Source organism: Streptomyces sp. NPDC022910 (assembly GCF_055561075.1).
The window spans coordinates 53,780-109,522 of the sequence record NZ_JBVHHL010000014.1 but is presented as its reverse complement, the minus strand read 5'-3'; the positions used below and the strand labels follow the sequence as shown (position 1 = coordinate 109,522).

The window sequence follows — 55,743 nt, the reverse complement described above, 5'->3', positions numbered from 1 at the left end:
TCGCGTCGACGCCCCGCACCGCCTCGCGCAGGGCCTCCCGGTCCGCGAGGTCCGCGGTGATCGCGTCGGGCTCGCCCTCGATCGGCCTGAGGTCCAGGAGCCGCAGCTCGTAGCCGTGCCGCGGCAGCAGTTCCCGCATCAGGGTGCCGAGTCCGCCGGCGGCGCCGGTGAGCAGAACGGTGCGGGGAGCGGGCATCCTCGGGTCTCCTTGTTCTCTTGCTCGGTCGCCTGCGAGGCGCTTTCCGCCGGTGTCGAGGGACCGATCGTGCTCAGCCCTTCGGGCCGCGCTCCCCGCGCTCGGCCGGCTCGCGTGGGAGGTGTCCCCATGGGCTCTCGACACCGGCGTGCCCCTCCGGCTCACTCGCGGAGCCAGCGGCCGCATTTGTGTACGGCATTCACATTCATGGACACGCTACGGAGCGGCGGCGCGCCCCGTCAAGTGTGGCGCGGAGGCGCGAAATCCGCGCCCGAGTTGCCGGTTTGTGCGCTTGACCTGCCTTGAGGTGGCCCTTTAGCGTGGGCGCGTTCAGAAATATGGATGTGGATCAGAGACGTGCACCGTGTGAGGTCCGGTCCGCGGATGAGCGCCTGTTCAAGGGAGAGCCCGTGACGCCAGCCCCTCTTGCCGCTCGACTCAGCATCCCCAGCGGGCCGCTGTTCTTCCCCGTGACGGCGTACGGGCCCGACGGCTCCCTCGCCCTCGACGTCTACCGCGCGCATGTGCGCGCGGGCGTGGAGGCGGGTGCGGCCGCCGTCTTCGCCTGCTGCGGCACGGGCGAGTTCCACGCGCTCACTCCCGAGGAGTTCGAGGCGTGCGTGAGGGCGGCCGTCGAGGCGACGGACGGCCGGGTGCCGGTCGTGGCGGGTGCGGGATACGGGACCGCCCTCGCCGTGCGCTACGCGCGGCTCGCCGAGGGGGCCGGAGCCGACGGACTGCTCGCCATGCCGCCCTACCTCGTCGTCGCCGGGCAGGAGGGGCTCCTGCGGCACTACCGGGAGCTGGCCGCGGCGACCTCGCTGCCGACCATCGTCTACCAGCGCGACAACGCCGTCTTCACGCCTCGGACGGCGGTCGAACTGGCCCGCACGGACGGCGTCATCGGCTTCAAGGACGGGCTCGGCGACCTGGACCTGATGCAGCGCATCGTGAGCGAGGTACGGACCGAGGTCCCGGGCGACTTCCTCTACTTCAACGGCCTGCCCACCGCCGAGCAGACCCAGCTCGCCTACCGCGGCATCGGTATCACGCTGTACTCGTCCGCCGTCTTCTGCTTCGTCCCGGAGATCGCCCTCGCCTTCCACAGGGCGCTGGGCTCCGGCGACGACGCCACCGTCCACCGGCTCCTCGACGGCTTCTACCGCCCGTTCGTCGAACTGCGCGCCCAGGGCCGCGGCTACGCCGTCTCCCTCGTCAAGGCCGGTGTACGGCTGCGCGGCCTCGACGTCGGCGAGGTCCGGCCGCCGCTGCACGAACCGTCCGAGGACCACGTCAAACAGCTCGCCGGGCTGATCGACCGCGGGTACGAGCTGCTGCGGGAGGACATGTGAAGGCGGCGGCGTTCGTCTACCCCTGGGACGTCAACGGAGATCCGGAGGCGGCGGAGCGCATCGCCGCCCTGGGCATCCGCCAGGTCACCCTCGCGTCCGCGTACCACTCCACGCGCGCCCTCACGCCCCGGCATCCGCGCCACCGCATCGTGACGGCCCGGCACGCGGCCGTGCTCTACGCGGCGGACGCGCGCTGGGAGGGCCGCACCCTGCGTCCGTACCCGGCCGGGGACTGGGCCCCGGGCGACGCGTTCGGCGAGGCGGCCGGGGCGCTGGCCGCTGCCGGACTGGAGGTGCACACGTGGGTCGTGCTCGCGCACAACTCCCGTCTGGGGCAGGAGCGTCCCGAGACCTCGGTGCTCAACGCCTACGGCGACCACTACCCGTGGGCGCCGTGCATCGCACAGCCCGGCACGCGCGCGTACCTCGTCGACCTCGCTGCCGAAGCGGCCGTACGGCCGGGCGCACGCGGCACCGAACTGGAATCGCTCGGCTGGTACGGCCTGCCCCATCTGCACGCGCACGACAAGATCGGCGGGGTGCCGCTCGGGGATGCCGGGCAGTACCTCATGTCACTGTGCTTCTGCGGAACCTGCCGGGAGGGGTACGGGGCACAGGGCCTGGACGCCGGGGAACTGGCCGCGGCGGTACGGGCGGCGCTGGAGCCGGTGTGGCGCGGCGCGCCCTCTGACGGAGGCTGGGCGGGAGTCGAGAAGCTTCTGGGCGAACCCAGGGCCGCCGCCGCGCGCGCCTGGCGCGACGAAACCGCCCGCACGCTCCAGGAGGCGGCGGTGGCGGCCGTCCGCGCGGCCGCACCCGACGGCTTCCAGGTGCTGCTGCACGCGGACCCGCTGTCGTACCGCTGCGGTGCGAACGTGGGGGTCGACCCCGCGCACATCCTGTCCGTCGCCGACGGTGTGGTGGTGCCCTGCACGGGCGGCGCGGGCCTGCTGACGCCGTTCGCCGAGCAGGGCCGGGAGCGAGCCGTCGTCGCGGCCAACTTCACCGTGGTCTCCGGGATGGGCGGCAGTCCGGGGACGCTGGAGCGGGACGCGAGGCAGGCGGCGGGGCTGGGCGCGACGGAACTGCGGCTCTATCACGCCGGATTGGCGTCCGACGGCGACCTGGAGGCCGTGCGGGAGGCACTCGCCGGACTCTGAGCCAAGAGCGCGACCGTCGCCAGCAGGGTCGCCCCCAGGGCAACCAGCAACGGCCGGTGGTCGACCAGTTCGACCAGTGCCGCGCCGCCGGCCAGTCCGACCACGTTCGGCGCGAACATCAGAGTGTTGGCCGTGGCGGTCGCACGGCCCAGCAGCGGCCCCGGCGTCTCGCGCTGCACGGCGGTGAGCGCGGCGATCAGCACACAGGGCAGTCCCGCGCCGATCGCCGCGCTGCACATCACGGCCACCGGGTCCGAAGGGACCGCCCGCACGGCCACCGCGACCGCGGTGAGCGCGATGCCGGACGCCGCAAAGCGGCGCTCGCCCAGGCGACGCAGGGCGGGGCCGGAGGCCGGCCCGGCAGCCACCGAGCCGACGCCCTGAGCGGCGTACAGGACACCGGCGTAGGCGGGGGAGTGCCCGAGGCCGTCCACGACGGCGTAGATCAGGGCTCCGTTGAGCCCCGCGCACAGCATGGTGCTGCCACCGGCCAGTACCAGGGGGCGCAGACGGGGATGTGTCCACAGATGGCGGGCGCCCTCGGCGGTCTGCTCGCGCCAGTTGCCCCTGGGCCGGTGCGGCTCCTCCTCGCGGACGCGAAGCAGCGCGTACAGCCCCGTGGCGAGCACGAACGTGACCGCGTCGAGGAAGGCGACGCTCGCGCCGCCGTAGGCCGCGTAGACGCCCGCTCCGGCCAGCGGGGCCACGAGCTTCATGCCCTCGGTGGCCGTCATCCGCAGACCGTTGAGGCCACCGAGCAGCGAGGGGTCGACGGCGGCGGCGATGAGCGCCGACTCGGCCGCGTCGTGTACGACGCCTGCCGCGCCGTACACGAACAGGACCGTGAACAGGATCCACAGGCGGCCCGGGGAGTCGACGGTGACGAGGGTGGGCACAAGGGCCGCCAGAAGGAGGTTCGCGCAGATCAGCAGCGGCTTGCGGCGGGTGCGGTCGGCGAGCGTGCCGAGCAGCGGGCCGGCCAGTGTCGGCGCCCAGAGGGCGAGCACGCACAGCGCCGCCAGTCCGTCCGAGCCCGTGAGGTCCTTGACCCACACCCCCGACGCCAGCCACAGCGCGGACGTGCCGAAGCCGGAGACCATCAGTCCGGCCAGGTAGAGCCTCGCGTTGCGGTCGCGCAGCACGCGCATCCCGGTCCATGTCGTCGTCATGCCTGGTCATCGTGCTTCTAAGACCCGGTCCCGGGGATGAGGCAGATGCCCTGATGACGCCGCCGCGGGTGTCCCGGCGGACGGAAATCCGTCGGAAGATGTCAGTAATCCCCCTGGGGCCTGCGCCGACGCGGTCCTAGCGTGGTGAACCGTTCCCGCGCCGGCCGGTCGCAACGCCCGTACGACCCCAGGAAAGGCCTCACCGTGCAGTACCTCCCGCCCATCGGCATCGGCGTCCTCTACGTGCTTCTCATGTCCCTCCTGCGCGAACCGCATCGGCGGCGTCTCAACGCGGTCATGGTGGCCGGAGCGGGAGCCGCCTACCTCAGCGGCGGCGGCCTCGGCGGATGGGAGTTCGCGTTCACCGCGCTCGCCACCTACGTCGCCTACCGCGGCCTGGATTCGTGGACCTTCATCGGCATCGGCTGGCTGCTGCACACCGCCTGGGACGTCGTTCACCACATCAAGGGCAACCCCATCGTCCCCTTCGACCACAACTCGTCACTCGGATGCGCGATCTGTGACCCGGTGATCGCCCTGTGGTGCCTGCGGGGAGGGCCCTGCGCGCGTGAGCTTCTGCGTCGTGAGCGGCCGGTCGCGGTCCAGGACCGGTCGGCCGCGTGACGGCCCCGTGGCGGGCACGCGAGCGATGAGTTCCGCGGTTGCCGGCGGTCCACCCTCCTGAGTGCAGAAGAATCCGGAGGAGAAGATGACCGACACCAATCTCGACCTGGGACCGCAGACGCGGATCATCGCCCGGCTCGCGGCCGGGGTGCGCGACGAGCAGCTCACGGATGTGACGCCGTGCCCGGAATGCGCGGTGCGCAACATGCTGGGACATCTGCTGGGGCTGGCCGCCGCCTTCCGGGACGCCGGGCGCAAGGACCTGGGCGCCACCACGGACACCAGCCCGAACGCCGCGGTGCCGGACATCGGCCCCGGCTGGCGCGAGGAGCTGCCCGTCGTACTCGACGAGCTGGCCGATGCCTGGCGCGATCCGGCGGCCTGGACCGGTGAGACCCGTGCGGGCGGAGTGACCCTGCCGGGCGCGGTCGCGGGCGCCGTCGCGGCCGACGAGCTGGTGATCCACGGCTGGGACCTGGCGCGGGCCACCGGCCAGGAGTACGAGCCGGACATGGCGGCACTGCTCGCGTCGTACGGCTTCCTGACCTCCGCGGCCGACGACCCGAACCGCGGCAACGGCCTCTTCGGCCCGGTCGTGCCTGTCCCGGCCGACGCCCCGCTGCTCGACCGGGCGATCGGTCTCAGCGGGCGCGATCCCGCCTGGAAGCCGTAACGCGATCTCAACTTCCTTCGTCCGAAAGGTTGACGAACCACATGCGCGCTCCTAGGTTCATCGCGTCGTACTTCGTATGTCATATATGAGACGCGATACCTGAGATCAGATACGGGAGATCCGAGAGGCGCGCATGACCTCTGTGCCCACACCGATCCCCTCCCGCACGCAGTTCGTGCTGGAGGGGATCAAGCACCGCATCCTCACCGGGCAGCTGACGCCAGGTCAGGCCCTGGTCGAGACCGAACTCGCCGCTCGGTTCGGGGTGTCCAAGACCCCCGTGCGCGAGGCGCTGAAGACCCTGGCCGGGACCGGGCTCGTCGTGATGAACCAGTACAAGGGCGTCACAGTGCGCCTGGTGGACGCGGACATGGCACGCGAGGTCTATGACGTCCGGCTGCTCCTCGAGCCGGAGGCGCTGCGCCGCTCGGTGCGGCGGGGCGCTTCCCTGGACGCGGCGCGCGACGCGTTGAACCGGGCCGACGCGGCCACGGACACCGCCGAGCGCTCCCTCGCCAACAGGGAGTTCCATCGCGCCCTGTACCTGCAGTGCGGCAACCCGCTGCTCGGCCGGATGCTCGACGAGGTCCGCGACCAGGCCGCCCTCGTCTCCGCCGTCGCCTGGGCCGCCGACCCCTCCTGGGAGCGGGAGGCCGCCGAGCACCGGCAGATCCTCCGGCTCGCCCAGGAGGGCGAGGCCGACAGCGCGGCGAGCGCCCTGCGTGACCACATCGCGTCGTTCGTCCGGCGGGCGTTCCCCCAGGACCTGGAAGGGGAAGGTCAGGAATGAGCAGCGTGGCGTTCGAGCCCCAGCGGGCGGCCCTGGCCGACGTGGTGGCGATCCCGGTGACCCCGTTCGCCGAGGACGGCACCGTCGACCGGGACGCCCACCGGGCGCTGCTGCGGCGGCTGCTCGACGGCGGGGTCAGGACCCTGACGCCGGGCGGCAACACCGGCGAGTTCTACGCCCTCACTCCCGAGGAGCGGCGCCTGGTCAGCGAGCTGACCATCGAGGAGGCAGGGGAACGGGCCGCGATTCTCGTCGGTGTCGGGCACGAGGTGCCCACCGCCGTCGCCTCCGCCCGGCACGCCCGAGAGCTGGGCGCCGCGATGGTGATGGTCCACCAGCCCGTGCATCCCTACGTCTCGGCCGGCGGCTGGGTCGACTACCACCGGGCGGTCGCCGAGGCCGTGCCCGAGCTGGGGGTGGTCCCCTACATCCGCAACGCGCAGCTGCCCGGTGCCCGGCTCGCCGAACTCGCCGACCACTGCCCGAACGTCATCGGGGTGAAGTACGCCGTCCCGGACGCCGCCCGGTTCGCCGCCTTCGCGCGGGACGCGGGCCTCGAGCGCTTCGTGTGGGTGGCGGGCCTCGCCGAGCCCTACGCCCCCTCGTACTTCTCCGCGGGAGCCACCGGTTTCACCTCCGGACTCGTGAACGTCGCCCCGGCCGTTTCGCTGAACATGATCGATGCGCTTCGATCCGGGGACTATCCGGCGGCCATGAAGGTCTGGGAGCAGATCCGCCGCTTCGAGGAACTACGCGCGGCCAACGGCTCTGCCGACAACGTCACCGTCGTCAAGGAGGCCCTCGCCTCGCTCGGCCTGTGCCGCCGCGACGTGCGCCCGCCGAGCAGGGCGCTGACCGGGGAAGAGCGCGCCGAGGTCGCCGCCATAGCCGCCGGGTGGTCCCTGTGAAGAAGGCCGGGGAACTCAGGAGCCACCAGTGGTACGGCACCGACGGGCTGCGATCCTTCAGCCACCGGGCCCGCACCCGCCAGCTCGGCTACCTCCCCGAGGAGCACCTGGGCAAGCCCGTCATCGCCATCCTCAACACCTGGTCGGACATCAACCCGTGCCATGTGCACCTCCGCGACCGGGCCCAGGCCGTGAAGCGGGGCGTGTGGCAGGCCGGCGGTTTCCCGCTGGAGTTCCCGGTCTCCACGCTCAGCGAGACCTTCCAGAAGCCGACCCCGATGCTCTACCGGAATCTGCTCTCCATGGAGACCGAGGAGCTGCTGCGCTCCTACCCGGTCGACGGGGCCGTGCTCATGGGCGGCTGTGACAAATCCACACCCGCTCTCCTCATGGGCGCCGCCTCCGTGGGCCTGCCCACCGTCTTCGTGCCCGCGGGGCCCATGCTGCCGGGCCACTGGCGCACCGAGGTCCTCGGCTCCGGCACCGATATGTGGAAGTACTGGGACGACAAGCGCGCCGGGCTCATCGGGGACTGCGAGATGGCGGAGCTGGAGAGCGGGCTCGCGCGGTCACCGGGGCACTGCATGACGATGGGGACGGCGTCCACGCTGACGGCCGCCGCCGAGGTGCTCGGCGTCACCGTGCCCGGCGCGTCCAGCATCCCCGCCGTCGACTCCGGACACGACCGCATGGCCGCCGCGTCCGGCCTCAGAGTCGTCGAACTCGTCCACCAGGACCGCGGGATCGGCGACATCCTCTCCCGCGAGGCGTTCGAGGACGCGGTCACCACGGTCCTCGGGCTCGGCGGCTCGACCAACGCCGTCATCCATCTGATCGCCATGGCCGGACGGGCCGGTGTCCGGCTCACCCTGGACGACTTCGACCGCATCGCGCGGACGACCCCCGTACTGGCCAACGTCCGGCCGGGCGGCGAGCGGTACCTCATGGAGGACTTCCACTTCGCGGGCGGCCTGCCCGGGTTCCTGGCCCGGATCCCGGACCTGCTGCACCTGGACCGGCCGACGGTCGCGTACGACACCCTGCGCGAGCAGATCTCGGGCGCCCAGGTGCACGACGACGACGTCATCCGGCCCCGCGACAACCCGGTCGCGACGGAGGGAGGAGTCGCCGTCCTGCGCGGCAACCTGTGCCCGGACGGTGCCGTCATCAAGCACATCGCCGCCGAGCCGCACCTGCTGAGGCACACGGGGCCCGCGGTCGTCTTCGACGACTACAAGACGATGCAGCGGACCATCAACGACCCGTCCCTCGGCATCACCGAGGACAGCGTGCTGGTGTTGCGCAACGCCGGACCCAAGGGCGGCCCGGGCATGCCCGAGTACGGGATGCTGCCCATTCCCGACCACCTGCTGAAGCGGGGCGTACGGGACATGGTGCGGATCTCCGACGCCCGGATGAGCGGCACGAGTTACGGCGCGTGCGTGCTGCACGTGGCACCGGAGTCGTACGTGGGCGGACCGCTGGCCCTCGTGCGGACCGGGGACAGCATCACGCTCGACGTAGGGGCGCGCACCCTCCGGCTCGACGTGGACGACGAGGAGCTGGAGCGCCGCCGCACGCGGTGGACGCCGCCGCCCGCCCGCTACGAGCGCGGCTACGGCGTCCTCTACAACGGACAGATCACGCAGGCGAACACCGGCTGCGACTTCGAATTCCTGGCCCGGCCGGGGAAGGTGCCGGACCCGTACGCGGGGTGAAGCGGGCCCCGACCGTGCCTCTCTCCCGTCCGCCCACCCCTGAATCACCGGTGGAACGCTTCAACTACGTGGGACCTGCACGACCGTGCAGTACAAGTCCGGCACCCGCAGGCACATCGAGTCCCTCGGGTACGACATCATCGCCAACTTCGGCGACCCGTACGCGGACCTCGACGGGGGGCTACACCGACAAGGCGTACAAACTCCCCGCTGTGACCAGAAGAGGGTGATCCGCCCACGTTCGCGCAGCGCGCTGCGGATCCGGGTGCGGGCCAGATTGGCAACCACCCCGCGCGCGTATGCCACGGGTGGTCCGCCGCTCGCACCCGGTCCCAGCGGTGCCACAGGGCGAGCAGCGCGTCCGTGAACGCCCGGAGTGCTTCCCGGTCGAGAGCCGGAAGCGTAGCAGCGTTCGTACAGGTCATCGAACGTCGTATGGCGGGCCGAACTTGATTCCGTAACACGGAGAAAACCTGAAACCGCTTCACCGAGGGAACAATCCAGCCAGCATCCCGCACCGGTTCACCAGGCAACGAGGAGTTTCGCCATGTCCGACACACAGAAGGTGGCCGACCGGTCAAGTGCCGCGCCCCCCGCGATGAACGGCGTCGACCGGTTCTTCAAGATCTCCGAACGGGGCTCCACCTTCGGCCGGGAGATACGCGGCGGCTTCGCCACGTTCTTCACCATGGCCTACATCCTTGTCCTGAATCCGATCATCCTGGGCAGCGCCAAGGACAAGTTCGGCCACCAGCTCGACACCGGCCAACTGGTCACCGCCACCGCCCTGGTGGCCTGCGTGATGACGGTCATCATGGGCGTCGGCGGCAATCTGCCCCTCGCCATCGCCGCCGGCCTCGGCCTCAACGCGGTCGTCGCCTTCCAGCTCGCTCCGCTGATGAGCTGGGCCGACGCGATGGGCCTCGTCGTCCTCGAGGGCATCCTCATCTGTGTGCTGGTCCTCACCGGACTACGGGAAGCGATCATGAACGCGATCCCGCAGCAGCTCAAGCAGGCCATCGGCGTCGGCATCGGACTGTTCATCGCCTTCATCGGCTTCGTCGACGCCGGGTTCGTCAGCCGCATCCCCGACGCCGCGAGCACGACCGTGCCGGTGCAGTTGGGCGCCGTCGGCCGGCTGACCGGCTGGCCCGTGCTGGTGTTCTGTCTCGGTGTGCTGCTGACCATCGGGCTGCTCGCGCGCAAGGTGAAGGGCGCGATCCTGATCAGCATCGTGACCATGACCGTCGTCGCGATCGTCATCAACGCCGTGGCCGACATCAAGAGCTGGGGGCTGACCACGCCGAAGGTCCCCGACAAGATCGTGGCGAGCCCGGACTTCGGACTCGTCGGTCACTTCAGTCTGTTCGGCGGCTTCGGGAAGGCCGGCGTGCTCACCGCCGTCCTGCTGGTCTTCACCCTGATCCTGTCCGACTTCTTCGACGCCATGGGCACCATCGTCGGCATCAGCGCGGAGGCGGGACTGCTCGACGAGAAGGGCAAGGTGCCGGGCATCGGGCGCGTCCTGTTCATCGACGGCGCCGCCGCGGTGGCCGGCGGTGTGGCCTCCGGCTCGTCCAACACCGCCTACATCGAGTCCGCGGCCGGTGTCGGTGAGGGCGCGCGCACCGGGTTCGCCAACCTGGTCACCGGCGGCCTCTTCGGACTCGCGCTCTTCCTCACCCCGCTGCTGACCATCGTGCCGCTCCAGGCCGCGGCACCCGCCCTGATCGCCGTGGGCTTCCTGATGATGACCCACGTCAAGCACATCGACTGGGACAGGTACGAGATCGCCATCCCGGCCTTCCTCACCATCGCCGCGATGCCGTTCACCTACTCGATCACCGACGGCATCGGCGCCGGCTTCCTGGCGTACGTCGTGATCAAGACGGTCCTCGGCAAGGCCAAGGAGGTCCACTGGCTGCTGTGGGGCGTGTCGGCGCTGTTCCTGGTGTACTTCGCGATCGATCCGGTGGAGCAGATCCTGGGCGTGAAGTGAGGTTCGGGGACGACCTGTCGGGGTCGTCCCCGACGGGTCGTCCCCGACCGTCTAGCCCTTGAGCGCCGCCTGCATCATCGCCTTGGCCACCGGCGCGGCCAGCCCGTTGCCGCTCACCTCGGAACGCGCCGCGTCCGACTGCTCGACCATCACCGCGACAGCGACCTCCTTGCCGTCGGAGTCGGACTTCGCGTACGACGTGAACCAGGCGTACGGCGTCTTGCTGTTGTTCTCGCCGTGCTGGGCCGTACCCGTCTTGCCGCCCACGGTCGCTCCGGCGATCTGCGCGTTCGTGCCCGTTCCCTGGGTGACGACCGTCTGCATCGCGGACCGCAACTGCCCGGCGGTCGACGAACTGACGATCTGCTGGGCCGCCGCGCTGTCGTCGTAGTTCGTCAGCACATCGCCGCCGCTGTCGGTTATCTGCGAAACCATATGCGGTGAGACCAGCTTGCCGCCGTTCGCTATGGCCGCCGACACCATGGCCATCTGCAGTGGCGTCGCCGTGACGTCGAACTGGCCGATGCCCGACAGGCCTGTCTGCGCCTTGTCCATGCCCGACGGGTACACGCTGGCGTAGGCCCGTACCGGCACGTCCTGCCGGTCGTCGTTGAAGCCGAACTTCTCGGCCATCGCCCGGACCTTTTCCTGCCCGAGGTCGACGGCCATCTTCCCGAAAACGTTGTTGCACGAGTAGCGCAGTGCGACGCGGATCGAGGCGTTCTCGCACGGCGCGTTCGGATTCTCGTTCGACAGTGTTCGGGTCGTGCCGGGCAGGGTGTACGGGTCGGGGCTGTCGGTCTTCTGGTCCACCGACGAGTACAGCCCGTCCTCCAGCGCGGCCGCCGCCACCACCAGCTTGAACGTCGAGCCCGGGGGCAGCGGCTGGCGCAGCGCGCGGTTCGTCAGCGGCTTGTCCGGGTCATTGTTGAGCTGCTTCCAGGCCGTCCCCGCGGTGTTCGCGTCGGTCAGCGACGACGGGTCGTACGACGGGGTGGACACGACCGCGAGGATCCTGCCGTTCGTCGGGTCGATCGCGACAGCCGCGCCCTTCTTGGTGCCCAGTGCCCGGTACGCGGCCTTCTGCACGTTCGGATCGATCGTCGTGACCACGTTGCCCGGATCGGCCCGCTTGTCGGTGACCGTGTCCATGACGGTCTTCAGACGGCTGTCCGTGCCGTTGAGCAGGTCCTGGTAGATGCCCTCCAGCTGGGTCGGCGCGTAGCTCTGCGAGGCGTATCCGGTCACCGCCGCGTACAGCCTGCCGTCCGTGTAGGTGCGCTTGTACGCGAGGTCGCCGCCCGTCGTCCGCGCGGAGCCGGTGACCGACCGGCCGGCCACGATGATGTTCCCGAGCGGGGCCGCATAGGTGCTGATCGCGTTCCGCCGGTTGTCCTTGTCGTCCGCGAGCGCCTTGCCGTCGTAGAACTGCACCCACGTCGCCCTCACCAGCAGAGCGAACACGAGCAGCAGCGCGAAGACCGACGCTTTCCTGATCGTCTTGTTCATCCCGGTCAGGAAGACGACCGGGACGGCGGCAATCGTTCCTGATCCGCCCGAATTCTCATCGGCCGTTCATGAAAGGGGTCGCATGGGCTTCGCCACCCGGGACGGCGGGGCCGGCGGGCACGCGCTCAGGCCTTCAGGACGAGGACGACCTCCTCGATCTCCTCGCCGCGGGCGTGTGCGAAGCCCCTCGCCCGGGCCGTCTCGGCGAAGCCGCACTTCTGCAGCACCCGGCGCGAGCCCGCGTTGTCGGCGGCGGCCCGGGCGTACAGCGGGCGTTCCGGAACCTGCTCCAGCAGGAAGCGCAGCGCGGCCGTCGCGATGCCCCGGCCCCAGTACGCGCGGTCGATCCAGTACGTGACCTCGCGTTCGCCCGGCTCGCCGTACACCCCCGCGCTGCCCACCACGTCGCCGTCCACGAGCACCGTACGGATGTCGACGTCGGAGTACGTACGGAGCCGTGCCCAGTGCTCGTCGAAGGCGGAGCGGTCGGCCGGGTCCGCGGGTGTGAACGCGGCCATCCGGAGCGCCACGGGATCGTTCATCTGGCGGAAGAAGACGGGCAGGTCGCTGTCGTGGACCTCGCGCAGGACGACCTCCACGTCACAGCCTCCGCGTCGCGAGGGTGAGACGGTCCCGGGCGTCGAACAGCGCGTCCTTGATCATCTGCTCGTGGGCCGGGGTCAGCCGGGCCACCGGGACCGAGCAGCTGATCGCGTCGCGGGCCGGGGTGCGGTAGGGAATGGCGATGCCGAAGCAGCGCAGGCCCAGTGTGTTCTCCTCGCGGTCGACGGCGAAGCCCTGCTCGCGGACCTGGTGCAGCTCCTCTATGAGCTTCTCCCGGTCGGTGATGGTGTGTTCGGTCAGCGCCGGCAGCGTCTCCGGCAGCATCTTGCGGACCTGCTCGTCGGTGTACGTGCTCAGCAGCGCCTTGCCGAGTGACGTCGAGTGCGCGGGCAGCCGACGGCCGACGCGCGTGAACGGGCGCAGATAGTGCTGCGACTGGCGGGTCGCGAGGTACACGACGTTCGTGCCGTCCAGGCGCGCCAGGTGGATCGTCTCCGTGGTGTCGTCCGACAGCCGGTCCAGCGTCGGGCGCGCCGCCGCAACCACCTCGTCGCCGTCGATGTACGACGTGCCGACCAACAGCGCCCGCACACCGATGCCGTAGCGTGTGCCCGTCGCGTCGGTCTCCACCCAGCCCAGCTCGACGAGGGTGCGCAGCAGCATGTAGAGGCTGGACTTGGGATAGCCCACCGCCTCCTGCACGGCGGCCAGGGAGTGCATACCGGGACGGCCGGCGAAGTACTCGAGCAACTCAACCGTCCGCACCGCGGACTTGACCTGCGCCCCGCCGCCTGTCTCGCCTGACATCGCCCTTGACCCCTTCGTTCGACGGGAAATAGTCTCCGAGCAGCATATTCAACATCAGAGACAGCGTTCAGTATATCGAACAGTCCTGGTGGATGGCGTAAGAACTGCGGCAAGACATCTGGAGGGACCCGCGGTGGCAGCAGCACCAGTCTGGAGTGTCGACCCCCGTACCGGGAAGCAGCGTGAACAGGTTGCGGTGGAGGCCACGGCCCAGGAGGTGGATGCCGTCGTCCGCGCGGCCCACGCCACGCGCGGAGCCCTCGCCGACCGCACCGTCCGCTCGGCCTTCCTTCGCACCGCCGCCGACCAGTTGGAGGCCGCGAAGGACCGGCTCGTCGAGGCGGCGGACGCCGAGACCGCGCTCGGCCCGGTCCGGCTGACGGGCGAACTTGCCCGTACCTGTTACCAGCTGCGCGCGTTCGCGGACATCGTCGACGAGGGTGCCTTCCTCGACGTCGTGATCAACCACCCGGACGACACCGCCACGCCGCCGATCCCCGACCTGCGCCGCTACAAGGTCCCGCTGGGCGTCGTCGCCGTCTACTCGGCGTCCAACTTCCCGTTCGCCTTCTCGGTGGCCGGCGGCGACACCGCGAGCGCGCTCGCGGCGGGCTGTCCCGTCGTCGTCAAGGCCCACCCCGACCACCCGGCGCTCTCGGAGCTGGTCGCGGCGACGCTGCGCCGGGCCGCCGAGCAGCACGACATCCCCAGGGGTGTCATCGGGCTCGTCCACGGCTTCGAGGCGGGCATCGAGCTGATCAAGCACCCGTTGATCGCCGCCGCCGGGTTCACCGGCTCGGTACGCGGCGGCCGTGCCCTCTTCGACGCGGCGGCGGCCCGTCCCGTGCCCATCCCCTTCCACGGCGAGCTGGGCTCGCTCAACCCGGTGGTCGTCACCGAGGCCGCCGCCGCCGAGCGGGCCGAGGCCATCGGCGCCGGTCTCGCGGGCTCCATGACCCTGGGCGTCGGCCAGTTCTGCGTCAAGCCGGGCTTCGTCCTGGCCCCTGCCGGTGCGGCGGGCGACCGCCTCGTGAAGTCCCTGACCGACGCCGTCAGCGACACCGACGCGGGGGTCCTGCTCGACCACCGCATGCGCGACAACTTCATCGCCGGAGTCGCCGAGCGTGCCGCGCTCCCCGACGTGGAGTCGCCGGTCACCGCCGGGGCGGGCGGCGAGCACACCGTCAGCGCGGGATTCCTCACCGTCCCGGCCGAGAAGCTCACCGCCGAGGGGGAGTACGACCTCCTCCTGGAGGAGTGCTTCGGCCCGCTCACGGTCGTCGCGCGGTACGAGGACGAGGACCAGGCCAAGCGCGTCCTGGACCGGCTCCCCGGCAACCTCACCGCGACGGTGCACCTGTCGACCCAGGAGGCGGCGGGCGAGGGCCGTGGCGCGGAGATCCTCGCGGAGCTGACCCCGCTCGCGGGGCGCGTCCTCGTCAACGGCTGGCCGACGGGTGTGGCGGTGGCACCCGCCCAGCACCACGGCGGCCCCTACCCGGCGACGACGTCCACGTCCACGTCGGTCGGTGGCACGGCCATCGAGCGGTGGCTGCGACCGGTCGTGTACCAAGGCGCCCCCGAGGCCCTGCTCCCGCCGGAGCTGCGCGACGACAACCCGCTCGGGCTGCCGCGGCGCTTCGACGGGCGCCTGGAGAGGTGACCGTCCGGCGGACCGCGCCGCAGGAGCTCTGGTGCGTCGCGGTCCGCCGGCGCTCTCCGGTTGATCGCGCAGTTCCCCGCGCCCCTTCGGGGCGCTCCTGAGAGACTTCCTCAATGGACGTTGAACTTCCCGAACTCCCGTTTCCCCTGCGCACGTACGGGCCCGACGGCCACTGGTCCTACGAGGACGGGGTGCTCACCGGCTGGGCGGGGGCCCGGCAGGATCGTTTCGTTCCGCCCACCGGTGAGGGGCTGGAGCCGGCCTCCGACGCGCCCCGGCTCCTCGGTGCACCCGAGGGCGACTTCCAGCTGATCGCCCGGGTCACCGTGGGCTTCAACGCGTCCTTCGACGCCGGCGTGCTCTACGTCCACGTCGGCGAGCGGGCCTGGGCCAAGCTCTGCCTGGAGTACTCCCCGGACGTGCCCACCGTCTGCACGGTGGTCACCCGCGGCCACTCCGACGACGCGAACTCCTTCACTGTGGAGGGAAGTTCGGTCTGGCTCCGGGTGAGCAGAACGGGCAGGGCGTTCGCGTTCCACGCGTCGCGGGACGGGAAGCTGTGGACGTTCGTCCGTCTGTTCACGCTGGCCGACGATGAGCCGACCTCGGCGGGGCTGGTGGGCTTCATGACGCAGTCGCCGGTGGGGGAGGGGTGCGTGGTCACCTTCGACCACCTGGAGTACCGGGACTCGTGGCCGGAGGGCCTGCGCGACGGCTCATGAGGACCGGTGCCGCAGGCGCAGCGTGGCCACCCGTCGTGGCCACCCGTCCAAGGGACGGACCTCGCTGCCACCGCAACGGGGGAGGCCCTGCGCCGACACCCGCGGCCGGGGCATGCGCAACTCGACAAGCCGCTCACGCCCACCTGCCTGGCCCGGCACACCGGCGTCAGCGTGCGCACCCTCACCCGTCGCTCCCGCGTGGGTACCGTCGACTCGCTGCCCGGCCATCTCGTCCGCCGTACGGGTCTCATCCCGAGCGCCTACCGCACCCGGTTCAGCCGGCTCGGAACCGTCCCGGGTTCCTGCACGTCCTCCGTTGCATGATCGAAGACCGCTTGACCGGAAACCGGGTGATTCGTACCGCTCTGCCCGCCGAGGCGCGGGCCGTCGCCGATCTGCATGCCCGGGCCCGGGCGACGTACTACCCCCACGGGCTGCCGCAGGACGGCATCGACTGGCCGGCCGCCTGGCAGGTGGCCGTCGAACGGCCTGACGGCCATGTGCTGTGCGCCGTCGAACACGGCCGGATCGTCGCCCTGGCGTCCTTCCGTACTCCGGACGGCGCACCGGCCGACACCGTGAAGCTCTTCCAGTTCCATGTCGACCCCGGGCACTGGCGCCGGGGGATCGGCTCCGAGTTGCATGCCGCCTGCGTCGAGGAGTGGCAGGCCGACGGCAGGCGGACGGCCGTCCTGGACGTGCATACGGACAACCGGCGCGCCCAGGCCTTCTACGCCCGCCTCGGGTGGTTCCCCGATCCGGAGAACCCGCCCGCCGAAGGCGACCATCCCCTTTTCCTCCGCTATGCCGTCCCCGGGGAATGAAGCGGGAATGACCCCAACCGCTTGAACGTTCACACACAGAGAGCGCGGAGGGAGTCTCCGTACCCGTACGACCTGGAGAGAAGCCGAAGACATGCGCGTCGAGATCTGGACGGACATAGCTTGTCCCTGGTGCTACGTGGGCAAGGCCCGCTTCGAGAAGGCGCTCGAGACCTTCCCGCACCGGGACGACGTCGAGGTGGTGCACCGCTCCTTCGAGCTGGATCCGCACCGCGCCAAGGGCGACGTCCAGCCGGTTCTCACGATGCTCACCAAGAAGTACGGGATGAGCGAGGCGCAGGCGCAGGCCGGCGAGAACAACCTGGGCGCCCAGGCCGCCGCCGAGGGCCTTGAGTACCGCACGACGGGCCGCGACCACGGCAACACTTTCGACATGCACCGTCTGCTCCACTTCGCCAAGGGACAGGGCAGGCAGGACGAGCTGATCCAGATCCTGTACCGGGCGAACTTCGCCGACGAGCGGTCCGTCTTCACCGAGGGCGACGATCGGCTGGTGGAGCTGGCCGTGGAGGCCGGGCTCGACGCGGAGGAGGCCCGCAAGGTCCTCGCCGACCCCACCGCGTACGCCGACGCCGTGCGCGCCGACGAGCGGGAGGCGGCCGAGCTGGGCGCGAACGGCGTGCCGTTCTTCGTCCTCGACCGGAAGTACGGTGTCTCCGGTGCCCAGCCTGCGGAGGTCTTCACACAGGCGCTGACTCAGGCGTGGGGCGAGCGCCCGCCGCTGAAGCTGATCGAGGACGGCGGCGCGGACGCCTGCGGTCCGGACGGGTGCGCGGTGCCGCAGCACTGAACAAGGGCGCAGGTCGGCGCGGACGTATAAGCGCTCCTTGGCGAAACCACGTAGAAATCCGCAATGGACTACGACTTCACCGGGCCGCACAGTGGTGGCATGGAGACCTTCGAGACCCTCGTCCGTGCCGAGTTCGCTCCAAGGAACACCTATCTGAACACCGCGAGCGCCGGGCTGCTGCCGGCCCGCACGGTGGAGGCCATGCGGACCGCCGTGGAGTCGGCGGCCGCCGGGCGGCCCACCGACATGTTCGCCGACGTGGAGGCCGCCCGCGCCTCCTTCGCCCGGCTGACCGGGGTCCCCGTCCGCCGGGTGGCGGCGGGGGCCTCGGTCGCCGTCTACACCGGGCTGATCGCCGCCTCGCTGCCCCAGGGCGCCGAAGTCCTCACCGCCGAGGCCGACTTCAGCTCCGTGGTGAACCCCTTCCACACGCGCGGGGACCTGAAGGTGCGCGCCGTGCCGCTGGAACGCCTCGCCGAGTCGGTGCGGCCCGGCACCGCGCTCGTCGCGGTCAGCGCCGCCCAGTCCGCCGACGGACGGGTGGCCGACCTGTCCGCGATCCGCGCCGCCGCGCGCGAGCACGGGGCGCGTGTGTACGTCGACGCGTCCCAGGCCGCCGGCTGGCTGGATCTCGACGCGGACGCGTTCGACTACGTCGCCTGCGTCGCCTTCAAATGGCTGGTCTGCCCCCGGGGCGTGGCGTTCCTGATCGTTCCGGAGGATCTCGGCGGCCTCACCCCGCTGTTCGCCGGCTGGGTCGCGGGGGAGCGGCCCTGGGACAGCTGCTACGGCCCCGTCGAGGAACTCGCCCACTCGGCACGACGCTTCGACGAGAGCCCCGCCCTCTTCTCCTACGCCGGCGCCCGCCGCTCCCTCGAACTGCTCGAGGAACTCGGCGTGGACGCCGTGCGCGCGCATGACCTCACCCTCGCCGACCGCTTCCGTACGGGACTTCACGCCCTCGGCCACGAGCCGGTCCCCGCACCGGATTCGCCGATCGTGTCCGTGCCCGGACTCGGTCACCGGCAGCATGAGTTGAGCAGCGCGGGGATCGAGGTCTCCGAGCGGGCGGGCAACCTGCGGGCCGCCTTCCACCTGTACAACGCGCCCGCGGACGTCGACCGCCTGCTCGACGCGCTGTCCGGCTGACCCCGGCGGTGTCCGGAGCCCCTCCCGCGAGAGGCTCCGGACCAGGGTCACCGCACCGGTGTGAAGTCCCGCGCCCCGATGAATTCGGGCCGCCGGATCGGTGCCGCGAACGGCTCCACCGCCTCGTTCTCCACGCTGTTGAACACGATGAAGACGTTGCTGCGAGGGAAGGGCGTGATGTTGTCCCCCGACCCGTGCATGCAGTTGCAGTCGAACCAGGTCGCCGAACCGGCCTTGCCGGTGAACAGCCTGATGCCGTACCGGGTCGCCATGGCGGTCAGCGCCTCGTCGGACGGCGTGCCCGCGTCCTGCATCTGCAGCGACTTCTTGTAGTTGTCCTCAGGCGTGGCTCCGGCGCAGCCGAGGAACGTCCTGTGCGACCCCGGCATGATCATGAGGCCGCCGTTGGTGTCGTAGTTCTCGGTCAGCGCGATCGAGACGGACACCGTCCGCATGTTCGGCAGACCGTCCTCGGCGTGCCAGGTCTCGAAGTCGGAGTGCCAGTAGAAGCCGCTGGCCCCGAAGCCGGGCTTGACGTTGATCCGCGACTGGTGGACATACACGTCCGAGCCGAGGATCTGCCGCGCCCGCCCGACGACGCGCTCGTCGCGGACGAGCCGCGCGAACACCTCGCTGATCTTGTGAACCTCGAAGACTGAGCGGATCTCCTTGGACTTCGGCTCGACGATCGACCGCTCGTCGGAGCGGATCTCCGGGTCGGTGACGAGCCGCTGCAACTCCTGCCGGTACAGGGCGACGTCGTCCTGACCGATCAGCTCGTCGACGGCGAGGAAGCCGTCGCGCTCGTACGCCTGGAGGTCGGCGACGGAGATCGGCCCGGGAGTGCCGGGCGCACCCCAGACGACCGGGTCCTGACGGGGGACGGACACCTCGGTGGCGCCGCGGCTGGGGTACAGATCGGTGACGGTGGTGGTCACGTGATTCACACCTCCTCGGTCAGCAGGGGGTAGACGCCGTTCTCGTCGTGGTCCTCCCGGCCGGTCACGGGCGGATTGAACACGCAGATGCAGCGGAAGTCCTCCTTGACCCGCAGCGTGTGCCGCTCGTGCCCGTCCAGGAGGTACATGTTCCCGGGCGTGATCGTGTACGTCTTCCCGGTCTCGTGGTCGGTCAGCTCCGCCGCGCCCTCGACGCACACGACGGCCTCGATGTGGTTCGCGTACCACATCGACGTCTCCGTGCCCGCGTACAGGATCGTCTCGTGCAGGGAGAAGCCGACCTTCTCCTTGGCGAGGACGATGCGTTTGCTCTCCCAGGTGCCCGATGCCGCCTTGATGTGTCGGTCGGTGCCTTCGGTGTCCTTGAACGAACGGACGATCACGGTGGTGTGTGCCTCCTTCTCGGGTGGTGTTCAGACGGTCTCTCGGACGGCGCGGGCGAGGGCGCTGAGGCCCTCGTCGAGCTCGTCCGGGGTGATGGTGAGGGCAGGGAGCAGCTTGAGGACCTCGCTCTCGGGGCCCGAGGTCTCCACGAGCAGCCCGAGTTCGAATGCGCGGCGGGAGACGCGCTCGGCGCGGCTCTTGTCGTGGAACTCCAGGCCCCACACGAGCCCGCGCCCGCGGTACTCCTTGACATCGGCGAGGTTCTCCTCGGTGATCGAGATCAGCCCCTGCTCGATCTGTTCGCCGCGCGCCCGCGTCTGCTTCTCCATGGCGGACCCGTCGGTCCAGTAGGTCTCCAGGGCCGCGGTCGCCGTGACGAACGCGGGGTTGTTGCCGCGGAAGGTGCCGTTGTGCTCGCCCGGCTCCCAGATGTCCAGTTCGGGCTTGAACAGGCACAGCGACATGGGCAGTCCATAGCCGCTGATGGACTTGGAGACGGTGACGATGTCCGGCACGATCCCGGCCTCCTCGAAGGAGAAGAAGGCGCCGGTGCGCCCGCAGCCCATCTGGATGTCGTCGACGATCAGCAGCATGTCGCGGCGTGCACACAGGTCGGCGAGCCCCCGCAGCCAGTCCGGCCGGGCGACGTTGATGCCGCCCTCGCCCTGCACGGTCTCGACGATGACCGCTGCGGGACGGTTGAGCCCGGACCCCTGGTCCTCCAGCAGCCGCTCGAACCACAGGAAGTCCGGGACCCGGCCGTCGAGGTAGTGGTCGAAGGGCATGGGTGTCCCGTGCACGAGCGGTATCCCGGCGCCGGCGCGCTTGAAGGCGTTGCCGGTGACGGCGAGGGACCCGAGAGACATGCCGTGGAAGGCGTTGGTGAAGGACACGATCGCCTCGCGGCCCTTCACCTTGCGGGCCAGCTTGAGGGCGGACTCGACGGCGTTGGTGCCGGTGGGCCCCGGGAACATGACCTTGTACGGCAGATCGCGCGGCCGCAGGACGAGGTCCTGGAAGGTCTGGAGGAAGGAACGCTTGGCGGTGGTCGACATGTCGAGCCCGTGGGTGACGCCGTCCCGCTCCAGGTAGTCGATCAACGCCCGTTTCAGTACGGGGTTGTTGTGGCCGTAGTTGAGCGACCCGGCGCCGGCGAAGAAGTCGAGGTACTCGTGGCCGTCCTCGTCGTGCATGCGGCTGCCCCGCGCGCGGTCGAAGACGGTGGGCCAGCCGCGGCAGTAGCTGCGCACCTCCGACTCCAGGGTCTCGAAGACGCTGAGGTCGGGCTGGGTGATGGTCACGGCGAAAACGCTCCTCGGTGGTGGGGGGAGAGGGAGTGCGTGGCGGTCAGACGGAGAGGGGGCCGATGCGGTGGAGGACCTCGGGGGCGTGCGGCCCGTCGGGGAACTGACGTGTCTCGAAGAGGACTTCACGTTCCACCTCCGCGCCGTGGCGTCGCGCGTACGACGTGAACAGGCGCTCGGAGGCGGTGTTGCCCGGGGTGATCGTCGTCTCGATCCCGGTGACCCCGTGCTCCTCCACGACCCGTGCCGTGAGCGCGTCGAGCAGTCGCGCCGCGAGCCCGCGCCCCCGGTGGGCGGAGTCGACGGCCACCTGCCACACCAGGAGGGTGCGCGGACGGTCGGGCCGGAGGTACGCGGTGACGAACCCGACGGGCCGTCCGTCGGGCTCGGCGCGCACCACCGCCGAGGTGCCGGCGAAGTCACGGCACCACAGCAGATAGCTGTAGGAGGAGTTCAGGTCGAGGCTTACGGACTCCTCGGCGATGCGCCAGAGGGCGGCCCCGTCCGCCACCTCGGGACGGTCGATCCGCAGTCCCTCCGGCATTTTCGGGAATTCCGCTTGCAGGTCTGCTTGTGCGGCGGTCATGCGGAGGGAATTTACCCACGGAAATTCAAAATTGCATCGCCCGACGGGCTTACGGACGGACGGTGTATGTGTTATCGCGCAGGCGCGTGTGTCCACGCGAGGTCGCGGCGATTGGCGTGGTTATGCCCGGAAAATACCGGACAAAAGGGCACGGTGTGGAGTCGGTCACACCCCGGTAATCCTCACGAGATCTACCCGAATTACGCCGGTTGGTGTTCGCAGAATCTTTGCGTTTAGGTCAGAGAAAAGCGGGCAGAAGAATATGGGTAGCTGCCCTCGAAGGAATTCGATAATTACGCGGAAGGGGTCCGGAAAGCAATGCCGATTTCAGGCCCCGGCCACTCGCCGGACGCGCACCCGGCGTTTCTATGCCCAGGCCTCCCCGACCGCCCGTCGAGCGGCCTGAAGGTCCACCGTGGCTCCGAACTCGCCCAGTGCCGCGCCGAGCGCGGCCAGGCTCGCTCGCACGACCTCGGCCGTCGCGTCGGACCCGTAGTGGTTCACCCGGATCATCTCCGACGCCAGTGCACCCCCACCGGCTGCCAGGGGTGCTGTGGCATTCGCCCCCAGGGCCTTCGCCACCAGCTCGGACGCGTCCACGGCCGCCGGCGTACGCAGGGTCGTGGCGACCGGGGCCGCCTTTGCCTCCTCATGCACATAGGGCTCCAGGCCGGCGCCCAGGGCGACCGCCCCCGCCCGCGTAGCCGCGGCGGCGGACCGGTGCCGGGCCATCACGGCGCCCAGCCCCTCCGTCTCGATCCGCTCCACGCACGCCTCCAGCGCCAGCATCTCCAGCTGTGCCGGTGCGTGCAGCAGCGCCTTGCGGCCGCCGTCGATCCAGCGCTCCTTCCAGTCCAGGAGCGACAGGTACGAGCGGCGCGGCGCCCGCGGGTTGGCCGCCATCCGCGCCCACGCCCGCTCGCTCACCGACACCGCCGACACCCCGGCCGGCCCGCCCATCGCCTTCTGGGCTCCGATCACGCACACGTCCACACCCCATGCGTCCGGCAGTACCGGCTCGGCGCCGATCGAGGCGACGGCGTCCAGATAGAACAGCGCACCGTGCTCGCGCACCACCGCGCCGATCTCCGCCACCGGGTTGGTGTTGCCGGTCGCCGCCTCCGCGTGCACCAGCGACACGAAGTCGATCTCCGGATGCTCGGTGAGGGCCTGACGGATCTGCTCCGCCGTGACCGCCGTGTGGAACGGTACGGCCAGGTCGTACACCGTTGCACCGGAGTCCCGCAGCCAGTTGCCGAAGGTCTGCCCGTACGGCCCGGTGATCACGTTCAGCGCCGTCGTGCCGGGCCCGGCGCACCCGCGGATCGCACCCTCCAGCGGCAGCAGCGCCTCGCCCTGCATGATCACGACGTCCTGCTCGGTGGACAGCAGCCGTGCCACCCGGTCCTCGATCGAGGCGAAGCGGTCGGCGCTCAGCGGGGCGAGGTCCAGGAAGGGGTGGGTCACGGCGGTGCTCTCTTCGCTCACGGGGTTGACGGAGTCGAGGGTAACCGGGGCGTGTTCCACGCCACTCACCGGCGACTTCTGAGGTGGACCAGCTTCGCGGCCATCGGATTGGTTTGAGGGGCCCAAAGTTCTCCTTATAATCGGAACCCACAGTTCCCCCACAGAGAGGTCCCCCGTGAATACGCTCCTCGGGCGCCGGGCCCGCGTCCTGGCCGCCATCACCGCGACGGCGGGCGTGGTACTCGTGGCCGGCTGTACTTCGAGCGGCAGCGGCGGCAGCGCCGCGAAGACGGCCGCCGGAGGGGTGGAACTGGTCAAGGCCGGTCAGCTCACCACCTGCACGCACCTGCCGTACCCGCCCTTCCAGTCGGAGATCAACGGCAAGGTCCAGGGCTTCGACGTCTCGCTGATCGACCTGGTCGCCGAGGACCTCGGTGTGAAGCAGCAGATCCTCGACACGCCCTTCGAGAACTTCAAGACCGGCGCGTTCCTCAACTCCGGCCAGTGCGACCTGGCCGCGGCCGGAATGACCATCACCGCCGAGCGCAAGAAGAACGTCGACTTCTCCGACCCGTACTTCGACGCCACCCAGGCGGTGCTGGTCGACGCGAAGAGCGGCATCAACTCGCTGGCCGACGTGAAGGCCCAGGGCAAGAAGCTCGGTGCCCAGGCGCAGACGACCGGTGAGGACTACGCGAAGAAGCAGGGCTTCGACCCCATCTCCTTCGAGTCCTCCGACGCCGTGATCAACGGGCTGCGCACCGGCCAGGTCCAGGCGGTCGTCATCGACTACCCGGTCGTCCAGGGCTGGCTCAAGGACAAGGCCAACGCCGACGCCTTCAAGGTGGTCGACAACCTCAGCACCGGTGAGCAGTACGGCTTCACGGTGAAGAAGGGCAACGCGAAGCTCCTCGCCGCGGTCAACAAGGCGATCAAGGACGCGAAGGCCGACGGCACGTACAAGACCCTGTACGAGAAGTGGATCGGCCCGTACAACGCGTCCGTCGCCTCGTCCTCCGCCTCATGAGCGACGCGACCGGCACAGCCGGCGCCGAGATCCAGCCCCGCAAGAAGGGGCTGACTCGGCGTCAGAAGCGCAGGCTGTCGCGCGGCGTCCAGTACGCCGTCTTCGCCGCGGCCGTGATCGCCTTCGCGGTCACGGCCGACTGGGGACGGCTGCAGAACCAGTTTGCGCAGGCCGACATAGCCCGCCAGATGTTCCCGGACGTCATCACGCTGGCGCTGAAGAACACCGTGCTGTACACCGTGTCCGGCTTTGTCGTCGGCCTGGTTCTCGGCATGGTCGTCGCGCTGATGCGACTGTCGTCCGTAGGCCCGTACCGCTGGATCGCCGGGGTCTACATCGAGATCTTCCGTGGTCTGCCCGCTCTGCTGATCTTCATCTTCGTCGGCGTCGCCGTGCCGCTGGCCTTCCCCGGCACGGAGATCGTCGGCGGCACCTACGGCAAGGTGGCCCTCGCGCTCGGCCTGGTGGCCGCCGCGTACATGGCGGAGACGATCCGCGCGGGTATCCAGGCCGTGCCCAAGGGCCAGACGGAGGCCGCCCGTTCGCTGGGCTTCTCGCCGGCCCGAGCCATGGTCTCGATCATCATCCCGCAGGCGTTCCGGATCATCCTCCCCCCGCTCACCAACGAGTTGGTCCTCCTCTTCAAGGACTCCTCGCTGGTGCTGTTCCTCGGCGTCACACTGGAGGAGCGCGAACTGTCCAAGTACGGCCGTGACCTGGCCAGCCAGACCGCCAACTCCACACCGATCCTGGTCGCGGGCCTGTGCTATCTGCTGGTCACGATCCCGCTCGGCTTCGCCGTACGGCGTATGGAGGCCAAGGCCCAGGAGGCCGTCAAGTGAGCAGTACCCCCGAGATCCGGATCCGCGACCTGCACAAGTCCTTCGGTGACAACGAGGTGCTGCGCGGCATCGACCTGGAGATCGGACAGGGCGAGGTGGTCTGCGTCATCGGCCCGTCCGGCTCCGGCAAATCGACCCTCCTGCGCTGTGTGAACCTCCTGGAGGAGCCCGCCAAGGGGCAGGTCTTCGTCGGCGGCACCGAGGTGACGGACCCCGACGTGGACATCGACGCCGTACGTCGTCGTATCGGCATGGTGTTCCAGCAGTTCAACCTCTTCCCGCACCTCACGGTGACCGAGAACCTCACGCTCCCGCAGCGCCGGGTGCTGCGGCGGGACAAGGCCATGGCCGCGAAGGTCGCCGCGGCGAACCTGGAGCGCGTGGGTCTCGCCGAAAAGGCGGACGCCTATCCCTCCTCCCTCTCCGGCGGCCAGCAGCAGCGCGTCGCCATCGCCCGTGCGCTCGCCATGGGCCCTGAGGTGATGCTCTTCGACGAGCCGACCTCCGCACTGGACCCCGAGCTGGTGGGCGACGTCCTCGCCGTGATGCGCATGCTCGCCGACGAGGGCATGACGATGATGGTCGTCACCCACGAGATGACCTTCGCGCGCGAGGTCGCCGACCGAGTGGTGTTCATGGACGGCGGCGTGATCGTCGAGGCCGGCGCCCCGGAGCAGGTCATCGGCAACCCGAGCCACGAACGCACCCGCCACTTCCTCTCCCGGCTGCTCGACCCCGCGACGGCCGAGGTGGAGGAGGAGAGCTCCGACCAGGTGGGCGAGGCCGACCAGCGGGCGAACTAAGGTGCAGTACATGAGCGATCGCGCGGTGCTGCACGTGAAGGGACGGGTGCTCGTCGGGCCCGAGGAGGTCCGCGACGAGCTGTGGGTCGTCGACGGCCGGATCTCGTACGACCGCCCGGCCCGCGCCCGTGACATCCGGACCGTCGAGGGCTGGGCGCTGCCCGGTCTCGTCGACGCGCACTGCCACGTCGGCCTCGATGCCCACGGCCCGGTCCCTGAGGACGTCTCCGAGAAGCAGGCGCTGACCGACCGCGACGCGGGGACCCTGCTGATCCGCGACGCGGGTTCCCCGTCCGACACGCGCTGGATCGACGACCGCGACGACCTTCCGAAGATCATCCGGGCCGGCCGGCACATCGCGCGCACCCGCCGCTACATCCGCAACTACGCCTGGGAGATCGAACCCGAGGACCTGGTCGCCTATGTGGCCCAGGAGGCCCGGCGCGGCGACGGCTGGGTCAAGCTGGTCGGCGACTGGATCGACCGGGACGCCGGGGACCTGACCGCATGCTGGCCGCGCGAGGCGGTCCGGGCGGCGATCGCGGAGGCACACCGCCTGGGCGCGCGGGTCACCGCGCACTGCTTCGCCGAGGACTCGTTGCGGGACCTGGTCGAGGCGGGCATCGACTGCATCGAGCACGCCACGGGCCTGACGGAGGAGACGATCCCGCTGTTCGCCGAGCGGGGTGTCGCGATCGTCCCGACCCTCGTGAACATCGCGACCTTCCCGCGGCTCGCCGACGGGGGTCAGTCGAGGTTCCCGCGCTGGTCGGCACACATGCGACGGCTGTACGAGCGGCGGTACGACACTGTGCGCGCCGCGTACGACGCCGGGATCCCGGTGTACGCCGGCACCGACGCCGGTGGAGGGCTGGCCCACGGACTGGTGGCCGGCGAGGTGGCCGAGCTGGTGTCCGCCGGGATCCCGCCGGTGGAGGCGCTGTCCGCGACCACATGGGGTGCCCGCCGTTGGCTGGGGCGACCCGGACTCGAGGAAGGGGCGCCCGCGGACCTCGTGGTGTACGCGACGGATCCGCGCACGGACGTTCGCGTACTGGCGGCGCCGCGCCGGGTGGTGCTGAACGGACGCGTGCTCGGGTAGGCGCCGTCACCCGCGCTCCGGTCACGCCCCCGATGTGGGGGATGCGGCAGCGACCTCGGGGAACAAGCGTGCCGGGCGTTTCGAAAAGTTCTGCGAGAAGCCCACGATAGGGTGAAGTCACGCCGTGTCGCTGACGGCTCACTCCCGGTGCGTAATTCTTTCGGGGTCCCGAGCTTGTCTTCCCTGGGGGTCCCACCACCATGAACGGCTCCACCTTCCGCATGCCCGCACGGCGTCTGACCATCGCCGCGGTGGCCACCGCCCTGGCCGCCGGTCCCGCGGCGCTGGCGGGCGCCGGTTCCGCCGGCGCGACCGAGGACCACGGCCACGCGAGCGCTTTCGTGCTGCGCACGGGGCTCGATGTGTCCCTGCTCAACAAGACCGTGAACATCCCGCTCACGGTCTCCCTCAACGACGTGCAGGCGCCGAGCAGCGCTCGGCGAACCGCGCTGTCGGTCCGGCTGGAGGGTGTCGACGACGGGCGCACCTTCGACGTGGTGCGGGCGGATGCCGCCACGGCGAAGGCGACGGTGTCTGCGACGGGTGCCGAGGCCTCCACGAGCCTCACCCACGCCAGGGTCCATGTTCCCGGGCTGCCGATGCTGTCCCTGATCGAGGTGGACGGCGTCACGTCGAAGGCGGTGTGCGAGCCCGGGAAGAAGCCGGTCGCCACGGCGAACCTCCTGGGCGCGGTGACCGTGCTCGGGCGGAAGGTCACGGTGTCGGCGGGCGGGCCGACGCAGGTGAAGGTGCCGGGCGTCGGGGAGGTGCGGCTGGAGGTGTCGCCCACGCGGACGACCTCGCGGACCGCGGCGGCGTCCGCGTTGCGGCTGACGGTGTCCGTGAACCCGCTGAACCTGAACGTGGCCGAGGTGAAGGGGACGGTGACGCTGGGGGGTGCGACGTGTGAGGCGCCGACGTCCGCGCCGGTCGCGTCCGCCGCGCCGGTGACGTCTTCCACGCCCGGGACGGCCGGGGATGTGAAGCCCCAGGGGGCGCACGCGAAGGCCGACCTCGCGGAGACCGGGGGGAGCTCCGCGACGCCGTACGTCGTGGGCGGGGCCATCGCGTTGTTGGTGGTCGGCGGGGGAGCGGTGAGCCTGGCGCGCCGTCGCCGGGGCTGACACCCCGGAGCGGGGCGGTGACCCACTCACCGCCCCGCCAGCGTCACCGCCCGGTCCAGCGCCTGCAGGAAGCGGTTCACCGTCACCCGGTCCCGTACCGCGAGCCGCAGCCACTCCTCGCCCAGCCCCGGGAACGTGTCCCCGCGCCGCACTGCGAACCCGAGGTCTCGCAGGTGGCGGCGCACGGCCGCCGCCCGCTCCAGGCGGACCAGCACGAACGGCCCCTCCGCCGGCTCGGCCACATACAGCCCGTCGGGCCCGAACTCGCGTAGCCCCGCCACCAGATGCGCCCGGTCCGTCGCGGCCCGGTGTGCCGCATGTGCCGCCTCCGCCAGCGCCCGTGGCGACACACAGGCCTCAGCGGCCGCGAGCGCGGGTGTGGACACCGGCCACAGGGGCTGCGCCCGCTCCAACTCGACGATCGTCTCGGGGGCGGCCAGGACGTATCCGATACGCAGGCCCGCCAGCCCCCAGGTCTTGGTGAGGCTGCGCAGGACGACGAGACCGGGCACGTCGGTCCGGCCCGCCAGCGTCTCCCGTTCCCCCGGCACCGCGTCCATGAAGGCCTCGTCGACCACCAACGTCCGGCCGGGGCGGGCGAGTTCGGTGATCACGGCCGCCGGGTGCAGCACCGACGTGGGGTTCGTCGGGTTGCCGATCACCACCAGGTCCGCATCGTCGGCGACCAGCGCCGGGTCCAGCCGGAAGCCGTCCGACTGCCGCAGCAGGACCCTGTCCACCGGGTACCCGGCATCCCGCAGCGCCGCCTCCGGCTCGGTGAACTGCGGGTGGACCACGACCACATGACGGGTCTTCAGGGCCCGCGCGAGCAGCACGAAGGCCTCGGCCGCGCCCGCCGTGAGCAGCACGTGCTCGGTCGGCAGCCCGTGCCGCGCCGCCACCGCCGCCCGTGCCGCCCGCCCGTCGGGGTACGCCGCGAGCCCGCCCAACGAGGCGGCGATCACCTCGCGCAGCCACACCGGGGGAGTGTCCGCGCGCACGTTCACCGCGAGGTCGGTCAGTGCCGCCCCGCCGTCACGGACCTCGGCGTCCCCGTGGTGCCGCAGGTCGTGCGCTCCCTCGTGTTCAGTGCGCATGGGAGTGTGCGTGCCCGCCGTGGTGGTGGTGACCGTGACCGTGGTGGTGGCCGTCGTCGTCCGGGTGGAAGTGCGGCTGCTGCGGCAGACCCACCTTGTCCTCGAAGCCCGGCAGCGCGATCCGGTACACGCACGAGTCGCAGTTCATCCGCAGATCGCCCCTCACCGCCTCCTCGTACCGCTCCATCACCAGGTCGAGCAGCTCCGGCTCCGGACCGATGACATCCGCCTGCCGCACCTCGATCTCCGGGTGCGCCGCCGCCCAGCCCTCGGCCTGCTGCCGCACCCGGTCCGGCAGGATGCCCGTGAAGAGGAAGTAGGGCAGGACGACGATCCGTCTCGCGCCCAGCCTCGCGCACCGGTCCAGACCGCTCGGCACGTCCGGCGCCGCCAGCGACACGAACGCCGTCTCCACGCCTGCGTACCCGCGTCCCTCCCAAAGCAACCGGGCCGCCTTGTACACCTCGGCGTTGGCGTCCGGGTCCGTCGAGCCGCGCCCGACCAGCAGCACGGTGACATCGGCCCGGTCGAAGGGCATGCGGCCCGTGCCCCCGAGCGCCTCGTCCAGGCGCCGCTCCAGGACCGACAGCAGCGCCGGATGCGGGCCCAGCGGGCGCCCGTACGTGTAAGCGATCCCCGGGTGGCGCTCCTTCTCCCGGGCCAGCGCCGCCGGGATGTCCCCCTTGGCGTGCCCGGCGGACACCAGCATCAGCGGCACCGCGGCGAAACGGCGTACCCCCCGCTGCACCAGCTCGGACACCGCCTCGCCCAGCGGTGGCGACGACAGCTCGATGAAGCCGCCCGCGACGGGCACTTCGGGGTGGCGGCGCCCCAGCTCCCGGACGAAGTCGCGGAACGCCTCGGCTCCGGCCTCGTCCCGGGTGCCATGGCCGGCGATGAGCAGGGCGGGCGGCGGGGGGGTCACGGGGTCTCCTTCGAAGTGGGGTGGTACAGCAGGGCGTTGAGCGCGGCGGCGGCGACCGCCGAACCGCCCTTCTCGGACACGTTGCTCACGGCGGGCAGTCCGCTCTCGCGCAGCGCGGCCTTGGACTCGGCCGCGCCGACGAAACCGACGGGCAGCCCGATCACGAGCGCGGGGGAGGCCTCCAGTTTCAGCAGTTCCTCCAGGGCGGTCGGGGCACAGCCGATCACCCAGAGCGCCCCGGGGCCGACGTCCTCGTACGCGAGGCGGATCGCGTGCGCCGAACGCGTCAGCCCCCGCCCCGACTCGGCGTCCTTGAGTCGGCAGACCGTCTCGTGCCGGGTGATTCCGGCGGCCACCATCTCGACGTCCACGACCACCGGCGCCCCGTCGTGCAGCGCGGCGTGCGCCTTCTCGAGCTCGCCCTCGTCCATGACGAGATCGCCCGCGTAGTCGAGGTCGGCGGCGGAGTGGACGACCCGTTCCACCACCGCCCGGGTCAGCGGCGGGAAGTGCGAGGTGTCCAGGCGGGCGCGCAGCCGCCGGAAGGACTCCTGCTCGATCGGGTGCACCACACGGTTCACCGGGTCTCCTCCTGCCAGCGGTAGCCGCGCGGCGTCACCATGCGCCCCGCGATCTGACGGGTCGCCGTGTTGCCCACGGTCACGACCGTCATCATGTCGACCGTCGCCGCATCGAGCGAGACCAGTGTCGTCACACGACTGGACTCGTCCGGCCGCGACGCGTTCCGTACGACACCGACCGGCGTCGTCGGCGCCCGGTGCCCGGCGAGGATCGCGAGCGCCTTGGGCAGCTGCCAGTCCCGGCCCCGGCTGCGCGGGTTGTAGAAGGTCACGACGAGGTCCGCCTCGGCCGCGGCCCGCACCCGCCGCTCGATGACCTCCCAGGGCGTGTGCAGGTCGGAGAGGCTGATCGACACGTGGTCATGTCCCAGCGGAGCGCCGAGGATCGCACCCGCCGCCAGTGCGGCCGTCACGCCTGGCACCCCCACCACGTCGATGTCGTCGGACGCCTCGGCCAGCGCGGGCGACGCCATCGCGTACACGCCGGCATCCCCGCTGCCGATCAGGGCGACGGCATGTCCCTTCCGAGCCTCGGCGACCGCCGTGCGCGCCCGCTCCTCCTCGGCACCGAGCCCCGACTGAAGGATCCGGGTGCCGGGCCGCAGCAGATCGCGGATCTGGTCGACGTACTGATCCAGGCCCACCAGCACGGACGCGCGCCGCAACTCCGCCTGCGCGCGTGGTGTCAGCAGGTCCCGGGCGCCCGGCCCAAGCCCGACGACCGCGAGCCGGCCGCGGCCCGGCCGGCGTACGACCGCACAGGTCGCCATCGCGGGGCGCGCGGCCGACTTCCGCTTGGGCACCACCAGTTCACCGCCGCGCACCAGCGCGGCGGCCTCCGCGACGGACGGCGTGCCGACGGCGGCGAGCGGCGCGTCGGAGGGGTTGGGCACGTCGACCTTCGCCAACTCCTCGGCGGAGTACGTCACCACGGGCACCCCGAGCCGCTCCGCGGCCTCGACGACGCCCGGCTCGTCAGCCTTGGCGTCGACCGACGCGAGCTCGGCCAGCGACTTCACGGAGAGCCCGGCGTCCCGCAGCGCGGCCTCGATCAGTGTGAGGATCTCGTCGACGGGCGCGCCCCTGGAGGCGCCGACACCGACGACGAGAGACGGCGGACGCAGCACGACCTCCCGCTCGGCCGGTTCGACGACGGCATCGGTGACGCGGATCGTGTACGAGCCCTCGTCGGTGACGCGCAACGGCGGCAGCGGCCAGCTCACCTCCGCCTTCAGGGCGACCGGCTCCCCGTCCAGCAGCGCCCGCGAGACCCCGGCGACATCGCCCTCCACCGGGAACCCGAGGGTGTCGAGGCCCGGCAGGCCCACGGAATCCGTCGCGGTCGTCACCACCGGCCGCGCTCCCAGCAACTCGGCCACCTCACAGGCGAGTTCGTTGGCCCCGCCCGCATGACCGCCCAGGAGCGACACGGCGAAGTGCCCGCCCTCGTCGACGCACACCACTCCCGGGTCGGACGTCTTGTCACCCAGCAGCGGGGCGACCAGCCGCACGACGGCACCGGTCGCCAGGAAGCACACGAGCTGTTCGCACTCCGCGAAGGCGGCCCGCACGGCGTCCCCGACGGGCCCGTCGTACACCCGCGTGCGGTCCTGCCACGCCGCGGCCAGCCGGTCCCGCGCAGCCGCCCCCGCCGCGGTGGCGGAAATGAGGCCGATCACTGAGCAACTCCTTCGGTACGCGCCGGAGGCCGCGTGCCCCACAGCAGGAAGACAGGGTTGGTCGCCGCCAGCCGGGTCACATCGCCCGGCAGCGGCGCGAGCCGCGAGGACTGCAGCAGTACGCCGTCGCAGGAGAACCCGGCCGCGACGAGCGCCTGCCGGACGGCCGGTACACGGTCCAGGGCGGCCATGGCGACCACCACCGCCCGCCGGGCCCGCGCCGCGCACGCCGTCACGACGGCGGGCAGTTCGCCTCCGCCGCCGCCGACGAACACCGCGTCGGGGTCGGCGAGAGCCTCCAGCACGGCCGGCGCCGCCCCGTGCACGACGTGGACGTCCACGCCGTGCGCCGCCGCGTTGGCGCGGATCCGCTCCACACCGTCGGGCGTCTTCTCCACCGCGGTGACGGCGGCACCCAGCCGGGCGCACTCGACGGAGACCGACCCGGATCCCGCGCCGACGTCCCAGACCAGGTCCCCGAGCCGCGGCCCCAGCCGGGCCAGCGCCAGGGCGCGCACCTCGAACTTGGTGATCATCGAGTCGCGGTGCGCGAACGCCCCCTCGTCCAGGGCCCACCCGGACGGACCGGACGACGCCCCGGCGACCGTGCGCACGGGCCCCAGCGCCCGCGACGTATCGAGGCACAGCACCACGCTCACCGCTGTGCCCCAGTCGCGCGCCGCCGCCTCCTCGGGTGTCACCCGCTCCACGCGTTCGCGCTCCGGGTCGCCGAGCGCGCTCGCCACCACGAGGAAGCGCTCGCCGCACTCGCGTGCGAGCGCCGACCCTAGTTCGGCGGGACCGGCACCGGGCCCGGTCAGCACGGCGACCTTCGGATGCGCCCGGCACACGTTCACCGCGGTGCGCAGAGCACGCCCGTGCGCGCTCACCACGACCGCGTCGTCCCAGGGCAGCCCCACCCGCGCGAAGGCGGTGGCCACGGACGACACGCCCGGCCGCACGTCGAGGCGCTCCGGTCCGAACCGTTCGGCCAGGGCCCGGACGATCCCGAAGAACCCGGGGTCGCCCGAGGCGAGCACCACGACCCGCCGCCCCTTGTCGAGGTACCGCTCGACCGCGTCGAGCGCGGGAGCCAGCGGTCCGAGGACGATCCGCTCCGCCTCCTCCGGCAGCCGGGCGGCCTCCAGGTGCCGCCGTCCGCCGACCACGAGGTCCGCACCGGCCGTCGCGTCGGCGGGAAGCGGCACCGCCGTGCCCGTACCGACGACTGTGATCACGTGCCCGCACCCCGTGCGCGCAGGGTCTTGCGGGCCTCGGGGTCGGCCTTGCGGTAGCCGTGGAAGTGCCCGGGGTGGTACAGGTGCGAGCGCGTGCCGTGCGCGTCGAGCGCCGGACCGACCAGGAACAGCGTGTGCTTCCAGAGCTTGTGCTCCTTGACGGTCTCCTCCAGCGTGCCGATCGTGCACTTCACGACCAGCTCCTCGGGCCAGGTCGCCTGGTACGCCACCACGACCGGGGTGGTGGTCGGATAGCCGCCCTCCAGCAGCTCGCGTACGAGCTGGCCGCTGCGGGCCGCCGACAGGAAGACCGCCATGGTGGTGCCGTGCCGGGCGAACTCGCGCACCTCCTCGCCGGGTGGCATGGGCGTCTTGCCGCCGCCGAGCCGGGTCAGGACGACGGACTGCGCGACTTCGGGGATCGTCAGCTCGCGCTGCGCGAGCGCGGCCACGGCGGAGAAGGAGGAGACACCCGGCACGATCTCCGTCTCGATGCCGATCGCGGCGCACCGGTCGAGCTGCTCCTGCGTGCCGCCCCACAGGGCCGGGTCGCCGGAGTGGATACGGGCGACCTTCAGCCCTTCGGCGTGCGCCCGCTCGTACACCGCGACCACGTCCTCCAGGGACATGGTCGCCGAGTCGAGGATCTCGGCGTCCTCACGCGCGTGCTCAAGGACCTCCGCCTGCACCAGGCTGGCCGCCCAGATCACGGCATCCGCCTCGGCGATGGCGCGCGCGGCACGGAACGTCAGCAGGTCGGCGGCGCCGGGGCCGGCACCGACGAAGGTCACCTTGCCGGTGGTGGCATCGGCCATGGGAATCTTTCCTCTCCTACGAAAGTTCGAGCAGTGCGAAACGCCGGTGCGTACACGGTCGCCGGTTCTGGGTGCACGGGGATCGATTGGACAGCAAGGGCATATGGCGGTCTTCGTGGCGCTGGGCGCGTTCCTGATGACGCTGGCCGGTGGGTGGACGGCACAACGCGTGACCGACCGACGTCATCTCGTCCTCGGCCTGGCCGGCGGTCTGATGCTCGGCGTGGTCGGCCTTGACCTGCTGCCGGAGGCGCTGCGCGCGGCGGGCGGCGAGGTGTTCGGCGTACCGGCCGCGCTGCTGTTGTTCGTGGCGGGCTTCCTGCTGGCCCATCTGGTGGAGCGCCTGCTGGCCGCGCGCCGCGCCGCGCACGGCGCGGAGGAACACAACCACCGGGCGCCCGAAGTGGGCCTCACGGCGGCCGCGGCCATGGTCGGTCACAGCGCGATGGACGGCATCGCGATCGGCGCCGCGTTCCAGGTGGGCGGCGGCATGGGCGCGGCGGTCGCGGTCGCGGTCGTCGCGCACGACTTCGCGGACGGCTTCAACACCTACACGATCACGAGGCTGTACGGGAACGCGCGCCGCAAGGCGCTCACGATGCTCTTCGCCGACGCGGCGGCACCCGTGGTGGGCGCCGCGTCCACCCTGGCGTTCACGATCCCCGAGCAGTTGCTCGGCGGCTATCTCGGTCTCTTCGGCGGAGCACTCCTGTACCTGGCCGCCGCCGAGATCCTCCCGGAGGCGCACCATGTCCACCCCGCCCGCTCGACCCTGCTGTGCACGGTCGCGGGCGTGGCGTTCATCTGGCTGGTGGTGGGCCTCGCGGGCTGATCCGCCGCCGGTCACAGTTTGCCGCCGCGGGTGCCGTCGCGCCGCGCGGGCGCGATGAGGGTGGACAGGTAGGGGAGCGGACCGTCGTCGAGATCGGAGGCCGGCCGGATGGACTCCTCCGGCAGCCCGAGCGCGGATCCCCACACCGCGTCGTCGAGCCGCCCGGTCTCGCGCAGCGCCTGGGCGACCTCGTGGGCCTGCCGTCCGAACTTGTAGGCCACGACCGTGCCGGGCCCGCCGAGTGCGTCCTTGAGCACGGTGGCCCCAGCGGTGACGGGCACCAGCGTGAGCGGCTCGGTGCCCTCGGTCAGGACGGCCCCCGACCGCGCGGCGAGGTCCTGCATGGCGGTGATGCCGGGCACGGTCTCGACGACGGTCCCCGGCACGAGCTCCTGGACGGTCTGCGCGAGGTAGGTGAACGTGGAGTACACGTTGGGATCGCCGATGGTGGCGAAGGCGACGGCGGAGTACCGCTCCAGGAGCCTGGCGACACGCTCCCCGGCCGTGTCCCAGGCCGCCTCGCGCCGCGCGCGGTCGCTGCGCTCGTTGAGCGCGAACACGACGCGTGCGACCTTCTCCTCGGGCACGTAGTGCAGCACGGTCGCCTCGGCGCGTCCGCGCTCCCCGGCGTCCTGTCCGTCGGACGCACCCATGACGGGTACGACGACGACATCGGCGGCGCGCAGAGCGTTGACGCCCTTGACGGTCACCAGCTCGGGGTCGCCGGGGCCCACCCCGACTCCGATCAGCCTGCTGCTCATGACGTCCGGCACCTCTCCACGAACCGACGGGCAGCACCGGGCGCAGCGGCCCAGTGCGTGTGCAGATAACTGGCGTGCACGCCTTGTTGTGCGAAACCTTCGACGTGCCGCCGGGGGGTGCGCACCCCCCATGCGGGAGCCGCCCCCGCGCCGGGCTCGACCACGGTGCGGTGGAACTCGTGGCCGCGCATCCGTGTCCCGGCCGCGGCGAGGACGCTGTCGCTGACGGCCACGGCGTCCCGGTAGCCGAGGGTGAGCCGTTCACTCATGCGGGCATCGGCGTCGAGCACCCCGCACATCGGCTGCCCGTCCAGTTCCCGGCACAGATACAGCAGCCCGGCACACTCGGCGGCGACGGGAGCGCCGCTCAGCGCGAGCTCGCCGATGGCCTTGCGCAGCGGCTCGTTGGCGGACAGCTCGGCGGCGTACACCTCGGGGAACCCACCGCCCATCACCAACCCGCTCGTACCGTCGGGCAGGTGCTCGTCGCGCAGGGGGTCGAAGAGGACGACTTCGGCGCCGGCTGCGGCGAGCAGCTCGGCGTGCTCGGCGTAGGAGAAGGTGAAGGCCGGGCCGCCCGCGACGGCGACGACCTCACGCTCGTGCGTCGCGGTGACGGGTGGCTCCCAGGGGTCGCTCGACAGCGAACCCGCGGTGCGGGCCAGCGCGAGCAGCGCCTCCAGATCGCACCCTTCGCGCACCTGCGCCGCCATGGCCGCGACCGTATCGAGGGCCTCGGTGCGACGTTCGGCCACCGGCACCAGCCCCAGGTGACGGGAAGGCGTGTCCACCCGGGCCACCCTCCGCAGCGCTCCCAGCACGGGCACCCCGGCCGACTCCAACGCCTCCCGCAGCAGCTCCTCGTGCCGGTCCGACGCGACCTTGTTCAGGATCACGCCCCCGACCCGCACCTCCGGATCCCAGGACGCGAACCCGTGCACCAGCGCCGCCACCGACCGCGACTGTGACGAGGCGTCGACCACCAGCACCACAGGAGCCCGCAGCAGCTTGGACACATGAGCCGTGGAGGCCAGCTCACCCTCGCCCGCGGCCCCGTCGTACAGCCCCATCACACCCTCGACGACGGCGATGTCGCACCCGCGCGCACCATGCGCGAACAGCGGACCGATCAACTCCGGCCCGCACAGATACGCGTCGAGGTTGCGCCCCACACGCCCGGTGGCGAGCGCGTGGTACCCGGGGTCGATGTAGTCCGGTCCGACCTTGTGCGGGGACACTGCGAGTCCCCGACGGGCGAATGCCGCCATCAACCCCGTGGCAACGGTGGTCTTGCCGCTGCCCGAAGAAGGCGCGGCGATGACCAGCCGGGGCACCGATGTCACCACTCGATGCCCCTCTGGCCCTTCTGGCCGACGTCCATCGGATGCTTGACCTTGGACATGTCGGTGACGAGGTCGGCGAAGCCGATGAGCTTCTCGGGCGCGTTCCGGCCGGTGATCACGACATGCTGGGTGCCGGGCCGGTTGCGCAGTACGTCGATGACCTCATCGGTGTCGACCCACCCCCAGTGCAGGGGATACGCAAATTCATCGAGAACGTACAGCCTGTACGTCTCGGAGGTCAGGTCGCGCTTGACCTGCTCCCAGCCTTCGCGGGCCTTCTCCTCGTTCGTCGAGTTGTCACCCTGAATGTCGCGCTGCACCCACGACCAGCCCTCGCCCATCTTGTGCCAGTCGACGGTGCCGCCCTGCCCGGACGCTCCCAGCACCCGCAGGGCGTTCTCCTCGCCGACCTTCCACTTCGCCGACTTGACGAACTGGAACACCCCGATGGGCCAGCCCTGGTTCCAGGCGCGCAGCGCGAGCCCGAAGGCCGCGGTCGACTTGCCCTTCCCGATGCCGGTGTGCACGACGACGAGCGGGCGGTTGCGACGCTGACGGGTCGTCAGTCCGTCGTCCGGCACGACACTCGGCTGTCCCTGCGGCATTACGCGGCCCTCCACCTGCTGTTGCCCTGCACATCCCGTACGAGCCCGGCGATGCTGTCCGCGCGCAGCTCGTCCAGCGTCACCGCCATACCGCCCAGGTCCTCGGCGAGCTGCCCGGCGAGCCCCAGCCGCACCGACCCCGACTCGCAGTCCACGACGACCGACGCGACGTTCTCGGCGGCGAACAACCGTGCCGCACGACCGGCGAGCGCGACCGGCTCGGGGCCGCCGGTGGCCCGCCCGTCCGTGACCACCACGACCAGCGCCCGCCGCGCGGGATCCCGCAGCCGCTCGACCCGCAGCACGTCATGGGCCTTCAGCAGCCCGGCGGCCAACGGCGTCCTGCCTCCCGTCGGCAGCGACTCCAGCCGCGCCGCCGCAGCGTCCACCGACGAGGTCGGCGGCAGCGCGACGTCGGCCGCCGAGCCCCGGAAGGTCACCAGCCCCACCTTGTCCCGCCGCTGGTAGGCGTCGAGCAGCAGCGACAGCACGGCGCCCTTCACCGCGCTCATCCGCTGCCGCGCCGCCATGGACCCGGAGGCGTCGACCACGAACAGCACGAGGTTCCCCTCGCGCCCCTCCCGCGTCGCCTGCCGCAGGTCGCCCCGGCGCACCACGAGCCCGGGGCCCGACCGCCCGCGCGCCCGCTGGTGCGGCGCCGCGGCGTGCACGGTCGCCGCCAGGTGCAGCTTGGTGAGCGCCCCCCGGGGCCGCCGCGCGCCGGTGGTGCGCCCGTGCTCGGTGCACGCCCGGGACCGCCGCCCCGCCGCGCCGTCACCGAGTCCCGGAACGGTCAGCGCCTTCGTGCGAAAGGGTGCGGAGGCCCGTACGGCCTGCTGCTCCCCGGCGCCGGAGGTACCCGGCTCTCCGCTCTCCCCGGCATCGGGCCGCGCGGCGGTGTCGCCGCCCTGCGGGGCGTCGTCCGGCGACGGCTGTCCGCCACCGCCACCCGGCCCGTCGGGACCCGGGTCGTCGTCCTGCGAGCCGCCGAACTGCTCCAGAGTCTCGTCGAGCTTGTCCTCGTCGAGCCCCGGGGCGTCGAAGGGATTGCGCCGCCGGCGGTGCGGCAGGGCGAGCAGCGCGGCCTGCCGCACGTCCTCGGCGAGCACATCGGTCCGCCCCGCCCAGGCGGCCAGCGCGGTGGCCGTGCGCGCCATCACGATGTCGGCGCGCATGCCGTCCACCTCGAAGGCGGCGCAGGTCGCCGCGATCTGCCGGAGCGCCCCGTCCCCGAGCCGCACCGACGGCAGCAGCTTCCGTGCGGCCACGATCCGAGCCCTTACGGCGGCCTCCTCCTCGGCCCAGCGCGCCGCGAAGCCCTCGGGGTCGTCGTCGTAGGCCAGCCGCCGCCGTACGACCTCCACGCGCTGGTCCGGCTCGCGCGAGGCGGACACCTCGACGGTCAGTCCGAACCGGTCGAGCAGCTGCGGCCGCAGCTCGCCCTCCTCGGGGTTCATGGTGCCGACGAGCAGGAAACGGGCGGCATGCCGTACGGAGACACCCTCGCGTTCCACGTACGAGGCGCCCATCGCGGCGGCGTCGAGGAGCAGGTCCACCAGGTGGTCGTGGAGGAGATTGACCTCGTCGACGTACAGGATCCCGCGGTGCGCGTCGGCCAGCAGCCCCGGCTCGAAGGCCTTCACGCCCTCGGCCAGCGCCCGTTCGATGTCGAGCGCGCCGACGAGCCGGTCCTCGGAGGCGCCGACCGGCAGCTCCACCATGCGGGCGGGCCGCTGAGTGGCCGTGCCCGTCTCGTGCGGGCCGTCCGGGCAGTTGGGGTCCGGTGCCGCGGGGTCGCAGGAGAAACGGCACCCGGCGACCACGTCCACCGCCGGCAGCAGCGCCGAAAGGGCGCGCACGGCCGTGGACTTGGCGGTGCCCTTCTCGCCGCGCACCAGCACACCGCCGACCGCGGGCGAGACCGCGTTCAGCAGCAGAGCGAGCCGCAGGTCGTCCTGGCCGACGACGGCCGTGAACGGAAACGGAGTACTCACTTCTCGTCGCCCTCCAGGTCGCCCTCGAGTTCCAGGTACGTGGCGCGCAGCCGTTCCAGCGTGTCCGCGTCCGGCTCGGCCCACAGGCCACGGTCGGCGGCCTCCAGCAGCCGCTCGGTGATGCCCCGTAGCGCCCAGGGGTTGGACTTCCTCATGAAGTCCCGGTTCTCGGCGTCGAAGACATACTCCGCGCTGAGCTTCTCGTACATCCAGTCGTCGACGACCCCGGCCGTGGCGTCGTACCCGAAGAGGTAGTCGACGGTCGCCGCCATCTCGAAGGCGCCCTTGTAGCCGTGCCGACGCATCGCCGCCATCCAGCGCGGGTTGACCACGCGGGCGCGGAAGACCCGGTGGGTCTCCTCGCCGAGGGTGCGGGTCCTCACCTGGTCGGGGACGGCGGAGTCGCCGACGTACGCCTCGGGGCTGGCGCCCGTCAGGTGCCGCACCATGGCGACCATCCCGCCGTGGTACTGGAAGTAGTCGTCGGCGTCGACGAGGTCGTGCTCGCGGGTGTCGACGTTCTTCGCGGCGACGGCGATCCGCCGGAACGCGGTCTCCATGTCCCCGCGCGCCGCCCGGCCGTCGAGTCCGCGCCCGTAGGCGTAGCCGCCCCACACCGCGTACACCTCGGCCAGGTCGGCGTCGCTGCGCCAGTTCCGGGCGTCGATCAGCGGCAGCAGACCGGCGCCGTACGCGCCCGGCTTGGAGCCGAAGATACGGGCGGTCGCGCGCCGCCGGTCGCCGTGCCCGGCGGTGTCCTCGTCGGCGTGGGCGCGCACGAAGTTCCGTTCGGCGGGCTCGTCCAGTTCGGCGACGGCGCGTACGGCGTCGTCGATGAGCCCCACGACGTGTGGGAACGCGTCGCGGAAGAAGCCGGAGATACGGACGGTGACATCGATGCGGGGGCGGCCGAGCTCGGCGAGGGGCACGATCTCGAAGCCGGTCACGCGGCGCGAGGCGTCGTCCCAGACCGGGCGGCAGCCGAGCAGCGCGAGGATCTCGGCGATGTCGTCGCCCTGGGTACGCATGGCGGACGTGCCCCAGACGGTGAGGCCGACGGACTCTGGGTACTCGCCGGTGTCGCTCAGATACCGCGCGACCAGTGAGTCGGCGAGCGACTGCCCGACCTCCCAGCTCAGCCGGGACGGGATGGCCTTGGGGTCGACCGAGTAGAAATTGCGGCCGGTGGGCAGGACGTTGACCAGACCACGGGTCGGGGAGCCGGACGGGCCCGCCGGGACGTAACCGCCGTTCAGCGCCTTGAGGATGTGGCCGATCTCGTCCGTCGTGCGGGCCAGTCGGGGAACGACCTCGGTGCAGGCGAACTCCAGCACGCCGACGGCGGCGGGCAGTTCGGTGCCGAGGACGTCACGGACGAGAGCGGCGCTCCCGGGTGCGGCCCAGTCGAGGGATTCCATCCCCTCCGCGAGCCGCCGGCACAGCTGCTCCAGCAGGTCGATCGCGTCGGCGGCCGTACGGGCGGGTCCGTCCACGAGGTCCGTCAGCTCGACGGGAACCTTGACGGGCGCGCCCGGTTCGGCCAGCAGCTCCTTCTCCACCAGCCCGAAGTGCTCGGCCAGCGAGGCCCGCAGGCCCGGCAGCGCGTTCGCCTGCCCGCCCCACACCTGCGAGGCGCGCAGCACGGCGAGAACGAGGTTCACGCGCGGCTCGCCGACCGGGCCACCGCCCAGGATGTGCAGACCGTCCCGGATCTGCACGTCCTTGATCTCGCACAGATAGCCGTCGATGTGCATGACGAACCCGTCGAACTCGTCGTCGTCCGGCTGCTCGTTCACGTGCAGGTCGTGGTGGAGCTCGGCGGCCTTGACCAGCGTCCAGATCTGGGCCCGCACGGCGGGTGCCTTGGCCGGGTCCAGGTCGGAGACGAGGGCATACTCGTCGAGGAGCTGCTCCAGCTTGGCGAGGTCGCCGTAGGTGTCGGCGCGCGCCATGGGCGGTACGAGGTGATCGACGACGGTGGCGTGCCCGCGCCGCTTGGCCTGGGTGCCCTCGCCCGGGTCGTTGACGATGAACGGGTAGATCAGGGGGAGTTCGCCGAGGACGGCGTCCGGGGCGCAGCCCCGGCTCAGACCGAGCCCCTTGCCCGGCAGCCACTCCATCGTGCCGTGCTTGCCCATGTGGACGATCGCGTCGGCGCCGAAGCTGTTGTCCAGCCAGCGGTAGGCCGCCATGTAGTGGTGGGACGGCGGCATGTCGGGGTCATGGTAGATCGCGATCGGGTTCTCGCCGAAGCCGCGCGGCGGCTGGATCATCACGACGACGTTGCCGAACCGCAGCGACGCCAGCACGATGTCGTCGCCGTCGACGTACAGCGAGCCCGGCGGCTCGCCCCACGCCTCGAGCATCGCCTCGCGCAGCTCCTGGTCCAGCTTGTCGAACCACACCCGGTAGTCGGCGAGCGGCACGCGCGCGGGTGCGGCGGCCAACTGCTCCTCCGTGAGCCACTCGACGTCGTGGCCGCCGGCCTCGATGAGGCGGTGGATCAGCTCGTCGCCGCCCGCCGGGTACTCGGTGAGGGAGTAGCCCGCGTCCCGCAGCGCGTCCAGCACCCGTACCGCCGACGCGGGCGTGTCGAGACCGACCGCGTTACCGACGCGCGAGTGCTTGGTCGGGTAGGCGGTGAAGACCAGCGCGATCTTCTTCTCGGCGTTGTCCTTGTGCTTCAACCGCACGTGCCGTACGGCGATCCCGGCGACGCGCGCGGCCCGCTCGGGGTCGGCCACGTACACCGGCACGTCGTCCGGTCCCCGCTCCTTGAAGGAGAAGGGGACCGTGACGAGACGGCCGTCGAACTCGGGGATCGCGACCTGCATCGCCGCGTCCATGGGGGACAGGGCGGCGTCGGACTCGTCCCAGGCGGCGCGCGACGATGTGAGGCAAAGCCCTTGCAGTACAGGGATGTCGAGGTCGGCGAGCGCCCCGATGTCCCAGGACTCCTCGTCCCCTCCTGCCGACGCCTGCGAGGCGTGCATGCCGCCGGCGGCGAGGACGGTGGCGACGAGGGCGTCGGCCTTCGACAACAGCGCGTACAGCCGCGCGTCGGCACCGCGCAGGGAGCCGCAGTACACCGGAAGGGCGTTGGCGCCCCGTGCCTCGATCGCGTCGCACAGCGTGTCCACGAAGGCGGTGTTGCCACTGAGTTCGTGGGCGCGGTAGAAGAGCACGCCCACGGTGGGGCGGCCCTCCACGTATGCGCGCTCCCCGTGGACGCCGTACTCGGGCATCTTCTGCGGCTCGACGAACCCCTCGCCGGTCAGCAGCACGGTGTCCGACAGGAAGCGGGCCAGTTCCGTGAGGTTGGCGGGCCCGCCCTCGACGAGGTACCGCAGTGCCTCGGCGACCACGCCCGCGGGCACGGAGGACTCCGCCATCAACTCGGCGTCGGGGACGGCCTCGCCACCGAGCAGCACGGTCGGGATGTCGGACGCCTTGAGGGCGGCGAGCCCGTCCTCCCAGGCCCGTTTGCCGCCCAGCAGCCGTACGACGGCGATGTCCGCGCCCTCGATCAGGCCCGGAAGCTCCTCGGCGACGTCCACGCGGGTCGGGTTGCCGATCCGGTAGGGCGCGCCGGAGGCACGGGCCGCCAGCAGATCGGTGTCGGCGGTCGACAACAACAACACTGTGCTCATGCGGGCGCTCCCGGTGGAATGAAGGGCAGTCCTTGCGGCGCGCCCGACTCGATGAGCCGCCACAGCGCGTCTGTGTCCGCGTGCTGTTCGATCAGGTCGCCGAGCCGGTCGAGCTGTTCCTCGCGCAGCGCGGCGAACGAGGTGTCGGGCGCCGGCACGAAGCGGCGGCCCGCGGCGGTCGCCACCTCGCGCAGGAAGGCCCGCCGGAACCCGTCCGACTCCAGCGAGCCGTGCCAGTGGGTGCCCCAGGTCTGGCCGACACGGCAGCCGTCCAGGCCATGTCCTTCGTCATCGGACATGAACGCCTCGCCGCCGAGGACTTCGGCGACCCCGTGGTGGATCTCATAGCCCTCGACCCGCTCGCCGAGGGCTTGCCCCACCGGCCGGGTGAGGGTCTTCTCGTGGGCGAACCGCACCCCCACGGGCAGCACCCCCAGCCCGTCCACCCGGCCCCTGCGGCTCTCGACCTCGTCCTCGATGTGCTCACCGAGGATCTGGAAGCCACCGCAGACGCCGAGGACCGGCCGCCCTTCGGCGGCTCTCCCGACGATCGCCTCTGCCAGCCTTCGCTCCCGTAGCCACTCCAGGGCTCGGACCGTGCCCCGGGTCCCCGGAATGACGACGAGGTCGGCGTCGGCCAGCTCCTCGGGCCGGTCCACGAACCGCACGACGACGCCCGGTTCGGCGGCCAGGGCGTCCACGTCGGTGAAGTTGGACATCAGCGGGACCGCACAGACGGCGACCCGCAGGACGTCCTCGCCGACGGGCGGTGCGACGACGGACTCCCGGACGGTTCCCCGCAGGGACACCCGCAGCCCGTCCTCCTCGTCGATCCCGAGCCCGTGTCGGAAGGGCAGCACGCCGTACGTCCGCCGACCGGTGAGCCCGTGCAGCATGTCAAGCCCCGGCTCCAGGAGGGACACGTCCCCCCGGAACTTGTTGACGAGGAACCCGGCGACGAGCTCCTGGTCCTCGGGGGAGAGCAGGGCCACGGTCCCGAAGAAGGACGCGAACACGCCTCCGCGGTCGATGTCGCCCACGACGAGCACGGGCAGCCGCGCGCCCCGCGCGATCCCCATGTTCACGATGTCGGTCCGCCGCAGGTTGATCTCGGCCGGACTGCCGGCCCCCTCACAGATCACCGCGTCATACCTGCCCCGCAACTCGGCGAGACAGTCGAGGACCGTTCCCAGGAGCCGCTGCTGCCGCCCGCCGTGGTAGCCGCGGGCGCTGAGCTCGCCGACCGGCTTCCCCAACAGCACGACCTGACTGCTCTGCTCGCCCCCGGGCTTGAGCAGGACGGGGTTCATCAGCGCGGTCGGCTCGACGCGGCACGCCTGCGCCTGCATGGCCTGGGCGCGCCCTATCTCCGCACCCTCGCGCGTGACGAAGGAGTTGAGGGACATGTTCTGTGCCTTGAAGGGGGCGACCTTGACGCCCTGCCGCACCAGCCAGCGGCAGATTCCCGCGGTGACGACGCTCTTGCCGGCGTCGGAGGTGGTGCCGGCGACAAGGAGACCGCCGTTCATGAGGTACGTCCCTTCGCGAGAAACCTTCGGGTGAACAGCCGCCCGGCGACGGTGACGCCGAGCGCGAGCGTGGTCACCCGACGGGAGAGCCGCACGGCCCGCTCGATGTCCTGGACGTGGACCGCGCGCCCTTCGCCGTTCAGCACCGGCCGGTGCTCGACCCGCCCCCCGTACGAGAGCGTCCCGCCCAGCCGCACCCCGAGAGCCCCGGCGAACGAGGCTTCCACGGGCCCGGCGTTGGGGCTCGGGTGCTGGGCGGCGTCCGCACGCCAGGCACGCACGGCTCCCCGCGGATGCGGACCCGACGCCGCCGCGAGGGCGGCGGTCAGCCGTGCCCCCGGCCAGCCCGCGAGGTCGTCGAGCCGGGCGGAGGCCCACCCGTACCGCCGGTACCGGGGTGACTTGTGGCCGACCATGGCGTCGAGTGTGTTGACGGCCCGGAAGCCGACGAGCCCGGGCACACCGCCCACGGCCCCCCACACCAGCGCTCCCACCACGGCGTCCGAGGTGTTCTCGGCGACCGACTCGACGACGGCCCGCGCGATCCCGTCGGCGTCGAGCGCCCGGGGATCCCGTCCGCACAGGTGGGGCAGCCGCGCGCGGGCGGCCTCGACGTCTCCGGCTTCGAGGGCGCGCCCGACAGTCCTGGCCTCCCGGGCGAGCGAAGTGCCCCCGACCACCGACCAGGTGGCGGCCGCGGTCAGGGCGACGGACGCGGTACGGGACGGACGTACGGCGGAGGCGGCGAGCGCCGCGAGGGACACGGCACCGCCCACGCACACGGCGGTGTGCAGGGCGCCCCACCCGCGGTGGTCCCGCCACAGCACCCGCTCGACGGCGCCCGCGGCCCGCCCGAACGCGGCGACCGGATGCCCGCGGCGCGGATCGCCGAGCAGGTGGTCACCGAGGAGGCCGGCGGCGGCGCCGTACGCGAAGACGCGATCGGCACCCATCGGCTCAGCCGACCGCGGGGTCAGGCAGGGCCCGGTTACTGAACCTCAATCGGCAGCCGCACATGGCGATATGTCCTCACTCAGGGTGTCCACGCCCTGGTTCGACGAGACCGGCGGCGAGAGTTCCTGGCTCCCGGGGAGTTCTTCCCCGGTGACAGTGGCGGGACCGCGCCGGACTCTCACCGGCTTCCTCTCCTGCCGCCGTACTGGCCCCGGCAGTCCACCACGCCCCCGGAACACCCGTCAACTTGCTCTTGACCTGCGAAGCTGCGGTGTGCTGAGCCCCACACCGCTGAAATATCGTCAGCCGTCCGAATCGGCGCTATCTGCGCTCTTTCCGGGCCGGGAACCTGGGAAGACTACGGAACGGCAGTACGAACGAAAACGGCATGACGAACGAGAGCGCCGACGAGCGGCATTGGGTGATTCGTTGCGGGGAGACGAACCTGGTGTGGCCGGCCTCTGTTGCCTGCGGCAGCGGTGGGACACGGCGCTCGGGAGCGTCGCGGTGAGGACGCCGGGTCGGTGCGCTGACTGGTGAGACGGAGGTCGGTGTGGTCGACAGGGCGGCGTCGGCGCGTGTGTGGCGGAAGAGCAGTTACTCGGGAGGTGACGACACCGACTGTGTGGAAGTGGCCGTCGAGGGGGCGCACATTCTGGTGCGTGACTCGAAACGGCGCACCGGCCCGGTGCTCGTCTTTCGCCGTACCGCATGGTGTGGTTTGCTGGCTGGATTCGAGGACCCGGCAGCGGACGGTTTCTGAAGGTCCGTCCAGAGGACGGGAGGGACCCATGGGGGACAGGGCCAGGGAAGTGTCGGTGCGTACGGGAGGTTCTTACACTCCCCGAACCGCAGTGGCGGCGGCGGCCCCGCTGGCGCTCTTCTCCTTGACCACGGGGGTGTTCGCGGTGGGCGTGGGTGCGCTCGCCGCGCTGCTCGTGCCGGGATCCACGGCACGAGCCCTCGTCTGGTTGGTGGTGACGATCGTCGCGGCGACGTGCGCCGGACTGTGGTGGGGCCTCACCCCGGTCACGGAGCGTCTCCGCGTTCTCGACCGGGCTGCGGCGACGGTTCGTCCGCGGGGCTCGGGGACCCACTGATCTCCGGGGTGCGCGGCTCTCCCGAGCGGCCGCGCAGGGCCCGGCCTGCGCTCGCCGCGAGGGCGGTGACGGCGGCCGCGCCGAGCGCTCCCAGCACGGCCGTGGTCAGGGGGGACAGGGCGCCCGACCCGGTGCTGGGCGCCACCCGGGCGGACACGGCGATGCTGCACAGCAGGACGCTGCCGCATGCCGTGCCCAACAGCAGACGGGTCGTCGGCGTCCGTGTTCCGTCCTCCCCCTGGGAGTTGTCCGCCTCACCGTCCACCACGTGCTGTGCCTGGTCCGGGGCGTCGGGCCCCGGAGCGGATCCGGGCGGGTCGCCCGCCGACACGAAACGGAGCGCGCGCAACTGCCTGCACCACTCAAGGAACCCGAGGACCGCCATAGGTCTCCCTCCCCGTTGTTTGCCCGGGCCGTCCTTCCCGGGCCTCAGCTGTTGTCGAGACTCTCCTTGACCGCGTCGATCAGTTCGATCATCCGGTCACCCTCGTACGCCTTGTTGCTGATGTCCTCGAAGCACTCCTGATAGCGCGCCGTGAGGCCGAGGTCGTCACGGTTGGCCACGCTGCCGGTGGCGCCCTCGAGGTAGAGCAGGTCGTCGCCATCCGTGAAGCCCAGCAGGGTGAAGGACGCCCCCATGCTGAAGTGCGCGCCGGCCGTGAACGGCAGTACGCGCATGGTGACTCTGGGATGGCGGGACATCGTCTTGAGGTGTTCCAGCTGCCGCCGCATCACGCCCGGGCCACCGATGACCCGCCGGACGACCGCCTCGTCCAGCACGATGCTCACGTCCGGCCCGTGCTCCCCGTCGAAGATGCGCTCCTGCCGGGTGGCGCGCAACTCCGCCGACCGACGGGCCAGTTCTCCGTTCTCGCGCGGCGCGAGCTGGGCCATCGTGTAGTCCTCGATCTGCAGCAGCGAGTAGACGACGGACGGGTGGTAGAAGCGGATCGAGGTCGCGGCGCTCTCGTAGCCGAGGTACTGGGCGAACTGAGGCCGCACCATGTCGCTGTAGGGCGCCCACCAGGAAGGCCCCTTGGAGCCGCGGGCGGCCTCCTCGAGCTCGGCCACCAGGCCGGGTTCGGTGACGTTGTACAGCTGGAGCAGTGCGCGCAGATCCGTCACGCTGAGGCTGACCGTCCCGGCCTCGAGCCGGATCAGCTTGGACAGGGACCACTCCAGCGCGTCGGCGGCCTCTCGCTGAGTGAGACCGGCTTCCTCGCGGGCCTTGCGCAACTCGATACGGAGCCTGCGTCGGTTCAGGCTCGGATCGATGTCCCTGGCCATGTCGCTCCTTGCTACACGTCGTCTTCGACTGGTCGGGCGGCCGACGTCGAGCAGCAACTCACCCATTAGACTAGGTGAGTTGGGCGAGAGCGGCCAGACCACTTGCTGTCTGACACATGTCTTTTCGACGTGGTCGCGATGCGGTGTAGAACGTAGCAAACCGGCATATATCCAACAAAAAATCAGGCCCTGCAGTGATGTTCACTGCGGGGCCTGATGCGAGCGCCCGAGCGGGCGGATGAGCCGTGTGCGGTCAGGACACGATCAGAAAGATCCCGTACCCCACTGCCGCCGTGCACGCCGCGAAGCAGGCGTACGCGCCGGTGGCCGCCAGCGCGGCCGTGCCGCCCCGGGCCGATTCCTTCTTCGTGAGGCCCACCACGCCGAGGGTGAACAGGCCCACCAGGGCCACGGTGACCACGAGGCTGATGCCGAAGACGGAGCCGAGGGCTGCCCAGTCGATGTTCATGTGGCGTGCTTCCTTATACCGTCGCGGTGCGGGTCGGCTCCGACGCGGGGCCGGAGTTCTGGGCCGGGATGGTGGCCGTGAGGCCGGTGGTGGCGTCCGTCGCGGCGTGGGCCGTCGCGACCGGGCCCGCCGGCGGCGGGATCACCGCGGCGATCGCCGTTGTGACGACGCCGGCGGCCTCCGTCTCGACGTCGTTGACGTTGTCCACCGTGACCGGCTTGCGGCGGGACAGGTTCCAGATGACGCCGGCTCCGGCGACGAGCAGGACACCGGTGGCCACCGTGCCCCACGTGCCCTGCTTGGTGAGGAGTTCGGCACCCGCGCCGACCAGGCCGGCGGCCGGCAGCGTCAGACCCCAGGCGGCGAACATCCGCGTGGCGGTGGACCAGCGGACCACTCCGCCCTTGCGACCGAGGCCCGCGCCCATGACGGCACCGGAGCAGACCTGGGTGGTGGAGAGCGAGAAGCCGATGTGCGAGGAGGCGAGGATCGCGGTCGCCGCGCTGGTCTGGGCGGCGAAGCCCTGCTGCGGCGCCAGGTCCGTGAGGCCCTTGCCGAGGGTGCGGATGATGCGCCAGCCGCCGAGGTAGGTGCCGAGCGCGATGGCCAGGCCGGCCGAGACGATCACCCAGGTGGGAGGGTTCGAACCGGGGGCGATGACACCGCCGGTGACGAGTGCAAGCGTGATGATGCCCATCGTCTTCTGGGCGTCGTTCGTACCGTGTGCCAGAGAGACCAGGCCCGCCGAGGCGATCGACCCGGCACGGTACCCCTTCGCGGTCGCCTTCCCGTCGGCGCGGCTGCCGATGAGGTACGACAGGCGCGTTGCGAGCATCGAGGCAAGTCCGGCCACGATCGGTGCGGCGACCGCGGGGATCAGGACCTTGGTGACGATCGTCGAGCCGTTCACCGCCGACCAGCCGGCCGAGGAGACCGCGGCGCCGATCAGACCGCCGAAGAGAGCGTGGGACGAGCTGGAGGGCAGACCGAGAAGCCAGGTCAGCAGGTTCCAGAGGATGGCGCCCACCAGGGCCGCGAAGATCACTTCGACGCGTATGCCCTGTTCGTTGATGATGCCGCCGGAGATCGTCTTGGCGACCTCCACCGAGAGGAAGGCGCCGACGAGGTTCAGCGTGGCGGACATCGCCACCGCCGTCTTGGGCCTCAGGGCGCCGGTCGAGATGGTCGTCGCCATCGCGTTGGCTGTGTCGTGGAAACCGTTCGTGAAATCGAACACGAGAGCGGTGACGATCACGATTCCAAGGAGGAGCGTGATGTGTTCCATTTACCCAGGCTTCTGTGGGAGGTCAGTGGCTGTTGGACCGTAGGCAACCTGAGTGAACGGAAGATGAACTGAGGCGGTCGTAGGGGTGTAGTCGTCAGGGCGCCGCCACTCCGTTTGCGGCGGGGTGGCGGCGGTCGCGCTTCGAACGAAGGCGGAATTCCAGGCTCCGGAAGCCTTGGTCGGATCCTGGCTGGCGCGTCGCGAATCTCTTCAGCTGGGCCATGGACCCATTGAAGAGATTTTGGTCACCCTGCAGGCCCCCGCTGTTGTCGTACTGCCAGAACGTCCAGAACGTCCAGAACGACCAGCCCGCGGGCAGCGTCCCGGCGTCCGCCGATTCGTGGCGCGCTGTCCACAGGGCGTGGTTCGAGGCGAAGGCGCTGCTGCCGCCGGTGCAGGTGTTCCACCAGTGGGCGGTCGTGTAGATCACCGGACGGCGGCTCGTCTCGCGCTTGACCTCGTCGCTGAACGAACTGATCCAGCCGGCCATCCCGGCCTCGCTCAGGCCGTAGCACCTGCGCTTCTTGTCGTAGGGGTTGTACTCGATGTCGAGCGCGGGCGGCAGTGTCCAGCCGTCCGCCGGGCGCCGCCGTTGCGCACGAAGTACGCGGCCTGTGCGGCTCCGGACGACTTGTCGGGCAGGGCGAAGTGGTACGCGCCGCGGACGATGCCGGCGTTGCGGGCGCCGCTGTACTGCCCGTTGAAGTAGGGGTTGCGGTAGGTGGTGGACTCGGTCGCCTTGATGTAGGCGAACCTGGCGCCTTTCGCCTTGGCGTCGGCCCAGTCGACGTTCTTCTGGTGCGAGGAGACGTCCTGTCCCCTGGGCCTGCCCGCCGCCGAGACCGTGGTCCCGGCGAGAACGGTTCCCCCAGGGTGAGTGCCGTCACGGGTGACGCGACCGCGATGATGCGGGCATGACGACGGGACGGTTTGCGATCACGGGCCATGTTTTCCCCCGGAATGGCGACGTGCACGACAAATCGACCAGAGGCTACTGGAAGATCTACGAAAGCCGGTCGATCACCGGCCAATCCCCTTTCGAAGGTGATGTATCCGTATATACGCCCTTACAGACGCATGGCTTCCGCCCTACAGTGCGCCGGGTCACCTGCGGGCCGGCCCCTGCCTGGCAGGATCGCGGCATGGCTGAGCAGGGACGCGACGGACGGGACGCACGGGAGGACGCACAGGGTGGACGGGGCCGAGGAGCACCCGACCCGGGGGACGCGGTGGCGAGGGCGTGGGGCGAGCTCGTCGAGACGGCCCGCCGGACCGTCGCCGACGGTCTGGTCGTCGGCACGTCCGGCAACGTCTCCGTGCGTGTCGGCGACACCGTGCTGGTCACGCCCACGGGAGTGCCGTACGAGCGGCTGACGCCGGGTGACGCGACCGGGGTCGACCTCGACGGCCGGCAGGTGCTCGGCTCGCTGCGGCCGACGAGCGAACTGCCGATGCACCTGGCGGTCTACCGGGCGACCGGGGCGCGCGCGGTCGTCCACACGCACGCCGTGCACGCGACGGCGGTCTCCACACTGGTACGGGAGCTGCCGCTGATCCACTACATGACCGCCGCGCTCGGCGGTGCGGTTCGGGTCGCCCCTTATGCGACCTACGGCACCCCGGAGTTGGCCGAGAACATGCTCGGCGCCCTGACGGACCGCACCGCATGCCTCCTCCAGAACCACGGCACGATCGCCCACGGATCGTCGCTGACCGAGGCGTACGACCGCACGGCGCAGCTGGAGTGGATGTGCCGGGTGTGGCTGACGGCATCGTCGGTGCCGGGTCTGTCGCCGACGCTGCTCACCCCGGAGCAGGTCGCGGAGGTGGGGGAGCGGTTGCGGGGGTACGGGCAGCGCCGGCCGTAGCGGGAGGCCGATTCCACGGGCCGGTTCCCGGACGGGGGGTGGAGGCGCCCTCGGTGACTCCGGGGGCGCCGCCCGCTGGCCCGGGGCGGGCTCCACCGCGAGACTGGAAGGGTGCGCACAGTCAAAGCGGCGGCCGCAGCCGTCACGGTAGCGATAGCAGCGGGCGCGGCCGGCGTCGCCGCGGGCCGCTTGGCCAGCGACGCCGCGCTCAAGGCGCCCCCGGGCCGCCCGCTGCCCACAGAACCCCGCCTCACCGTGCACTCCCTGGCGGCCGGCCGGATCGCGCTCACCCGCGACCTGGCCTCCCAGCGACCCGGCACCTACGGCCTGTCCGGAGACGGCTCGCACGCGGTCGTCGGGCCGGTCATCGACACCGCCTCCCACACCGCCGACACCGTCGTACGCCGCCTGGAACGCGTCACCCACGGCACGCTGGAGCCCGGCGACAAGGCCTGGCTCACCCCCAACCTGTACATCGGCAACCCGAGCGCCGCCCTCGGCCTGGACCACGCCGACGTCGACGTGCCCGGGGAACTCGGGACCCTTCCCGCCTGGTTCGTGCCCGGCGTCCGCGACACCTGGGTGATCACCGTGCACGGGCTCGGCACCACCCGGGAACACCCCATGAACGTCATGGGGTTCCTCAGCCGCCAGCAGTTCCCGGTCCTCGACATCGCCTACCGCGGCGACCTCGGCGCACCCCGCCCGCCGGACGGCCTGAACCACCTCGGCGAGACCGAGTGGCGCGACGTGGACGCCGCCATCCGCTACGCCGTGCGCCACGGCGCCGAGCGCGTCGTCCTGCACGGCTGGTCCACCGGCGCCACCATGGCGCTGCGGGCCGCCGCGCACGCCGCGCTGCGCGAGCGGATCTCCGGGCTCGTCCTGGACTCGCCGGTGCTCAGCTGGGAGGCCACCCTGCGCGCACTCGCCGCGGCCCGCCGCACCCCCGGCGCGCTGCTGCCGCTGGCCGTCCGCGCCGCCCAGGGCCGCACCGGTCTGCACGGCGACCGCGTCCAGAGCGCCGTGGATCCGAACCATCTGCGGGTGCCCGTCCTGGTCTTCCACGGCCCCGACGACACGGTCGCCCCCTGGGGTCCCTCGCGACGCCTCGCCGAGCGCCGCCGCGACCTGGTCACCCTGCACACCGTGCGGAACGCTCCGCACGGGGCGATGTGGAACGTGGACCCCGGGACCTACGAAGAGGCCATGCGGCGCTTTCTGACGCCGCTCATGTAGCGGTTGCCCCCGGCCGGTCGGGCCGGACCGGTTGCGGCGCTGCCGACCAGGCACCCGCCCGCTCCTCGCCGCAACGGGGCCCGAGCCCCCTCACACCCCTGGACCCCGCCCCGGCGCACTCCCTTCCGCTTAGGCATCCGGCACGCGCTTTCCCTCTGCGCACCCCCTCTCCGGACCCTGTGCGTCGGCCGGCCCCGTCGCCCGCCGTGACATTCCGTTTGGGTTTTCGGACCGTCAACCGGAAGACTGCACCCGTGACGTCCCGTAACCCGCGCGACTCCAGGCTCCGACTCGTCCGCCCGCGGCCCCTGGCCGCCGCGCCCCGAGCGGTGACCCAGCACCGCTCGCGCCGCCCCGCACCCCGGCCGCCCGAGGGCACACCCCCACCCGCGGAACTGGCCAGAATGGCCCGCACCCGGCTGGCCGACGCGGCCCGGGTCGCGCACTGGGCCGACGCCGCGCTCCGCCCGGGCCGGGACAGTGCGACCCCCGGCGGCAAGGGCACCCTCTCCGACGCCACCGCCGAACGGGCCGCCGCCGACCTCGGCCTGACCGCCGCTCAGGTCCGCGCCGACTGGGACACCGCCCGTCTGGCCGGACTCGTCGAGGTGCACGGCGACAGCGCCCGCCCCGGCTGGAGGCTGCGCGCCTGGAACCGTGACGACTCCGCCGTGCTGCGCGGCTGGGTCGCCCTCTTCGACGCCTGGTCGCTCGCCTGCCCCGAGCCCGCCGACCGTGAGCACGCCGCCGTCGCCGAGGTCGTCTCGGCCATGCCCCAGGTGCTCTCCTTCCTGCAGCTGTCCGCAGGGCCCGTCCCCGTCGAGCAGCTCCTCGACCTCCTTCAGCAGCGGGTCACCGAACTGCGCACCGAGCGGTGCGAGGTTCCGTACGGGCCCCGGCCCGCACCCCTGGAGATGCCGGTCCAGGACTCCGCCGAGGACACGGAGCTCGCCCCCCTCCTCGACTGGGCCCTCGACGCGCTCGCCTACGTGGGCGCCCTCACCTGCGCCGACGGGCAGGCCACCCTCACCGCGCTCGGCAGCTGGGCGGTCTGGGTGAAACTGGAGCAGATCTGCGTCGCCGCGCAGAGCCCCGCCGGGAACATCGAGCAGAACGCGGAGGACATGCTCCGCGGCTGCGCCCAGCTCCGCCCGAACGCGGCCCGCGCCGAGTACCGCGCCTGGCTCGCGGCCCGCCCGGTCGGCATCGCCGTCACCGAACTCCTGGACGCCGCCCGCGGCGAGGACGCCCTTCTGCGCGGCCTGGCCTTCGAGGCGCTGCGCGTGGTCGGAGCCCCTGCCGAGCCCGATGTGCGTGCTGTCGCGGACGAGACCCCGCTGCGCCCCTACGCCCTGCTCTGGCTCGCCGAGCACGAGGGCCAGGACCCCGAGGACGCCCACGAGGTGCTCACCCGTCAGGAGGCCACCTGGCTGTGGGTCGACACCGCCGCGGCCGTCGCCGACCATGGCGAAGCCCCGCTCCTCGTGCGCCACTTGGAGTCCGCCGTGCAGCCCACCGTGCCCGCGCTCCTCGACGAGGTGCGCGCGGTGGGGCACCCCCGCACCGTGCAGGTCCTGGTCGCGCTCGCCGCCGCCCACCCGGACCCGGCGCTCGCCAAGGCCGTGCGCCGCGCCGCGTTCCAGGTCCACAGGGGAGGCAGCTGACCGCTGGTCAGACCGCTGTCTCAGGGGCGTACGTGCCGAAACTCCAGATGTTGCCCTCGGTATCGCGGGCCATGTAGTCCCGCGAGCCGTAATCCTGATCCGTCGGGGGCATCAGGATGTCGGCGCCGTGCTCCACGGCCCGCTGGTGGTGTGCGTCGACGTCGTCCACGACGATGTACACCCCGCTCGGGCCCGCGCCCTTCATCGCCTCGTCGAAGGCACCGCCCCGGCCCTTCGAGCCCAGCATCACCGCGCCGTTGCCCTGCACCAGCTCGGCGTGCAGCACCGAGCCGTCCTCCCCCTCGTACACCGACAGCTCCGTGAAGCCGAAGGCTTCCGTCAGCTGCCTGATCGCCGCCTTCGCGTCCACGTACAGCAACGTCGGGTAGATGCTCGGCCGCCTGCCGTCCATGCCCGCCATCCCGATCACTCCCTCCGGTGTCCCGGCCGGAACCATGGCCTGTCGCTCAGTCTCGCACCGGCCACTGACAATCCCCCCCGCCGGAAGGACGGACCGGGCCCACCCCGGCCGACCGGAGCACCACCCGCCGCATGAGCGGTCCCCTGAGCCATCCTCGTACGCTCCCCGGAGCGC

At 71.5% G+C, this 55,743-nt stretch carries 52 protein-coding genes, 4 pseudogenes and 1 riboswitch (1 of these 57 running past the window's edge); of the genes and pseudogenes, 25 read left to right on the top strand and 31 right to left on the bottom strand.

All coding sequences use genetic code 11. The annotated features are described in order from the left end of the window. A protein-coding gene (locus ACZ3TS_RS16390; RefSeq protein ID WP_467618241.1) for an NAD-dependent epimerase/dehydratase family protein crosses the window boundary here: on the bottom strand, positions 1-196 show its 5' portion. Its footprint begins 614 nt before the window's first position; only the first 196 of its 810 coding nucleotides appear in the window; the start codon lies at positions 194-196; its stop codon lies off the left edge, out of view. Between the two features lie 410 nt (positions 197-606). Here ACZ3TS_RS16390 and ACZ3TS_RS16385 point away from each other — a divergent pair, with 410 nt between their 5' ends. Both ACZ3TS_RS16385 and ACZ3TS_RS16380 read left to right on the top strand, forming a co-directional pair. Next, a complete protein-coding gene (locus tag ACZ3TS_RS16385) occupies positions 607-1,548 on the top strand; it encodes a 5-dehydro-4-deoxyglucarate dehydratase (RefSeq protein WP_467618240.1) in 942 nt (313 codons plus the stop codon). Continuing rightward, positions 1,545-2,708: a hypothetical protein gene (locus ACZ3TS_RS16380; RefSeq protein ID WP_467618237.1), complete on the top strand. Its 1,164-nt coding sequence runs from the start codon at positions 1,545-1,547 to the stop codon at positions 2,706-2,708. Before ACZ3TS_RS16385 ends, ACZ3TS_RS16380 begins: the two co-directional genes overlap by 4 nt. Here the strand turns inward: ACZ3TS_RS16380 and ACZ3TS_RS16375 are convergent. After that, on the bottom strand, positions 2,645-3,877 hold the full coding sequence (locus tag ACZ3TS_RS16375; protein ID WP_467618236.1) for an MFS transporter: 1,233 nt from the start codon (positions 3,875-3,877) through the stop codon (positions 2,645-2,647). The genes ACZ3TS_RS16380 and ACZ3TS_RS16375 overlap by 64 nt on opposite strands. Before the next feature lie 204 nt (positions 3,878-4,081). On the opposite strand from ACZ3TS_RS16375, the gene ACZ3TS_RS16370 reads away from it, so the two are divergent. From ACZ3TS_RS16370 to ACZ3TS_RS16345, 6 genes and pseudogenes are all read left to right on the top strand, one after another. Next, positions 4,082-4,501: a DUF6010 family protein gene (locus ACZ3TS_RS16370; protein WP_467618233.1), complete on the top strand. Its 420-nt coding sequence runs from the start codon at positions 4,082-4,084 to the stop codon at positions 4,499-4,501. An 85-nt stretch (positions 4,502-4,586) separates the two neighbouring features. Next, complete coding sequence (locus tag ACZ3TS_RS16365) at positions 4,587-5,174, top strand: TIGR03086 family metal-binding protein (RefSeq protein WP_467618231.1); 588 nt, start codon at positions 4,587-4,589, stop codon at positions 5,172-5,174. 133 nt (positions 5,175-5,307) lie between these two features. Then, positions 5,308-5,964, top strand: coding sequence for a GntR family transcriptional regulator (locus tag ACZ3TS_RS16360; protein ID WP_467618229.1), 657 nt, complete (start codon positions 5,308-5,310; stop codon positions 5,962-5,964). Beyond that, positions 5,961-6,872: a dihydrodipicolinate synthase family protein gene (locus ACZ3TS_RS16355; RefSeq protein ID WP_467618227.1), complete on the top strand. Its 912-nt coding sequence runs from the start codon at positions 5,961-5,963 to the stop codon at positions 6,870-6,872. The genes ACZ3TS_RS16360 and ACZ3TS_RS16355 overlap by 4 nt, the downstream gene beginning before the upstream one ends. Then, positions 6,869-8,590: an L-arabinonate dehydratase gene (gene araD / locus ACZ3TS_RS16350; RefSeq protein ID WP_467618226.1), complete on the top strand. Its 1,722-nt coding sequence runs from the start codon at positions 6,869-6,871 to the stop codon at positions 8,588-8,590. The genes ACZ3TS_RS16355 and araD overlap by 4 nt, the downstream gene beginning before the upstream one ends. 76 nt (positions 8,591-8,666) lie before the next feature. Beyond that, positions 8,667-8,820, top strand: a pseudogene (locus ACZ3TS_RS16345) (HAD family acid phosphatase); the annotation flags it as partial. Here ACZ3TS_RS16345 and ACZ3TS_RS16340 read toward each other — a convergent pair. After that, positions 8,798-8,952 (bottom strand): annotated as a pseudogene (locus ACZ3TS_RS16340) (SigE family RNA polymerase sigma factor); the annotation flags it as partial. The pseudogenes ACZ3TS_RS16345 and ACZ3TS_RS16340 overlap by 23 nt on opposite strands. A gap of 185 nt (positions 8,953-9,137) precedes the next feature. On the opposite strand from ACZ3TS_RS16340, the gene ACZ3TS_RS16335 reads away from it, so the two are divergent. Next, positions 9,138-10,589, top strand: a complete 1,452-nt coding sequence (locus tag ACZ3TS_RS16335; RefSeq protein ID WP_467618224.1) for an NCS2 family permease — start codon at positions 9,138-9,140, stop codon at positions 10,587-10,589. Between the two features lie 51 nt (positions 10,590-10,640). Here ACZ3TS_RS16335 and ACZ3TS_RS16330 read toward each other — a convergent pair whose 3' ends face one another. The 3 genes from ACZ3TS_RS16330 to ACZ3TS_RS16320 all read right to left on the bottom strand — a co-directional run bounded on the left by ACZ3TS_RS16330 (position 10,641) and on the right by ACZ3TS_RS16320 (position 13,469). Next, positions 10,641-12,098: a peptidoglycan D,D-transpeptidase FtsI family protein gene (locus ACZ3TS_RS16330; protein WP_467618222.1), complete on the bottom strand. Its 1,458-nt coding sequence runs from the start codon at positions 12,096-12,098 to the stop codon at positions 10,641-10,643. Positions 12,099-12,223: 125 nt separating this feature from the next. Beyond that, positions 12,224-12,697 (bottom strand): GNAT family N-acetyltransferase, encoded by a 474-nt coding sequence (locus ACZ3TS_RS16325; RefSeq protein ID WP_467618220.1) that lies wholly within the window; start codon positions 12,695-12,697, stop codon positions 12,224-12,226. A gap of 1 nt (position 12,698) precedes the next feature. Beyond that, a complete protein-coding gene (locus tag ACZ3TS_RS16320) occupies positions 12,699-13,469 on the bottom strand; it encodes an IclR family transcriptional regulator (protein ID WP_467618217.1) in 771 nt (256 codons plus the stop codon). A gap of 133 nt (positions 13,470-13,602) precedes the next feature. Here ACZ3TS_RS16320 and ACZ3TS_RS16315 point away from each other — a divergent pair, with 133 nt between their 5' ends. The 6 genes and pseudogenes from ACZ3TS_RS16315 to ACZ3TS_RS16290 all read left to right on the top strand — a co-directional run bounded on the left by ACZ3TS_RS16315 (position 13,603) and on the right by ACZ3TS_RS16290 (position 18,635). After that, complete coding sequence (locus ACZ3TS_RS16315) at positions 13,603-15,132, top strand: aldehyde dehydrogenase (NADP(+)) (protein WP_467618215.1); 1,530 nt, start codon at positions 13,603-13,605, stop codon at positions 15,130-15,132. 113 nt (positions 15,133-15,245) lie between these two features. Beyond that, a complete protein-coding gene (locus ACZ3TS_RS16310) occupies positions 15,246-15,854 on the top strand; it encodes a DUF1349 domain-containing protein (protein ID WP_467618213.1) in 609 nt (202 codons plus the stop codon). Between the two features lie 55 nt (positions 15,855-15,909). Next, positions 15,910-16,178, top strand: a pseudogene (locus tag ACZ3TS_RS16305) (AraC family transcriptional regulator); the annotation flags it as partial. Next, positions 16,175-16,678, top strand: coding sequence for a GNAT family N-acetyltransferase (locus ACZ3TS_RS16300; RefSeq protein WP_467618211.1), 504 nt, complete (start codon positions 16,175-16,177; stop codon positions 16,676-16,678). The pseudogene ACZ3TS_RS16305 and the gene ACZ3TS_RS16300, both read left to right, overlap by 4 nt. 91 nt (positions 16,679-16,769) lie before the next feature. Continuing rightward, positions 16,770-17,486 carry a DsbA family oxidoreductase gene (locus tag ACZ3TS_RS16295; protein ID WP_467618209.1) on the top strand — a complete coding sequence of 239 codons (717 nt, stop codon included), beginning with the start codon at positions 16,770-16,772 and terminating at the stop codon, positions 17,484-17,486. 63 nt (positions 17,487-17,549) lie between these two features. Further along, positions 17,550-18,635, top strand: coding sequence for an aminotransferase class V-fold PLP-dependent enzyme (locus ACZ3TS_RS16290; RefSeq protein WP_467618207.1), 1,086 nt, complete (start codon positions 17,550-17,552; stop codon positions 18,633-18,635). A 47-nt stretch (positions 18,636-18,682) separates the two neighbouring features. Here ACZ3TS_RS16290 and thpD read toward each other — a convergent pair whose 3' ends face one another. The 5 genes from thpD to ACZ3TS_RS16265 all read right to left on the bottom strand — a co-directional run bounded on the left by thpD (position 18,683) and on the right by ACZ3TS_RS16265 (position 23,335). Continuing rightward, positions 18,683-19,573 carry an ectoine hydroxylase gene (thpD, locus tag ACZ3TS_RS16285; RefSeq protein ID WP_467618204.1) on the bottom strand — a complete coding sequence of 297 codons (891 nt, stop codon included), beginning with the start codon at positions 19,571-19,573 and terminating at the stop codon, positions 18,683-18,685. 5 nt (positions 19,574-19,578) lie between these two features. Next, positions 19,579-19,977 carry an ectoine synthase gene (locus tag ACZ3TS_RS16280; RefSeq protein WP_467618203.1) on the bottom strand — a complete coding sequence of 133 codons (399 nt, stop codon included), beginning with the start codon at positions 19,975-19,977 and terminating at the stop codon, positions 19,579-19,581. 30 nt (positions 19,978-20,007) lie between these two features. Continuing rightward, positions 20,008-21,279 (bottom strand): diaminobutyrate--2-oxoglutarate transaminase, encoded by a 1,272-nt coding sequence (gene ectB / locus ACZ3TS_RS16275; protein WP_467618202.1) that lies wholly within the window; start codon positions 21,277-21,279, stop codon positions 20,008-20,010. Between the two features lie 46 nt (positions 21,280-21,325). Beyond that, the gene (gene ectA / locus ACZ3TS_RS16270; RefSeq protein ID WP_467618199.1) at positions 21,326-21,868 is read right to left on the bottom strand and encodes a diaminobutyrate acetyltransferase; all 543 of its coding nucleotides are present in this window, start codon (positions 21,866-21,868) and stop codon (positions 21,326-21,328) included. A 366-nt stretch (positions 21,869-22,234) separates the two neighbouring features. Next, entirely contained in the window at positions 22,235-23,335 is a 1,101-nt protein-coding gene (locus ACZ3TS_RS16265; protein WP_467618344.1) for a pyridoxal-phosphate-dependent aminotransferase family protein, read from the bottom strand. Positions 23,336-23,510: 175 nt separating this feature from the next. Between ACZ3TS_RS16265 and ACZ3TS_RS16260 the strand changes: the two genes are divergently transcribed. From ACZ3TS_RS16260 to ACZ3TS_RS16240, 5 genes are all read left to right on the top strand, one after another. Then, positions 23,511-24,362, top strand: a complete 852-nt coding sequence (locus ACZ3TS_RS16260; RefSeq protein ID WP_467618197.1) for a transporter substrate-binding domain-containing protein — start codon at positions 23,511-23,513, stop codon at positions 24,360-24,362. Continuing rightward, entirely contained in the window at positions 24,359-25,204 is an 846-nt protein-coding gene (locus ACZ3TS_RS16255) for an amino acid ABC transporter permease (RefSeq protein WP_467618195.1), read from the top strand. The genes ACZ3TS_RS16260 and ACZ3TS_RS16255 overlap by 4 nt, the downstream gene beginning before the upstream one ends. Further along, positions 25,201-26,007, top strand: a complete 807-nt coding sequence (locus ACZ3TS_RS16250) for an amino acid ABC transporter ATP-binding protein (protein WP_467618193.1) — start codon at positions 25,201-25,203, stop codon at positions 26,005-26,007. The genes ACZ3TS_RS16255 and ACZ3TS_RS16250 overlap by 4 nt, the downstream gene beginning before the upstream one ends. A gap of 10 nt (positions 26,008-26,017) precedes the next feature. Beyond that, positions 26,018-27,109 (top strand): amidohydrolase family protein, encoded by a 1,092-nt coding sequence (locus ACZ3TS_RS16245; RefSeq protein ID WP_467618191.1) that lies wholly within the window; start codon positions 26,018-26,020, stop codon positions 27,107-27,109. 200 nt (positions 27,110-27,309) lie between these two features. Then, positions 27,310-28,233, top strand: a complete 924-nt coding sequence (locus tag ACZ3TS_RS16240; RefSeq protein WP_467618188.1) for an SCO1860 family LAETG-anchored protein — start codon at positions 27,310-27,312, stop codon at positions 28,231-28,233. A 26-nt stretch (positions 28,234-28,259) separates the two neighbouring features. On the opposite strand, the gene cobC is transcribed toward ACZ3TS_RS16240, so the two are convergent. The 6 genes from cobC to cobM are packed head-to-tail and all read right to left on the bottom strand — an operon-like array spanning position 28,260 to position 34,568. Further along, positions 28,260-29,330, bottom strand: coding sequence for an Rv2231c family pyridoxal phosphate-dependent protein CobC (cobC, locus tag ACZ3TS_RS16235; RefSeq protein ID WP_467618186.1), 1,071 nt, complete (start codon positions 29,328-29,330; stop codon positions 28,260-28,262). Beyond that, positions 29,320-30,255 (bottom strand): sirohydrochlorin chelatase, encoded by a 936-nt coding sequence (locus tag ACZ3TS_RS16230; protein WP_467618184.1) that lies wholly within the window; start codon positions 30,253-30,255, stop codon positions 29,320-29,322. Before ACZ3TS_RS16230 ends, cobC begins: the two co-directional genes overlap by 11 nt. Continuing rightward, positions 30,252-30,836, bottom strand: a complete 585-nt coding sequence (locus ACZ3TS_RS16225) for a precorrin-8X methylmutase (protein ID WP_467618182.1) — start codon at positions 30,834-30,836, stop codon at positions 30,252-30,254. The genes ACZ3TS_RS16230 and ACZ3TS_RS16225 overlap by 4 nt, the downstream gene beginning before the upstream one ends. Next, on the bottom strand, positions 30,833-32,515 hold the full coding sequence (gene cobJ, locus ACZ3TS_RS16220; protein ID WP_467618179.1) for a precorrin-3B C(17)-methyltransferase: 1,683 nt from the start codon (positions 32,513-32,515) through the stop codon (positions 30,833-30,835). The genes ACZ3TS_RS16225 and cobJ overlap by 4 nt, the downstream gene beginning before the upstream one ends. Next, positions 32,512-33,753, bottom strand: a complete 1,242-nt coding sequence (gene cbiE / locus ACZ3TS_RS16215; RefSeq protein WP_467618177.1) for a precorrin-6y C5,15-methyltransferase (decarboxylating) subunit CbiE — start codon at positions 33,751-33,753, stop codon at positions 32,512-32,514. Before cbiE ends, cobJ begins: the two co-directional genes overlap by 4 nt. Beyond that, positions 33,750-34,568, bottom strand: a complete 819-nt coding sequence (cobM, locus tag ACZ3TS_RS16210) for a precorrin-4 C(11)-methyltransferase (RefSeq protein WP_467618174.1) — start codon at positions 34,566-34,568, stop codon at positions 33,750-33,752. The genes cbiE and cobM overlap by 4 nt, the downstream gene beginning before the upstream one ends. A 103-nt stretch (positions 34,569-34,671) precedes the next feature. On the opposite strand from cobM, the gene ACZ3TS_RS16205 reads away from it, so the two are divergent. Beyond that, the gene (locus ACZ3TS_RS16205) at positions 34,672-35,400 is read left to right on the top strand and encodes a ZIP family metal transporter (RefSeq protein WP_467618172.1); all 729 of its coding nucleotides are present in this window, start codon (positions 34,672-34,674) and stop codon (positions 35,398-35,400) included. A gap of 11 nt (positions 35,401-35,411) precedes the next feature. Here the strand turns inward: ACZ3TS_RS16205 and cobI are convergent, their stop codons facing one another. From cobI to ACZ3TS_RS16170, 7 genes are read right to left on the bottom strand one after another with little or no spacing between them, the layout of a single operon-like run. After that, the gene (gene cobI / locus ACZ3TS_RS16200; RefSeq protein ID WP_467618170.1) at positions 35,412-36,161 is read right to left on the bottom strand and encodes a precorrin-2 C(20)-methyltransferase; all 750 of its coding nucleotides are present in this window, start codon (positions 36,159-36,161) and stop codon (positions 35,412-35,414) included. Beyond that, positions 36,158-37,507 (bottom strand): cobyrinate a,c-diamide synthase, encoded by a 1,350-nt coding sequence (locus ACZ3TS_RS16195; RefSeq protein ID WP_467618167.1) that lies wholly within the window; start codon positions 37,505-37,507, stop codon positions 36,158-36,160. Before ACZ3TS_RS16195 ends, cobI begins: the two co-directional genes overlap by 4 nt. After that, complete coding sequence (cobO, locus tag ACZ3TS_RS16190) at positions 37,501-38,109, bottom strand: cob(I)yrinic acid a,c-diamide adenosyltransferase (RefSeq protein WP_467618166.1); 609 nt, start codon at positions 38,107-38,109, stop codon at positions 37,501-37,503. The genes ACZ3TS_RS16195 and cobO overlap by 7 nt, the downstream gene beginning before the upstream one ends. Continuing rightward, the gene (locus ACZ3TS_RS16185; RefSeq protein ID WP_467618164.1) at positions 38,109-40,103 is read right to left on the bottom strand and encodes a putative cobaltochelatase; all 1,995 of its coding nucleotides are present in this window, start codon (positions 40,101-40,103) and stop codon (positions 38,109-38,111) included. The genes cobO and ACZ3TS_RS16185 overlap by 1 nt, the downstream gene beginning before the upstream one ends. Continuing rightward, the gene (gene cobN / locus ACZ3TS_RS16180; protein WP_467618163.1) at positions 40,100-43,753 is read right to left on the bottom strand and encodes a cobaltochelatase subunit CobN; all 3,654 of its coding nucleotides are present in this window, start codon (positions 43,751-43,753) and stop codon (positions 40,100-40,102) included. Before cobN ends, ACZ3TS_RS16185 begins: the two co-directional genes overlap by 4 nt. Continuing rightward, complete coding sequence (locus ACZ3TS_RS16175) at positions 43,750-45,282, bottom strand: cobyric acid synthase (protein WP_467618161.1); 1,533 nt, start codon at positions 45,280-45,282, stop codon at positions 43,750-43,752. Before ACZ3TS_RS16175 ends, cobN begins: the two co-directional genes overlap by 4 nt. Continuing rightward, positions 45,279-46,235, bottom strand: a complete 957-nt coding sequence (locus ACZ3TS_RS16170; protein WP_467618160.1) for a cobalamin biosynthesis protein — start codon at positions 46,233-46,235, stop codon at positions 45,279-45,281. Before ACZ3TS_RS16170 ends, ACZ3TS_RS16175 begins: the two co-directional genes overlap by 4 nt. 98 nt (positions 46,236-46,333) lie before the next feature. Next, positions 46,334-46,453, bottom strand: a riboswitch (cobalamin riboswitch). Positions 46,454-46,789: 336 nt separating this feature from the next. Here ACZ3TS_RS16170 and ACZ3TS_RS16165 point away from each other — a divergent pair. After that, complete coding sequence (locus tag ACZ3TS_RS16165; protein WP_467618158.1) at positions 46,790-46,999, top strand: DUF397 domain-containing protein; 210 nt, start codon at positions 46,790-46,792, stop codon at positions 46,997-46,999. A 72-nt stretch (positions 47,000-47,071) separates the two neighbouring features. On the opposite strand, the gene ACZ3TS_RS16160 is transcribed toward ACZ3TS_RS16165, so the two are convergent. The 6 genes and pseudogenes from ACZ3TS_RS16160 to ACZ3TS_RS16135 form a co-directional block, all read right to left on the bottom strand. After that, the gene (locus ACZ3TS_RS16160) at positions 47,072-47,269 is read right to left on the bottom strand and encodes a hypothetical protein (RefSeq protein ID WP_467618157.1); all 198 of its coding nucleotides are present in this window, start codon (positions 47,267-47,269) and stop codon (positions 47,072-47,074) included. After that, on the bottom strand, positions 47,266-47,721 hold the full coding sequence (locus ACZ3TS_RS16155; RefSeq protein WP_467618155.1) for a hypothetical protein: 456 nt from the start codon (positions 47,719-47,721) through the stop codon (positions 47,266-47,268). The genes ACZ3TS_RS16160 and ACZ3TS_RS16155 overlap by 4 nt, the downstream gene beginning before the upstream one ends. Before the next feature lie 44 nt (positions 47,722-47,765). Next, on the bottom strand, positions 47,766-48,623 hold the full coding sequence (locus ACZ3TS_RS16150; protein WP_467618154.1) for a helix-turn-helix domain-containing protein: 858 nt from the start codon (positions 48,621-48,623) through the stop codon (positions 47,766-47,768). Between the two features lie 253 nt (positions 48,624-48,876). Beyond that, on the bottom strand, positions 48,877-49,092 hold the full coding sequence (locus tag ACZ3TS_RS16145; RefSeq protein ID WP_467618152.1) for a hypothetical protein: 216 nt from the start codon (positions 49,090-49,092) through the stop codon (positions 48,877-48,879). 13 nt (positions 49,093-49,105) lie between these two features. Beyond that, the gene (locus ACZ3TS_RS16140; RefSeq protein WP_467618149.1) at positions 49,106-50,377 is read right to left on the bottom strand and encodes an inorganic phosphate transporter; all 1,272 of its coding nucleotides are present in this window, start codon (positions 50,375-50,377) and stop codon (positions 49,106-49,108) included. 199 nt (positions 50,378-50,576) lie between these two features. After that, positions 50,577-51,324: pseudogene (locus ACZ3TS_RS16135) on the bottom strand (lysozyme); the annotation flags it as partial. Positions 51,325-51,519: 195 nt separating this feature from the next. Here ACZ3TS_RS16135 and ACZ3TS_RS16130 point away from each other — a divergent pair. The 3 genes from ACZ3TS_RS16130 to ACZ3TS_RS16120 all read left to right on the top strand — a co-directional run bounded on the left by ACZ3TS_RS16130 (position 51,520) and on the right by ACZ3TS_RS16120 (position 55,148). Beyond that, positions 51,520-52,245: a class II aldolase/adducin family protein gene (locus tag ACZ3TS_RS16130; RefSeq protein ID WP_467618147.1), complete on the top strand. Its 726-nt coding sequence runs from the start codon at positions 51,520-51,522 to the stop codon at positions 52,243-52,245. A 111-nt stretch (positions 52,246-52,356) separates the two neighbouring features. Beyond that, entirely contained in the window at positions 52,357-53,484 is a 1,128-nt protein-coding gene (locus ACZ3TS_RS16125) for an alpha/beta hydrolase family protein (protein WP_467618145.1), read from the top strand. Positions 53,485-53,738: 254 nt separating this feature from the next. Beyond that, positions 53,739-55,148, top strand: a complete 1,410-nt coding sequence (locus tag ACZ3TS_RS16120) for a hypothetical protein (RefSeq protein WP_467618144.1) — start codon at positions 53,739-53,741, stop codon at positions 55,146-55,148. Positions 55,149-55,155: 7 nt separating this feature from the next. Here ACZ3TS_RS16120 and ACZ3TS_RS16115 read toward each other — a convergent pair whose 3' ends face one another. After that, the gene (locus ACZ3TS_RS16115) at positions 55,156-55,569 is read right to left on the bottom strand and encodes a VOC family protein (RefSeq protein ID WP_467618142.1); all 414 of its coding nucleotides are present in this window, start codon (positions 55,567-55,569) and stop codon (positions 55,156-55,158) included. Positions 55,570-55,743: the final 174 nt, after the last annotated feature.

What these genes read in the sequence shown, in the direction of transcription:
- ACZ3TS_RS16375 (WP_467618236.1), bottom strand. Translation starts at nt 3,877, where the DNA reads ATGACGACGACATGGACCGGGATGCGCGTGCTGCGCGACCGCAACGCG.
- ACZ3TS_RS16365 (WP_467618231.1), top strand. Translation starts at nt 4,587, where the DNA reads ATGACCGACACCAATCTCGACCTGGGACCGCAGACGCGGATCATCGCC.
- ACZ3TS_RS16360 (WP_467618229.1), top strand. Translation starts at nt 5,308, where the DNA reads ATGACCTCTGTGCCCACACCGATCCCCTCCCGCACGCAGTTCGTGCTG.
- ACZ3TS_RS16355 (WP_467618227.1), top strand. Translation starts at nt 5,961, where the DNA reads ATGAGCAGCGTGGCGTTCGAGCCCCAGCGGGCGGCCCTGGCCGACGTG.
- ACZ3TS_RS16335 (WP_467618224.1), top strand. Translation starts at nt 9,138, where the DNA reads ATGTCCGACACACAGAAGGTGGCCGACCGGTCAAGTGCCGCGCCCCCC.
- ACZ3TS_RS16330 (WP_467618222.1), bottom strand. Translation starts at nt 12,098, where the DNA reads ATGAACAAGACGATCAGGAAAGCGTCGGTCTTCGCGCTGCTGCTCGTG.
- ACZ3TS_RS16320 (WP_467618217.1), bottom strand. Translation starts at nt 13,469, where the DNA reads ATGTCAGGCGAGACAGGCGGCGGGGCGCAGGTCAAGTCCGCGGTGCGG.
- ACZ3TS_RS16310 (WP_467618213.1), top strand. Translation starts at nt 15,246, where the DNA reads ATGGACGTTGAACTTCCCGAACTCCCGTTTCCCCTGCGCACGTACGGG.
- ACZ3TS_RS16300 (WP_467618211.1), top strand. Translation starts at nt 16,175, where the DNA reads ATGATCGAAGACCGCTTGACCGGAAACCGGGTGATTCGTACCGCTCTG.
- ACZ3TS_RS16295 (WP_467618209.1), top strand. Translation starts at nt 16,770, where the DNA reads ATGCGCGTCGAGATCTGGACGGACATAGCTTGTCCCTGGTGCTACGTG.
- ACZ3TS_RS16290 (WP_467618207.1), top strand. Translation starts at nt 17,550, where the DNA reads ATGGACTACGACTTCACCGGGCCGCACAGTGGTGGCATGGAGACCTTC.
- ectA (WP_467618199.1), bottom strand. Translation starts at nt 21,868, where the DNA reads ATGACCGCCGCACAAGCAGACCTGCAAGCGGAATTCCCGAAAATGCCG.
- ACZ3TS_RS16255 (WP_467618195.1), top strand. Translation starts at nt 24,359, where the DNA reads ATGAGCGACGCGACCGGCACAGCCGGCGCCGAGATCCAGCCCCGCAAG.
- ACZ3TS_RS16245 (WP_467618191.1), top strand. Translation starts at nt 26,018, where the DNA reads ATGAGCGATCGCGCGGTGCTGCACGTGAAGGGACGGGTGCTCGTCGGG.
- ACZ3TS_RS16240 (WP_467618188.1), top strand. Translation starts at nt 27,310, where the DNA reads ATGAACGGCTCCACCTTCCGCATGCCCGCACGGCGTCTGACCATCGCC.
- cobC (WP_467618186.1), bottom strand. Translation starts at nt 29,330, where the DNA reads ATGCGCACTGAACACGAGGGAGCGCACGACCTGCGGCACCACGGGGAC.
- cobM (WP_467618174.1), bottom strand. Translation starts at nt 34,568, where the DNA reads ATGGCCGATGCCACCACCGGCAAGGTGACCTTCGTCGGTGCCGGCCCC.
- ACZ3TS_RS16205 (WP_467618172.1), top strand. Translation starts at nt 34,672, where the DNA reads ATGGCGGTCTTCGTGGCGCTGGGCGCGTTCCTGATGACGCTGGCCGGT.
- cobI (WP_467618170.1), bottom strand. Translation starts at nt 36,161, where the DNA reads ATGAGCAGCAGGCTGATCGGAGTCGGGGTGGGCCCCGGCGACCCCGAG.
- cobO (WP_467618166.1), bottom strand. Translation starts at nt 38,109, where the DNA reads ATGCCGCAGGGACAGCCGAGTGTCGTGCCGGACGACGGACTGACGACC.
- cobN (WP_467618163.1), bottom strand. Translation starts at nt 43,753, where the DNA reads ATGAGCACAGTGTTGTTGTTGTCGACCGCCGACACCGATCTGCTGGCG.
- ACZ3TS_RS16175 (WP_467618161.1), bottom strand. Translation starts at nt 45,282, where the DNA reads ATGAACGGCGGTCTCCTTGTCGCCGGCACCACCTCCGACGCCGGCAAG.
- ACZ3TS_RS16170 (WP_467618160.1), bottom strand. Translation starts at nt 46,235, where the DNA reads ATGGGTGCCGATCGCGTCTTCGCGTACGGCGCCGCCGCCGGCCTCCTC.
- ACZ3TS_RS16155 (WP_467618155.1), bottom strand. Translation starts at nt 47,721, where the DNA reads ATGGCGGTCCTCGGGTTCCTTGAGTGGTGCAGGCAGTTGCGCGCGCTC.
- ACZ3TS_RS16150 (WP_467618154.1), bottom strand. Translation starts at nt 48,623, where the DNA reads ATGGCCAGGGACATCGATCCGAGCCTGAACCGACGCAGGCTCCGTATC.
- ACZ3TS_RS16145 (WP_467618152.1), bottom strand. Translation starts at nt 49,092, where the DNA reads ATGAACATCGACTGGGCAGCCCTCGGCTCCGTCTTCGGCATCAGCCTC.
- ACZ3TS_RS16140 (WP_467618149.1), bottom strand. Translation starts at nt 50,377, where the DNA reads ATGGAACACATCACGCTCCTCCTTGGAATCGTGATCGTCACCGCTCTC.
- ACZ3TS_RS16130 (WP_467618147.1), top strand. Translation starts at nt 51,520, where the DNA reads ATGGCTGAGCAGGGACGCGACGGACGGGACGCACGGGAGGACGCACAG.
- ACZ3TS_RS16115 (WP_467618142.1), bottom strand. Translation starts at nt 55,569, where the DNA reads ATGGCGGGCATGGACGGCAGGCGGCCGAGCATCTACCCGACGTTGCTG.